At 75.6% G+C, this 48,790-nt stretch carries 36 protein-coding genes and 2 pseudogenes (1 of these 38 running past the window's edge); 17 read left to right on the top strand and 21 right to left on the bottom strand.

Features of this window, described 5'->3' with window-relative positions:
• Window positions 1-117 precede the first annotated feature (117 nt).
• Both ACH4PU_RS12110 and ACH4PU_RS12105 read right to left on the bottom strand, forming a co-directional pair.
• Window positions 118-1,041 carry a hypothetical protein gene (locus tag ACH4PU_RS12110; protein WP_398269852.1) on the bottom strand — a complete coding sequence of 308 codons (924 nt, stop codon included), beginning with the start codon at window positions 1,039-1,041 and terminating at the stop codon, window positions 118-120.
• A gap of 91 nt (window positions 1,042-1,132) precedes the next feature.
• Entirely contained in the window at window positions 1,133-3,142 is a 2,010-nt protein-coding gene (locus ACH4PU_RS12105; protein ID WP_398269849.1) for an acetoacetate--CoA ligase, read from the bottom strand.
• Window positions 3,143-3,359: 217 nt separating this feature from the next.
• On the opposite strand from ACH4PU_RS12105, the gene ACH4PU_RS12100 reads away from it, so the two are divergent.
• Window positions 3,360-5,723 (top strand): glycoside hydrolase family 31 protein, encoded by a 2,364-nt coding sequence (locus ACH4PU_RS12100; protein WP_398269846.1) that lies wholly within the window; start codon window positions 3,360-3,362, stop codon window positions 5,721-5,723.
• 192 nt (window positions 5,724-5,915) lie between these two features.
• Here the strand turns inward: ACH4PU_RS12100 and ACH4PU_RS12095 are convergent, their stop codons facing one another.
• The 3 genes from ACH4PU_RS12095 to ACH4PU_RS12085 are packed head-to-tail and all read right to left on the bottom strand — an operon-like array spanning window position 5,916 to window position 9,486.
• Entirely contained in the window at window positions 5,916-6,335 is a 420-nt protein-coding gene (locus tag ACH4PU_RS12095) for a DUF742 domain-containing protein (protein WP_398269844.1), read from the bottom strand.
• On the bottom strand, window positions 6,332-6,781 hold the full coding sequence (locus ACH4PU_RS12090) for a roadblock/LC7 domain-containing protein (RefSeq protein ID WP_185946027.1): 450 nt from the start codon (window positions 6,779-6,781) through the stop codon (window positions 6,332-6,334). Before ACH4PU_RS12090 ends, ACH4PU_RS12095 begins: the two co-directional genes overlap by 4 nt.
• Window positions 6,778-9,486, bottom strand: a complete 2,709-nt coding sequence (locus tag ACH4PU_RS12085) for a nitrate- and nitrite sensing domain-containing protein (RefSeq protein WP_398269840.1) — start codon at window positions 9,484-9,486, stop codon at window positions 6,778-6,780. The genes ACH4PU_RS12090 and ACH4PU_RS12085 overlap by 4 nt, the downstream gene beginning before the upstream one ends.
• A 427-nt stretch (window positions 9,487-9,913) precedes the next feature.
• On the opposite strand from ACH4PU_RS12085, the gene ACH4PU_RS12080 reads away from it, so the two are divergent.
• Window positions 9,914-10,279: a hypothetical protein gene (locus ACH4PU_RS12080; protein ID WP_398269837.1), complete on the top strand. Its 366-nt coding sequence runs from the start codon at window positions 9,914-9,916 to the stop codon at window positions 10,277-10,279.
• 154 nt (window positions 10,280-10,433) lie between these two features.
• On the opposite strand, the gene ACH4PU_RS12075 is transcribed toward ACH4PU_RS12080, so the two are convergent.
• From ACH4PU_RS12075 to ACH4PU_RS12055, 5 genes and pseudogenes are all read right to left on the bottom strand, one after another.
• Window positions 10,434-15,089 (bottom strand): hypothetical protein, encoded by a 4,656-nt coding sequence (locus ACH4PU_RS12075; protein WP_398269834.1) that lies wholly within the window; start codon window positions 15,087-15,089, stop codon window positions 10,434-10,436.
• A gap of 47 nt (window positions 15,090-15,136) precedes the next feature.
• Window positions 15,137-16,036, bottom strand: a complete 900-nt coding sequence (locus tag ACH4PU_RS12070) for a hypothetical protein (protein WP_398269831.1) — start codon at window positions 16,034-16,036, stop codon at window positions 15,137-15,139.
• A 253-nt stretch (window positions 16,037-16,289) separates the two neighbouring features.
• Window positions 16,290-17,858: a hypothetical protein gene (locus ACH4PU_RS12065; protein ID WP_398269828.1), complete on the bottom strand. Its 1,569-nt coding sequence runs from the start codon at window positions 17,856-17,858 to the stop codon at window positions 16,290-16,292.
• A gap of 84 nt (window positions 17,859-17,942) precedes the next feature.
• The gene (locus tag ACH4PU_RS12060; RefSeq protein WP_398269825.1) at window positions 17,943-18,923 is read right to left on the bottom strand and encodes a DUF979 domain-containing protein; all 981 of its coding nucleotides are present in this window, start codon (window positions 18,921-18,923) and stop codon (window positions 17,943-17,945) included.
• A gap of 341 nt (window positions 18,924-19,264) precedes the next feature.
• Window positions 19,265-19,918: pseudogene (locus tag ACH4PU_RS12055) on the bottom strand (DUF969 domain-containing protein); the annotation flags it as partial.
• Between the two features lie 245 nt (window positions 19,919-20,163).
• Here ACH4PU_RS12055 and ACH4PU_RS12050 point away from each other — a divergent pair.
• From ACH4PU_RS12050 to ACH4PU_RS12035, 4 genes are read left to right on the top strand one after another with little or no spacing between them, the layout of a single operon-like run.
• Entirely contained in the window at window positions 20,164-20,808 is a 645-nt protein-coding gene (locus ACH4PU_RS12050) for a GntR family transcriptional regulator (protein WP_398269822.1), read from the top strand.
• Complete coding sequence (locus ACH4PU_RS12045) at window positions 20,805-21,575, top strand: LamB/YcsF family protein (protein WP_398269819.1); 771 nt, start codon at window positions 20,805-20,807, stop codon at window positions 21,573-21,575. Before ACH4PU_RS12050 ends, ACH4PU_RS12045 begins: the two co-directional genes overlap by 4 nt.
• Window positions 21,572-22,213 carry an allophanate hydrolase subunit 1 gene (locus ACH4PU_RS12040; protein ID WP_398269816.1) on the top strand — a complete coding sequence of 214 codons (642 nt, stop codon included), beginning with the start codon at window positions 21,572-21,574 and terminating at the stop codon, window positions 22,211-22,213. Before ACH4PU_RS12045 ends, ACH4PU_RS12040 begins: the two co-directional genes overlap by 4 nt.
• On the top strand, window positions 22,210-23,073 hold the full coding sequence (locus ACH4PU_RS12035) for a biotin-dependent carboxyltransferase family protein (protein ID WP_398269813.1): 864 nt from the start codon (window positions 22,210-22,212) through the stop codon (window positions 23,071-23,073). The genes ACH4PU_RS12040 and ACH4PU_RS12035 overlap by 4 nt, the downstream gene beginning before the upstream one ends.
• 319 nt (window positions 23,074-23,392) lie before the next feature.
• Here ACH4PU_RS12035 and ACH4PU_RS12030 read toward each other — a convergent pair whose 3' ends face one another.
• Both ACH4PU_RS12030 and ACH4PU_RS12025 read right to left on the bottom strand, forming a co-directional pair.
• A complete protein-coding gene (locus ACH4PU_RS12030) occupies window positions 23,393-24,529 on the bottom strand; it encodes a glycosyltransferase (RefSeq protein ID WP_398269810.1) in 1,137 nt (378 codons plus the stop codon).
• 178 nt (window positions 24,530-24,707) lie between these two features.
• Entirely contained in the window at window positions 24,708-24,884 is a 177-nt protein-coding gene (locus ACH4PU_RS12025; protein WP_398269807.1) for a hypothetical protein, read from the bottom strand.
• A 224-nt stretch (window positions 24,885-25,108) separates the two neighbouring features.
• Between ACH4PU_RS12025 and ACH4PU_RS12020 the strand changes: the two genes are divergently transcribed.
• Window positions 25,109-25,546 carry an SPW repeat protein gene (locus ACH4PU_RS12020; protein ID WP_185946015.1) on the top strand — a complete coding sequence of 146 codons (438 nt, stop codon included), beginning with the start codon at window positions 25,109-25,111 and terminating at the stop codon, window positions 25,544-25,546.
• Between the two features lie 322 nt (window positions 25,547-25,868).
• Here the strand turns inward: ACH4PU_RS12020 and ACH4PU_RS12015 are convergent, their stop codons facing one another.
• Together ACH4PU_RS12015 and ACH4PU_RS12010 are read right to left on the bottom strand one after the other, a co-directional pair.
• Complete coding sequence (locus tag ACH4PU_RS12015; protein WP_398269804.1) at window positions 25,869-26,102, bottom strand: hypothetical protein; 234 nt, start codon at window positions 26,100-26,102, stop codon at window positions 25,869-25,871.
• A 101-nt stretch (window positions 26,103-26,203) separates the two neighbouring features.
• Window positions 26,204-26,719, bottom strand: coding sequence for a hypothetical protein (locus tag ACH4PU_RS12010; protein WP_398269801.1), 516 nt, complete (start codon window positions 26,717-26,719; stop codon window positions 26,204-26,206).
• Between the two features lie 341 nt (window positions 26,720-27,060).
• Between ACH4PU_RS12010 and ACH4PU_RS12005 the strand changes: the two genes are divergently transcribed.
• From ACH4PU_RS12005 to ACH4PU_RS11985, 5 genes are all read left to right on the top strand, one after another.
• Complete coding sequence (locus tag ACH4PU_RS12005) at window positions 27,061-28,473, top strand: FtsW/RodA/SpoVE family cell cycle protein (protein WP_398269798.1); 1,413 nt, start codon at window positions 27,061-27,063, stop codon at window positions 28,471-28,473.
• Window positions 28,474-28,631: 158 nt separating this feature from the next.
• A complete protein-coding gene (locus ACH4PU_RS12000) occupies window positions 28,632-30,245 on the top strand; it encodes a carboxylesterase/lipase family protein (protein ID WP_398269795.1) in 1,614 nt (537 codons plus the stop codon).
• A 42-nt stretch (window positions 30,246-30,287) separates the two neighbouring features.
• Window positions 30,288-31,871, top strand: coding sequence for an ATP-dependent DNA ligase (locus ACH4PU_RS11995; RefSeq protein ID WP_398269792.1), 1,584 nt, complete (start codon window positions 30,288-30,290; stop codon window positions 31,869-31,871).
• Window positions 31,872-32,199: 328 nt separating this feature from the next.
• Window positions 32,200-33,384, top strand: a complete 1,185-nt coding sequence (locus ACH4PU_RS11990) for a YbdK family carboxylate-amine ligase (protein WP_398269789.1) — start codon at window positions 32,200-32,202, stop codon at window positions 33,382-33,384.
• Window positions 33,385-33,533: 149 nt separating this feature from the next.
• Window positions 33,534-34,409 (top strand): alpha/beta fold hydrolase, encoded by an 876-nt coding sequence (locus ACH4PU_RS11985; protein WP_398269786.1) that lies wholly within the window; start codon window positions 33,534-33,536, stop codon window positions 34,407-34,409.
• Window positions 34,410-34,444: 35 nt separating this feature from the next.
• On the opposite strand, the gene ACH4PU_RS11980 is transcribed toward ACH4PU_RS11985, so the two are convergent.
• Window positions 34,445-36,454: a glycoside hydrolase gene (locus tag ACH4PU_RS11980; RefSeq protein WP_398269783.1), complete on the bottom strand. Its 2,010-nt coding sequence runs from the start codon at window positions 36,452-36,454 to the stop codon at window positions 34,445-34,447.
• Window positions 36,455-36,586: 132 nt separating this feature from the next.
• On the opposite strand from ACH4PU_RS11980, the gene ACH4PU_RS11975 reads away from it, so the two are divergent.
• Window positions 36,587-37,723, top strand: a complete 1,137-nt coding sequence (locus tag ACH4PU_RS11975; RefSeq protein ID WP_398269780.1) for an aromatic acid exporter family protein — start codon at window positions 36,587-36,589, stop codon at window positions 37,721-37,723.
• Between the two features lie 96 nt (window positions 37,724-37,819).
• On the opposite strand, the gene proP is transcribed toward ACH4PU_RS11975, so the two are convergent.
• Both proP and ACH4PU_RS11965 read right to left on the bottom strand, forming a co-directional pair.
• Window positions 37,820-39,451, bottom strand: a complete 1,632-nt coding sequence (gene proP / locus ACH4PU_RS11970) for a glycine betaine/L-proline transporter ProP (protein ID WP_398269919.1) — start codon at window positions 39,449-39,451, stop codon at window positions 37,820-37,822.
• A 160-nt stretch (window positions 39,452-39,611) separates the two neighbouring features.
• Window positions 39,612-40,055, bottom strand: a complete 444-nt coding sequence (locus tag ACH4PU_RS11965) for an ankyrin repeat domain-containing protein (RefSeq protein WP_398269777.1) — start codon at window positions 40,053-40,055, stop codon at window positions 39,612-39,614.
• A 310-nt stretch (window positions 40,056-40,365) separates the two neighbouring features.
• Here ACH4PU_RS11965 and ACH4PU_RS11960 point away from each other — a divergent pair, with 310 nt between their 5' ends.
• Window positions 40,366-40,560, top strand: a complete 195-nt coding sequence (locus ACH4PU_RS11960; protein ID WP_004948848.1) for a hypothetical protein — start codon at window positions 40,366-40,368, stop codon at window positions 40,558-40,560.
• Window positions 40,561-40,651: 91 nt separating this feature from the next.
• Window positions 40,652-42,349: pseudogene (locus ACH4PU_RS11955) on the top strand (hypothetical protein); the annotation flags it as partial.
• A 1,065-nt stretch (window positions 42,350-43,414) separates the two neighbouring features.
• Here the strand turns inward: ACH4PU_RS11955 and ACH4PU_RS11950 are convergent.
• Entirely contained in the window at window positions 43,415-44,932 is a 1,518-nt protein-coding gene (locus ACH4PU_RS11950; RefSeq protein ID WP_398269774.1) for a PLP-dependent aminotransferase family protein, read from the bottom strand.
• A 121-nt stretch (window positions 44,933-45,053) separates the two neighbouring features.
• Here ACH4PU_RS11950 and ACH4PU_RS11945 point away from each other — a divergent pair, with 121 nt between their 5' ends.
• Window positions 45,054-45,731: a YitT family protein gene (locus tag ACH4PU_RS11945; RefSeq protein ID WP_398269771.1), complete on the top strand. Its 678-nt coding sequence runs from the start codon at window positions 45,054-45,056 to the stop codon at window positions 45,729-45,731.
• Window positions 45,732-45,997: 266 nt separating this feature from the next.
• Window positions 45,998-46,372, top strand: coding sequence for an RNA polymerase-binding protein RbpA (locus tag ACH4PU_RS11940; RefSeq protein ID WP_004948858.1), 375 nt, complete (start codon window positions 45,998-46,000; stop codon window positions 46,370-46,372).
• Between the two features lie 96 nt (window positions 46,373-46,468).
• Here the strand turns inward: ACH4PU_RS11940 and fxsA are convergent, their stop codons facing one another.
• From fxsA to lnt, 3 genes are all read right to left on the bottom strand, one after another.
• Entirely contained in the window at window positions 46,469-47,008 is a 540-nt protein-coding gene (fxsA, locus tag ACH4PU_RS11935; RefSeq protein WP_398269768.1) for an FxsA family membrane protein, read from the bottom strand.
• A gap of 197 nt (window positions 47,009-47,205) precedes the next feature.
• Complete coding sequence (locus ACH4PU_RS11930; RefSeq protein ID WP_398269765.1) at window positions 47,206-47,964, bottom strand: polyprenol monophosphomannose synthase; 759 nt, start codon at window positions 47,962-47,964, stop codon at window positions 47,206-47,208.
• Window positions 47,961-48,790, bottom strand: the 3' portion of a protein-coding gene (gene lnt, locus ACH4PU_RS11925) for an apolipoprotein N-acyltransferase (protein ID WP_398269762.1). It continues 886 nt past the right edge of the window; 830 of the gene's 1,716 nt are visible here — the last part of the coding sequence; its start codon lies off the right edge, out of view; the stop codon is at window positions 47,961-47,963. Before lnt ends, ACH4PU_RS11930 begins: the two co-directional genes overlap by 4 nt.

Here is a 48,790-nt window from a genome sequence, read left to right as displayed (position 1 = left end):
GAGGAGGCCGGGCTCGCCGCGCAGGCGGTGCTGTCCGGCGAGTGCGCGGCGCCCGCGGAAGCGGGTGCCGGTGGTGTGGTGGGGGGTGCCGGCGGGGCGGCAGGCACCCCTCTCTTGTCACTCCTCTTCTCCTCCGTCGTGTTCCCGCAGTTCGATGCCCGCCTCGTACGCCACGCCGTGCTCCGGCGGGATGGGTTCGCCGGTGGCGGGGTCGGTGCAGTAGGCGGAGAAGACCTCGGCCTCGTCGAGCGGCCGGGGCCAGCCGGCGCGGAGGGTCCAGCCGCGGACGGTGGGTGGCCGGCCGAGGGCGGTGGTGCGGGCGACGATGCCGCCGGGGCGGTCGGTGGCGATGCCCGCGGCCAGGACGGTGCAGAAGACCAGGGCCGAGGGCTCGTCGAGCCGGAGCCGTCCGTCGGTGCCGCAGTCGGCCTGGAGGAGGGCGACGAGCGGGGCGTCCCCGTCGGCGGGGATGCTGCACACGAGGTGGTGGCCGCCCGGGCCGAGGGCTTCGACGATGCGGCGCAGGACGAGGGAGGCGCGGGCGAAGGCCGTCCGGCCGGTGTCGTCGCCGCAGCGTTCGCAGCCGTCCCGGGCGAGCAGTCCGGTGGCGTACTCCCAGGTGGCCTGCTGTTCGGCGGCGGCGATGAGGCCGGGGAGCAGCCGGGTGACGGGACGTCCGTCATAGGCGGCCGTGGTGCCGGCGGCGGCGACTTCGGCCGTGTAGCGGGTGCGGCTGCCAGCGCTGTCCGGGTCTAGGCGGAGGTCCGCGCAGTAGGCGGCGTAGTCGGCCGGGTCGAACAGGGCGACGCTGGTGTGGGTGCCCTGGGCGGCCAGGGTGCGCAGCAGGCCGTCCACGTGCCGCAGGTATCCGGGGTGGTCGTCGAAGCCGAAGCTGGTGTAGCGCCGCATGGCGGCGAAGTCGCGTTCGTCCGCCAGGACGGCGATGGTGCTGGGCATTTCCCTGCGCAGCCGTCGGCGTGCGCTCCGCCGGGTACGGACGTCGTCGGTGTGTGCCGCGTCGTGCCGTGTCTTGTGCGCCATGTTTCCCACTCCCCCTCAGCGCGGTGATCAATGCTCACTCAGAGTAGTCGAGGGCACTGACAACGCACCGAGGCCGGGGTGGAAGGGCTGGTCAGGCGCGGCGGCGCCGGCCGAGGTCCGCGTAGAAGGAGAGCAGCGCGGGGTTGTCGACGGATCCGGGGTTGACGGCCTGTTCGAGGGGAGTGCCCTGGAGGAGGCGCTTGACCGGGACCTCGATGCGCTTGCCGGTGAGCGTGTGGGGGACGGCCTCGACGGCTATGACCTCGTCGGGGACGTGCCGCGGGGAGAGCTGCTCGCGGATGGTGCGCTTGATGCGGTCGAGGAGCGCGTCGTCCAGGGTGGCGCCGGGGGCAAGGTGGACGAAGAGGGGCATCCAGTAGCCGCCGTCGGGTTCCTCGACGCCGATGACGAGGGATTCCCGGATCTCGGGGAGCCGTTCGACGGCCTCGTAGATGTCGGCGGAGCCCATGCGGACGCCCTGCCGGTTGAGGGTGGAGTCGGAGCGGCCGTGGACGACGACGGTTCCGCGGGAGGTGAGGGTGATCCAGTCGCCGTGCCGCCAGACGCCGGGGAAGGTCTCGAAGTAGCTCTCGCGGTAGCGGCGGCCGTCGGGGTCGTTCCAGAAGCGGAGGGGCATGGACGGCAGGGGCGCGGCGACGACGAGTTCGCCGACCTCGTCGACGACGGGTTTGCCCTGTTCGTCCCAGGCCTGGAGGTCGGTGCCGAGGCAGGGGGCCTGGAGTTCGCCGACGTACACCGGGAGGGTGGGGACCGCGCCGGCGAAGCAGCTGCAGACGTCGGTGCCGCCGCTGACGGAGGCGATCCACATGTCCTCCGCGACCTCGTCGTGGATCCAGCGGAAGCCGTCGGGCGGCAGCGGGGAGCCCGTGGTGGCGACGCAGCGGACGCGGGAGAGGTCCAGGTCGCGGCCCGGGTGGAGGCCGGCCTTCCGGCAGGCCATCACATAGGCGGCGGAGGTGCCGAAGAGGGTGGCGCCGGTGCGTTCGGCGACCCGCCACTGGGCGGCGGTGTCGGGGTGGCCGGGGCTGCCGTCGTAGAGGGCGACGGTGGCGCCGACGAGGAGGCCGGAGACGAGGAAGTTCCACATCATCCAGCCGGTGGAGGTGTACCAGAAGAAGCGGTCGCCGGGGCCGAGGTCGCAGTGCAGGGAGAGCTGTTTGAGGTGTTCGAGGAGGATGCCGCCCTGGGACTGGACGATGGCCTTGGGCAGGCCGGTGGTGCCGGAGGAGTAGAGGACCCACAGCGGGTGGTCGAAGGGCACCTGCTCGAAGTCCGGCTCCACGTCGCCCGAGGTCAGCGCGTCCCACTCCAGGGCGCCCTCGGGCGCGGGGGTGCCGAGCAGCGGGATGTGGACGACGGCGCGCAGGGTGGGCAGGCCGGCGCGGAGTTCGGCGACGGTGTCGGCGCGCTCATGGCGCTTGCCGCCGTAGTGGTAGCCGTCGACGGTGAACAGGACGACCGGTTCGACCTGCTGGAAGCGGTCGAGGACGCTGCGGGCGCCGAAGTCGGGCGCGCAGGACGTCCAGACGGCGCCGACGGCCGCGGTGGCGAGGAAGGCGACGACGGCCTCGGGGACGTTGGGCAGGTAGCCGCTGATCCGGTCGCCCGGACGGACGCCGAGGCGGCGGAGCTCGGCGGCCAGCGAGCCCACGCGCGCCCGGAGTTCGGCCCAGGTGACGGTCCGCGGGTCGAGGGTCTCGTCGGTGTGCAGCAGGGCCGGTTCGCCGGCGCGGGCGGGGTCCTCGGCGGTGCGCAGGGCGTGCTCGGCGTAGTTGAGGGTGGCGCCGGGGAACCAGACGGCGCCGGGCATGGACGCGTCGGCGAGCACCCGCTCGTAGGGGTGGGTGAACCGTACGTCGCACCACTCGGCGACGGCCTGCCAGAAGGGCTCGGGGGCGGCGACGGACCAGCGGTGGAGGGCGGCGTAGCTCGCCTCGGGGTCGCCGGGGACGGGCGCGGGGGCGCCGTGCCGTTCGGCGGCGCGGGCGTGGAAGCGGGTGACCTGGGCACGGGCGACGCGGTCGGCGTCCGGCCGCCAGAGGGGCGTCGGCTGGTCGGCGTGGTGCGGTGCGGTGGTCATCGTCGCTGCTCCCGGCTGTACGCGTCGTGGGCGTGGCCGCCGTGCGGCGGGTTCCCGGGGTGTGGGCCGGCGCGCGCGGCTGACGAGGACGATGCCATGTGATCGTCTTCCGCACCAGGGGTGCCGGGCCGTGCCGCCGCGAGGCGTCGGTCACCGCTGGGTGAACGGGCGGCGAACCCGCTCCGTCGGGTGGGGTGCCGGTGGCAGGGTGAACGTCATGGATGCGCATGACCTGGGACGGTCGGTCAAATGGGTGACGTCGTTCAGGACGGTGGGGGCGGCGCGGGTGCTGCGGTCGGTGCGGGCCGCGTGGTGGCGGCGGCGGGTGGACGCCGCGGAGGTACGGGGGCCGGTGGCCGAGCGGGCGCGGGTGCCGGGGCCGGCCCTGGGGGCTGATCCGGAGCCGGGCGGCGGCGTGGTGCGGTTCGCCCGGTCGTCGCTGCGGGTGCGGGTGGCGGCTGGGGGCGCGGTGTTCTGCGGGTGGGACGGCGCGGCGCCCGGGCCGTCGTACGCCCTGGCGGGGCCGGTGCCGGAGGCGGACGAGCGGGCGGTGCTGGAGCCGGACACGGACGGCGGCTGGCGGGTGGTGTCGGAGCGGCTGCTGGTGGTGGTGTCGCGGCATGGGGCGGTGGAGGTGCGGACGCCGGGCGGGGTGATGCTGCGGCGTGATCAGCCGCCGCGCTGGTGGGATCCGGTGGATCCGGCGGGTGTCGAGGGGAGCCCGCGGTGGACGCAGCGGTCGGAGGTGCCGGCGGACGCCCGCTTCTTCGGGCTGGGCGGCCGGTCGGCGGGGCCGCGGCTGCGCGAGGGCGCGTACCGGCTGTGGAACACGGACCCCGGGGGCTCGTTCGAGCCGGGGGACGATCCGCTGTACGTCACCATGCCGGTGCAGCTGGTGGTGGCGGACGCGGGGACGCACCTCGTGTTCCACGACAACTCCTGGGACGGGCGGGTGCTGTTGTGGGAGGGCGAGGAGGGGGCCGGTTCGGGGCACGACCGGTCGGGCCGCTGCGAGCTGCGGATGTCCGGGGGGCCGCTGCGGTACTGGGTGATCGCGGGTGCCCCGGCGCGGGTGCTGCGTGGCTGGGCGGGGCTGACCGGGGGTACGGCGGTGCCGCCCGCCTGGGCGCTGGGGTACCACCACGCCCGGTGGGGGTTCGGCAGCGAGGCGGAGGTGCGGCGGGTGGTGGCCGGGTACCGGGAGCGCGGGCTGCCGCTGTCCGCCGTGCACCTGGACATCGACCACTACCGGGGCCACCGGGTGTTCACGGTGGACCGGGAGCGGTTCCCGGACCTGCCCGGGCTGGCCGACGAGCTCCGGAAGGAGGGCGTCCGGTTGGTGTCCATCGTGGACCCGGGGGTGAAGGCCGAGCCGGGCTGGGAGGTCTACGAGGCGGGTGTGGCGGCCGGTGCGTTCGTCCGGGACGGGCGGGGGCGGCCGGTGCGCGGCGAGGTGTGGGCGGGCACGTCGGTCTTCCCGGACTTCACCGATCCGGCGGTGCGCCGGTGGTGGGGCGGGCTGTACGCGGAGCGGCTGGCGGAGGGGTTCTCCGGGTTCTGGCACGACATGAACGAGCCGGCGGCCTTCGCGGCGTTCGGCGAGCACACCCTGCCGCGGTCGGCGCGGCACGCGCTGGAGGGCCGGGGCGGCGACCACCGGGAGGCGCACAACGTGTACGCGCTGGGCATGGCCCGGGCCGGCTACGAGGCGCTGCGCGAACTGCGGCCGGACGAGCGGCCGTTCCTGTTCTCGCGGTCGGGCTGGGCGGGGATGCAGCGGTACGGGGGGACGTGGTCGGGTGATGTGACGACGGGCTGGCCGGGGCTGCGGGCGTCGTTGTCGCTGGTGCTGGGGCTGGGGTTGTGCGGGGTGCCTTTCTCGGGGCCGGACGTGGGCGGGTTCACGGGTTCGCCGTCGCCGGAGCTGTACCTGCGGTGGTTCCAACTGGGCGCGTACCTGCCGCTGTTCCGCACCCACGCGGCGATCTCGGCGGGGCGCCGGGAGCCGTGGGAGTTCGGTCCCGAGGTGCTGGAGCACGCGGGGGCCGCGCTGCGGGAGCGGATGCGGCTGCTGCCGTACTTCGTCACGCTGGGCCATCGGGCGCGGGTGACGGGCGCGCCGTACGTCCGCCCGGTGTGGTGGCGCTCGCCGGAGGACCGGGCGCTGCGGGACTGCGAGGACGCGTTCCTGCTGGGGGACGCGCTGCTGGTGGCGCCGGTGCTGGAGCCGGGGGCCGACCGGCGGGCGGTGCGGCTGCCGCGCGGCCGGTGGTACGACACGGCGACGGGCCGGGCGCACGAGGGCCCGGGCCAGGTGCTGCTCGACGCGCCCCTCGCCCGGATCCCGGTGCTCGCGCGGGCGGGGGCGGTTCTTCCGGTGGCGGGGGCGGACGGCGGGGTGGAACTGGAGGTCTGGGCTCCGGCGGCGGGAGGGACGGGCGGCGGGGTGCTGGTCGTCGAGGACGGCGGGGAGGAGGCCGAAGTGGTGCGGTTCACGACCGGGTGGCGGAACGGTGTCGTGGCGGTGGAACGGGAGGGGGCCGAGGAGGTGGGGTTTCCGGTGCGGATGCGGGGGGTTTGAGGGCGGGGGCGACGGGCGCGGGGCCCGCGGTGGGAAGCCGCCCGCATGGCGCCCGGCGCAGCGGGGCCATCCGGTGCGCGCTCCCCCTGGCCCGGCCTGTCGTGGGCGACCGCTCCGCCGTCGGGTCGAGCTCTCGGCCGCAGCGCGGAAGCAGGCGGCTCCACGGTGCGGGCGCGCGGTCGCGCGCCCGTCTCACAGCGTACGCAAGCCGTTGATCACCAGGCAGAGGATGCTCTCGTCGGGTGGTTCCGCCGGGGGGATCGGGCGGTCGACGCGGACGATGCCCGCTTCGAAGAGGTCACCGACGAGGACGCGGACGACGCCGGAGGGGAGGCCGAGGCGGTCGGTGAGTTCGGCGACGGAGCGGGGGTCCTCGGCCGTGAGTTCCGCGATGCGGAGGTGTTCGGGGCCGAGCCGGTCGTCGGTGCCGTCGGGGGGCCGCACGGCGATGACGAACGCCGTGCGGTCGAGCCGGTGCTCCCCGGCGCCCCGGGTGCGTCCACGGGTCATGGCGTACGGGCGGACCACCGGGCCCGCCGCGTCGTCGTACCAGTGCTGTGGCTCGCCGGCCCTGTCAGGGGTCCCGCCGTCTCCGGCCCTCCGTCCGGTCATCCGCCGGCGGCCTCGCCGGTGCGCGGGGAGCTGGCCAGGTGGGCGCCGACGCGCTTGACGAGGAGCGTCATCTCGTAGGCGATCAGGCCGATGTCAGAGTCCGCGTCGGCGAGGACGGCGAGGGCGCTGCCCTGTCCGGCGGCGGTGACGAAGAGGAACGCGTCGTCCAGTTCGACGACGGTCTGGCGCACCTGTCCGGCGTCGAAGCGGCGGCCCACGCCCTTGGCGAGGCTGTGGAAGCCGGAGGCGACGGCGGCGAGGTGCTCGCCGTCCTCGCGGGTGAGGTCGGCGGAGGAGCCGACGGCGAGGCCGTCGCCGGAGAGGACGAGGGCCTTGCGGATGGTGCCGACGCGTTCTACGAGGTCGTCGAGGAGCCAGTTGAGCTTGCCGTTTCCCGCGGGCTGTGCCGTGGCGGTGTCTGCCGACGCGTTGCGTATGGCGGTCATCGACCGTCCCTTTCGTTGGTGGTTCGTGTGCTGTCGTGCTCGGTGGGGTGCGGGGCGTCCGCCCGGCCGCGCTGCCATCCCCGTTGCAGGGACGTCATGCGGGCGCGGACCTCCTCGGGGTCGCGCGGCGTCTCGTGGCCGGCCGGCTCGGCGGCGGCCCGGCGGGACTCCTCGGCGAGGTTCTCCCTGACGAGGGGGGCGAGGCCGGCCTGGCGGACGCGGCGGGGCAGTCCGGTGGGCGGGGTGGGTTCGTCCAGGAGGTCCGGGAAGCCGGCCCGGCGCGGGGGGTCCGGATGTTCGGCGCTGCCGGCGCGGTCCCGGCGGTCCGGGGGGTCGGCCACCGGGCGGCCGTGGTCCGAGACCAGGACCGGGGGCCGGGGGCGCCGGGGCAGGCCGCCGGGCGTTCCCCGGCCCGCCGTCCCCCGGCCGCCCGGGGTGCCGTGGGTGCCGGAGCCGGGCCGCCGGTCGGGGTCGCGGGAGTCGAACGCCGGGGCGGGGGCCGCGGGGCGGCGGGCGGGGGATTGGTCGGCGGGGTGGTCGTGGACCGGTACGTCGAGCGGAATCCTGGGTTTCCAGGGCTCCCGTGTGGCGCGTGTGTCGAGGGGACGGCGTGTGTCCCGCGGGCCGCGGGGTGCGAGCGGGTCCTCCGTGCCCAACGGGTCCGGATCCAGCGGACCCGCGTCCCGTGCGTCGGCCTTTTCGAGGGGCGAGAGCGGCGGTTCCAGCTCGACCGGTCCGTCCTTGCGGGCCGCCTTCCGGGCGGGCCCGCCCTTCAGGTCCTTCGGCAGCGCCTCGTCGATGAGCGCGGCGGGGATCAGGACGACCGCGGTGGTACCGCCGTAGGGCGAGGGCTGGAGCGAGACGCGGACGCCCTGCCGGCGGGCGAGCCGGCTGACGACGAACAGGCCGAGCCGGTCGGTGTCGGAGAGGTCGAACTCGGGCGCCTCCGCGAGGCCGAGGTTGGCCTCCAGCAGGGCGTCCGGGCTCATGCCGAGACCGCGGTCGTGGATTTCGAGGGTGAAGCCGTTGGGCACCCGCTCGCCGAGGACCTGGACGGCGGTGTGCGGCGGGGAGAACACGGTGGCGTTCTCCAGGAGTTCCGCCAGCAGATGCGTCAGGTCGGCGACGGCCGGACCCTGGACGGCCAGCGGCGGCAGCCGGCGCAGCTCGATCCGCTCGTACGCCTCGACCTCGGAGACGGCGGCGCGGACGACGTCCATGAGCTGGACGGGCTTGCGCCACTGGCGGGAGGGGGTGGCACCGGAGAGGATCACCAGGCCTTCGGCGTGCCGGCGCATGCGCGTGGTGAGGTGGTCGAGGCGGAAGAGGTCGGCGAGCTCGTCGGCGTCCTCGGTGCGGCGCTCCATGGTGTCGAGCAGCGCCAGCTGACGGTGCAGCAGCACCTGGGAGCGGCGGGCGATGTTGACGAAGACGTCCGACACGCCCCGGCGCATTTCGGCCTGTTTCACAGCGGCCTCGACGGCGGCCCGCTGGAGGGAGTTGAGGGCCCGTCCGACCTGGCCAAGTTCGTCGGTCGGGTACTCCAGGCGCGGTGCCTCGGTCTCGACGTCGACCTGTTCGCCGGCGGCGAGGCGGCGCAGGACGGCCGGGAGGCGGACGCCGGAGACCTCGTGGGCCTCGCGGCGCAGCTGCCGGAGGTCCCTGATGAGACCGCGGCCGACGCGCCAGGAGACGACGACCGAGCAGACGAGGGCGGCGAGGCCGAGCACACCGGCGACGGCGGCCTTGGTGAGCACCCAGGTGGCGACGGGTTCCAGCCGGTCCTCGTGGCGTTCCTGCGCGTCGCGGTCCAGGCGGGTGAGGTCGTCGAGGACGGTGCCGGCGGCGGCCTGCCAGCGTGGGGTGTCGACGGCGCGGAGGGCCTTGGCGGGTCCGCCGGCGACGACCGCCTCCTCGATGGCCTCCAGGGCCCGGGCGTTGGTGCCCCGCCAGTAGTCGTCGAAGCTCTTCTGGTCCCGGACGGGCAGGACGGCGAGGTTGGTCTCGTAGAGGATCTTGCGCTCGGCCATGTGGTCGGCGAGGAACCGCAGTTCGCGGGCGGTGAGCGTGCGGGCGGTGAGCGCGGAGGCGAGCAGGGCGTCCTCGCGGGACAGGGACTCCCGGGAGTAGGTGAGGCCCACCAGGGCGCGGCGCTGCTGTTCGAGGTCGGCGTCCTGGACGGACCCGAGGAGGCTGAGGAAGTCGAGGTGGGGGTCGATGATCTCGTTGTACGCGGAGAAGGCGGCGTCGCGGCCGACGGTGGCGCCGGCGACCTTGGCGCGCAGGGCGCCCAGGCCGGCGAGGCGGCGTTCCATGGCGCGGAACCAGTCGGCCGCGGTGGAGCTCATGTCCTCGCGCACGTCGCCGGAGGCGCCGGAGCGGAGGACGGCGGCGGCCTTGTCGGTGGCGCGCTGGCGGGCCCGGAGTTCGGTGAGGGCGGCGGTACGGGAGCGGGCGGCGCCGGCGCTCCGGGAGCGGGGGCCGGCGAGGACGACGAGGGCCTGGCGGCGCTCCTTCTGGAGGGCGTCGACGACGTCCTCCGTCGGGTGGCCGATCCCGCGGGTGACCTCGGCGGCGGAGAGCAGGCGGTCCGCCTCCATACCGGTGATCACCGTGGCGAACACCCACAGGACGGTCAGGGACACCAATGGCACCAGCAACAGTGCCACGATCTTCCGGCGGATCGATTTCCCGCGAAAGCGCATGGACTCCCCCACTGCACCCCGCGGCGCGACGGGGGTGGTGCTCCGACAGTGATGCGGCGTGAGCCTACTACTGCGGGGATTACGCCTCGAAGGGCTGTACGGCCGCCCGGGCGTGGGGGGTTGGCCATGTCGTCCCGAGATCTCCCGTGATCAGGGGACTTCTCCTGGGGCCTGACGGGCCGGAACGCGGCCGGGGGCACGGCGGAGCCCGCTGGGTGATCAAGCCGGATGGCCTGAACTCGCCCCTGTCCGGGGCGATCCCCGGCCATGGGCCGCGTGGTGCGCGGGCAGACGGCAGGGCACTGAGGAGGACGTTCGCGCGCTCCGGCGCCCGCGCCCCGGCACGCGTCCTCCGGTCCGGGTTATTTTTGACATCCCTGCGGGAAAGGCCCCGAGCGGGGGCAGCCACTGGGGGAGGTGAGCCGCCATGGACAGGGTTCGCGACGGACGACGGCCGGACGGACGCCCACGAGCGCGCGCTCCGTTGTGGATCGAGGAGCCGGTCCACCGGCCGCGGATGCCCGACCCGGTACGGGCCGCGGCGGTACGCGCCGTCCTTCTCGTCGCGCTCACGACGACGGTCGCCATGGCGGCGGTGCTGCTGACCCTCGCCGGGTCGTGGCTGGCCTTCCCGGTGCTGGTCGCCACGGTGGCCGGCACGGTGGCGACGACGTGGGGCGTCCTCGACGTGTGGGTGACGCGTCAGGTGTGGCGCCAGCGGCACGGGGTGGTGTCGGTGCCGAGCAGTACGGCACGGGAGATGCGGCGGGTGCGGCGGCCTCGGTATCCGTGAGGCGCGGCCGGACGGGCTGATTCAGCCCGTTGGGGGTGCCCCCTCTGGGGGAGTTTGAGGACGCGCACCGCAGGTGCGCTCAAAGGGGTCCGGGACCCCCCGGGAAACGGCGAAAGGGCGGGACCGGGGCACCAGCCCGCCGCAGGCGCCCCCCTCAGCGCCCGGCCGGCACAGGCGCCGCCTCCTCCTCCGGCCGCCGGAACATCCGCGTAGCGGTGATCTCCCCGTGCACCGGCTCCGACTCCGGGTCGGCCTGCGGCAGCCCGGGCCGCAGATGCTCCTCGACGCTGATGTACTTCAGCCCCGCCCGCAGGTCCGCGTCGTTGCGCAACCGGATCACCAGCGGGAACTCGGCGAGCGCCGTGGTGTCGAACAGCCCGGTGGTGTACAGCAGCTGGACGCCCAGCGCGTCCGCGACGGCCCGCTGGAGCTCCAGCAGATACGTGGCGTTGGCGCGCCCGATCGGGTTGTCGAGGAACAGCGTGCCCGCGTGCTTCTGCCGGTCCCGGCCGCGGTCGTTGCTGCGCAGCGCGGCCATCGTGCAGTACAGGGCGATGGCGGCGGTCAGCAGCTGGCCGCCGGAGAACACGTCGCCCATCTGCCCGACGGGCACCCGCTCGGCGCGCAGCACCGCGTCCGGCTTGAGGATCTCGACGGCGACGCCGCGCGGCAGCAGGGCCGCCCGGACGCCGCGCAGCAGCAGCGACATGCCGTCGCGGCGCAGGTCGGAGTTCTTCTTGACGGCGGACCGGGTGGCCTCGTCGATGACCTCGCCGAGGCGTTCGGTGAGGGTGCTCTGGTCGGGGTCCTCGAAGCGGATGCGCAGGAACTCCTGGCCCGACCACTCCCCCAGCCCCTCGGGCAGCCGGGAGAGCCGCTGGGCGGCGCGGAGCGTGGTGAGCGAGGACTCGACGAGGCCGCGCAGCCGGTCGACGATGCCGTCGCGGTTGCGCTCCAGCTGGTCGAGCTCGTCGGTGAGGACGCGCAGCCGGGGCGCGAAGGCGTCGGCCCAGGCGGCGGCGTGCTCGGGCAGCGCGGAGGCGGGGAGTTCGCGGATCTGCTGTCGGGCGGGGGTGCGAACCTGCTCGTAGCGGGTGGAGTTGGCGTGCCGGACGAGGATGTCGCTGGCCTCGCGGACGGCCGACTCGGCCGCCGAGAGGTCGCCGGCGCAGCCGCGCAGCGAGCGCCGGGCCTCGGCCGCGACCTGCCGGGCCTCCTCCAGGGTGCCGGCGTACGGCTCGGGGGCCGTCTCCTCGTCGTCGGGGGCGTTGTCGCGGAGCAGGTCGCGCAGGAGGGCGGCGGTGTCGTCGAAGCCGCCGGCGGCGTCCTCGGCGGCGCGGTGCGAGCGGAGCAGGCTCGCGTGCGCGGTCCGAGCCTCCTCCAGCGCGTCGGTGCGCGCGGTGAGTTCGGCGGTGGCGGTGCGCAGCAGCTCCTTGGCCTGGTCGGCGTCGGCGGGCACCTGCGCGTCGGGGAGCTCGGTGTGGGACTCGCCGTCGGCGGGGGCGAGGCGTTCGGCCTCGCCGCGAAGCCGGCCGAGCTGCTCGCTGGCGGCGGAGGCGCGGCCTTCCAGCAGCTGGACGAGGGCCTCGGCGCGGGCGGCGGCGGCCTGGCGGGACGGGCCGTCGGCGCCGTCGGTGCCCTCCAGCAGCTGGGCGGCGCGGGTGCGGACCTTGTTGGTGAGGCGGTCGAGTTCGGCGCGGGCGGCGCTCTCGTCGCTCTCGGCGCGGGCCTGTTCGGCGCGCAGGTCGGCGCCGACGCCGACCTTCTCGTACACCTGGGAGGCGGCGCGGTAGGCCTCGCGGAGGGCGGGCAGCGAGTCGGTGGACGCCTCGGCGTCGTCGGGGACGTCGTCCGGGGCGCCGGCGATCTCGGCGCGCTCGGCGCGCAGGGCGCGGGCGGTGCGGTGGGCGTCGTCGGCGGCGCGCTGGGCGGCGCGGCGGTCCTCGTCGGCGGCGCGGGCGCGGTCGACGCAGGCGGCGGCGCGCTCCTCGTACTCGGCGGCCTCCTCGGCGAGTTCGCGGAGCCGCGTCTGCCAGTGAGCACGTTCGCGGAGCCGGTGGGCGAGGCCGGCGAGGGCGTCGGCGACCCGGCGGGCCCGCTGGGCGGCCTCCTGGCGCTCGTCGCGGACCCGGGCGGTCTCGGCGGCGATCTCGTCGGCCTCGGCGCGCGCGGTCCGGGCGGCGGTCAGCTCCTCCTGGGCCGTCTCGGCGGCGGTGCGGCAGCGTTCGACCTCGGCGGCGAGCTCGGCGAGCCGGCCCTCGGGGCACCCGGACCGCCAGGAGGCGAGGCGGGCGGCGAGGGCGCGGTCGCCGGCGAGGCGGCCGGCGACCGCGCGGATCTCCTCGTCGCGGGCGGCGGCGCGTTCGCGGAGGGCGTGCCGCTCCTCGTCGGCGGCCCGCTCGTCGTGCATGGCGGGGTTCGGCGGCACGAGAAAGACGCCGCTGTCGCCGTCGCTCTCCGGCACGGGGGCGAGGAGGGCGGCGGCGGTGCCGACGGCGACGGCGGAGCGCGGCAGCAGCGAGGCGTCGGCGAGCGCCTCGCGGGCGCGGCCGTGGGCGTCCGGGTCGGTGATGACGACGCCGTCGACGAGCTCGGGGCGGGCGGCCAGCACCCGGGCGTGGTCGGCGGGGTCGACGGCCTGGGCGAGATAGCGCCAGCCGGGGAGGGCGGGGATGCCGTGCTCGCCGAGGAACTCGACGGTGGCGAGGACGTCGGGGCCGGCCGGCAGCAGGCCGCCGTCGCCGAGGGCGCCGAGGATGCGCGAGTCGTCGGCCGCGGCGGTGCGCAGGTCGAACAGCTGTCGCTCGGCGGTGGCGACGGTGTCGTCGAGGAGCTCGCGGAGGGCGTCCGCGTTGCGGTCCAGCTCCTCGGCGGTGAGCGGGCCGGCGGCCTCCCGGCCCGCGCCTTCTTGCCCGGCGGCGGTGCCGCGCTGGGCCGGAACCTGACCGGCTGCGCCGGCGGCGGGCTGCGGCAGGCCCAGGAGTTCGGCGAGCCGCGGTTCGGCGCCGAGGGACTCGGCGAGGCGCCGCTCGGCGTCGTACGCGCCGGCGGCGGCGGTGGCCGCGTCGGCGGAGCGGGCGGCGGCCAGTTCGGCGCGGGACTCGGCGGCGGCGGTCTCCCGGGCCCGGTCGGCGGCGGTACGCGCGGTCTCCCGGGCCGTCTCGTACGCGGCCGTGGCGGTCCTCTCCGCGTCGCTGGCGGCGAGGGCGGCGCGGGCCGGGTCGGCGTCGGGGGCGCTGTCGTCGAGCCAGCCGGCGCGGACCGCGTCGGCGGTCTCCTGCTCGACCTCGGCGAGCCGCTGTCGCAGGTGGCCGGCCTCGCTGCGGGCGCGCTGGGCCTCGGTGGCGGCGGCGGTGGCGTCGCGGTGGGCGGCCTCGCCGGTCTCCTGGAGGACGGCGGAGCGCTCCTCCTGCTCGTCGGCGAGGCGTTCACCCTGTTCGGCCGCGGCGTTGAGGGCGCGGACGAGGGCGGCGGCGGCCCGGGTGCGGGCGGCGAGGGCGGGCGCGGCGTCGCGCTCGGCCTCGTGGATGGCGGCGGCGACGCGGGCGGAGCGGTCGGCGGCGGCCCGGTGCCGGAGCACGGTCTCGGCGGCCTGCCAGGCGGAGTGCAGGGTCCGGGCGTCGTTGAGCTCGCGGCGCTGGGCGGCGGCGGACTTCTCGGCGGCGGCGAGCGCCAGCGAGGCGTGCCGGTACGCGAGTTCGGCGGCGATCCGGGAGCCGTGCTCGCGCGCGGTCTCGGCGTCGGTGACGCGGTGCGCGGCGGCGGCCACCTGCTCGGCGAGCTCGCCGGCGCGGCCGCGCTCCTCGGCGGCGCGCGCGGAGAGCCGGCGGGCGAGGACGCGGGTGCGGCGCTCGGCGCCGGCGTGCACGCCGCGCGCCTGGTCGCGGCGGGCGCCGGACTCGACGATGCGGGAGAGCAGGTCGAGGGAGCCGGCCGTGAAGTCGCGCTCGGCGGTGAGCTCGGCGCGGCGGCCGAGCTTGTGCGCGAAGCCGTGCACGAGGTCGGCGAGGCCGTCGGTGTCGCGGGTGTCGGTGACGGCGCGCAGCAGCAAGTCGGTGAAGTCGGAGTCGTTCTTGACCGCGAAGAGGCCGGCGGCCTCGCCCTCGTCGGCGTTCATCTCCCGCTGGTAGCGGAAGAGTTCGGGGTCGAGGCCGAGCTCGCCGAGGTGCTCGTTCCAGCGCTCGTGGATCTCCTCCCAGACCACGTCCAGGTTGGGATACGCCTTGCCGGCCTCGGTGAGGGCGTCGCGGAACCCCTTCATGGTGCGGCGGCGGCCGCGCGCGGTGGAGGCGCCCTCGGCGCGGGGGCGCATGGCGGACGACTCCGCGACCGGCAGCGCGTCCAGGCTCATCCCCGGACCGGGCCGGAACGAGTACCACGCCTCGGCGAACTTCCGCGGGTCGTTGGAGACCTGACGGCCGCGCCACTCGCTGACCTTGCCGACGACGACCGTCTCACCGGTGAGGACGTGCTGCCACTCCAGGGCGACGTGGCCGCAGTCGTCGGCGAGCAGGAACTTGCGGAGGACGCCGGAGCTGGCGCCGCCGAGGGTGTTGCGGTGCCCCGGCAGCATCACCGAGAAGATCAGCTTGAGCAGGACGGACTTGCCGCCGCCGTTCTCCAGGAACAGCACGCCCGCGGGTGCCGGGCGGCGCGGCGGGCCGACGGGCTCCTCCTCGAAGAAATCCGCCTGCGCGGGCGCGGGCGACGGCACGGGCGCGCCCACCCCCCGCAGGTCCAGCACGGTGTCGGCGTAGCGCGCACCGGCGGGCCCGATGGAGTAGAGGCGGACCCGGGACAGCTCGTACATGGCGGACTCTCGTTTGTCGCGGTGTGACGGTAGGGAGGTTCGGGGGATCAGGAGTGGAACGGCAGGCCGGCGTCGGCGACCAGGTCCAGGTCCTCGGCGTCGTCCGGCGGCAGCAGCGTGGCGGTGCCGTCGCCGACCGGTACGACGCCCAGCTCCAGCAGCTCGGCCATGGCGGCGCTGCCGGCCATGTCGCGGACCTGGAGCTGGTAGCGCGGCGTGGTGCGGTAGGCGCCGCCGGCGTCGTCGCCGGTGCGCTGGAGGAAGCCGGAGTCGACGAGGAACGCGACGGCCTTGGCGATGATGCCGGTGGTCGAACCGGCCAGGCGGCGGGCGTCCTTGGTGGCGCCGGTGGCGCTGCGCCGCGCGTAGACCCGCCAGGCCGCCTCCAGGCCGGGGGCCTCGGTGACCGGGTCGGTGTTCTCCCCCGTCTCCGCCGCCCGCTCCTCCAGCCGACGGCACGCCTGCCGGACGAACGCGTCCACGCCGTTGACGGTGATCCGGCCGATGTACCCGTCGTCGGCCAGGTCCTCGGGCCGGGGGAACGCCATGGCGGCGACGGCGAGGTGGGCGAGGCCGTGCAGGAAGCGGTCGCCGGAGTCGGCGGTGGCCCGGCGGGCGTAGTCGCTTATCCGGACGGCGAAGACGGAGTCCTCGGCGGCGGTCACGGCCATACCGGCCCGCGTCGACACCTCCAGCACCACCAGCCCCAGCCCGGCGGCGACGGCGTCGGCGAGCCGCGCGAAGGCGGGGTCGTCGCGGTGGCGGCGCAGGAGTTCGGCGTAGTCGGCGTCGCGGGCGGGCTGGAGCTTGGGCTGGAGCCCGAAGGCGACGAGCCGGGCCGCGTCCGCGGCGTCGGCGGGGGTCAGGGGGGCGTTGGCCGGGCGCTCCGGCTCCGCGGCGGGCGCTTCCGGGTACGCCGACGTCTCGTCGGGTTCGTAGTCGGTCACGGTCGGTGCTCCTGTGCGTTGTGGCTGGTGTTGGGGGAGGGGTGCCCCGGTCCCACCCCTTCGCCGATTCCTGGGGCTGCGCCCCAGACCCCGCTTTTCGCGGCTCCGCCGCTCGTCCTCAAGCGCCGGACAGGCTGAATAGGGCGCCCACTCCAGCCCGTCCGGCGCTTGAGGACAGCGCCCGAAGGGCGCTTCGGGGGTGCGGGGGCGCAGCCCCCGCAAGAAACGGTCAAAGGGCGGGACCGGGGCACACTCACGACGCCTCCGAGCGGTCAGCCGCCATACCCGCCGCGTCCAGCAGCGCAGTGCCCACGATCAAATCCGCGCCGCCGAACTCCGGATCGTCCAGCACCGTCCCGTCGTCCACGGCGAACAGCAGCGACCGCTCGCCCTGCCGATAGGCCGTACCGACAGCGGGGCTGGCCGCATGGACGGCCAGCAGCGCGACGAGGTACGGCAGTTCGCGGTCACGCCGGCGCGCGTCCTCGAGGAGCCCGGACAGCCGCCGCGGCGCATCCGGCGGCAACGTCAGCAACTCCATGGCATGAGCCAGCTGCTCCTCACTGAAGCGGCTGTCGTCCGGCGTCGCGATCAGGTCCGGCTCCGGCATCTCCGCCCCGAGATGCTCCCGCTCCGCGGGCGGCGTCAGCAGCAGGTCGACGAGGTCGCCGACGCGGACGGACGCCGGGGTGCGCAGGCCCGTACCGCGGGTGAAGAAGGCGTCGGTGACGCGCCCCGCCTGTTCGAGCGGAAGCGGCAGGAGGGGAGCGAGGAGTTGCCCGTAGAGGTCGAGGCCGGCGCCGGAGGACGGGGTGGCGAACGCCTGCCGGTCCTGCTCGGCGCGGAACAGCGGGCCGGCTTCCAGCAGCCGTGACTGCAGCTGGGTGTGGCGGCGGATGCAGTCCTTGACGATGTCGACGAGCTCGGCGGCGCGGCGCTTGTGCTCGGGGTCGACGCCGGTGGACGCCTCGTCGCGGACCTTGCGGATGTTGGTGAGGATCGCGTTCTCGTGCCGGTAGCGCTCGGCGACGTGCTCCAGCGCCTCGTCGATCATGTCCGGAACGGTGCGCAGCCAGTCCACCGCGCGGACGTTGCGCCGGGTGGCGTCGAGGGTCTTGCGGAGCGTCTCGGCGTACTGGACGGTGCGGTAGCGGGCCTGTTCGGCGGCGAGCTGGGCGTCGGCGAGCCGGCCCCGGCTGACGAGCACCTCCAGCTTGACCTCGGCGGCGATCTGCGCGCTGGTGACGTCCGTGTCGAGGGCGCCGACGAGGACGTTGACGGCCTCGTCGGTGGTGCGCAGGAAGACCGTGCCGCCGGGGCCAGGGACCTCCTCGATCAGCTTGAAGTCGTAGTCGCGGCGCACATAGGCGCCGTCCGTGCCGAACGTGCCGTAGACGGCGCGGAAGCCGCGGTCGACGCTGCCGACGTTGACGAGGTTCTCCAGGACCCACCGGGCGACGCGCTCGTGCTCGGCCGCGGGGCGCTCGGGCGCCTGGGCGGCGACGCGCGGCAGCAGCCGGGCCACTATCTGCTCGTGGTCGGCGCCGGTGTCGAAGTCCATAGTGAGGGTGACGAGGTCGATGGCGGCCAGGGCCACCTCGGCCATCGCGTAGACGCCGTACTCGCCCACGAGGTTGGCCTTGCGGACGTCGAGGTCGTGCAACGGCGCCGTGCAGGCGAGCGCGCGCAGGCGGCGGGCCAGCCCCTCGTCGGCGGCCGGGCCCGGGGCGACGGGGCCCCCGGCTCGGGCATGGCCGGGTGCTCGGGTGGGCGCGGGCCCGTTGAGCTGGGGCGGAACGGCCGCCGGGGCTGGAGAAGTCACGTCGCACAGCGTAGGCGGTCGGTCTGACATCGGGCGAAACGGCACGGTGTAAGGGGCCCGTGCGCCGGCTGGACCCCTTACCCCTCACACCGCGAATAGGTACATGATGTTCATATTGCACCCGAGCAGGATGAATGCCGTGGGCAGTTGGGCCTTGATGGGGCCGTACTGGTCCGTGAGTTCGAGCAAGGCCGCCGGCACCAGGTTGTAGTTGGCGGCCATCGGCGTCACGAGGGTGCCGCAGAATCCGGCGAGCATCCCGACGGCGAGCACGGCCGGGGCGTTCCCGTGCGCCTGCTCGACGAGGACCGGCCAGCCGACGGCGGCGGTCATCACCGGGAACGCGGCGAAGCCGTTGCCCATGACGACGGTGAACAGGAACATCCCCGCGCAGTAGACGACGACCGCGAGCAGCACGGAGCCCTCGGGGAGCACCGCCGTGGTGATCCGGCGGACCTGTTCGCCGACCCCGGCGACGGAGAAGATCGCGCCAAGGGTGGCGAGCAACTGCGGCAGCAGCAGCGCCGAGCCCATCGACTCGAGCATCGAACGCCCGGCGGCCACCGGCTCGGCGGGCCGCCGCTCGCGGACCAGGACCATGCCGACGACGAGCGCGGCGATGGCGCCGATGCCGAGCCCGAGGATGGTCTCGCTGCCCTTCTGGAGCAGCGGCTGCCCGTTCCAGTGCGTCTTCTTGAGGCCGACCGCGCACACCAGGGCGACGGCGGGGATCGTGAGGGCGGGGAGGAACAGCCATCCGCCGAACCGGTCGGCGCTCTTCCGGCGCCGCGCGGCCTCCGCCTCGGCCTCTTCGGCGGACCGGACGCCCCGGCCGGTCCGGCCGAAGCCCGCCAGACAGATCATGACGAGGACGGCGGCGCCGAGCGGTTCGGGGGGCGCGCTGCCGTCCGCCACCCAGGTCGCGTAGATGAATCCGAGGCCGAGCAGGCCCCAGAAGGCGGCGCTGCCGCGACGCTTGGGGTTGGTGGGATCGGTGAACATCTGGGCGGCCATCAGCAGGAAGAGGCCGCCGACGAGCCAGAAGAACCATTCGGCCTTGATCATCGTCCGGCCTCCCGGGTGGCGTCGGAGCCGGTTCCGCGGGGGGTCGGCGGAGGCCCGGCGGTAGGCGGCGCGGCAGCGCGCGGCACGGTCGTGGACGACGTCTCCGCCACGGCCGCCTCGTCAACGGTGAGGGCTGCCGCGGGCGCCGTCCGGCTCTCGTCCTCGTCGACGGCGCGGCGGGCCACGGGCGCCGGCCCGCCCGCGCGCCCGTCGGCGTCGCCGTCGCGGGTGACCGCAGGCGCCGTCCGCCGGCCCGCACTCCCCTCGGCGGCGGGAACGACGGCTCCCTGCACCCCCTTCGCCCCCTTCGCCTCCTTCATCCCCGACGCCCCCGCGTCGAGCAGCGTCCGGTCCAGCCGCAGCAGCCGCCAGCCGTGTACGGCCAAGGCGCAGACGGCCGTCGGGATCGCCCAGAGCGCGAGGTCCAGCGGCTCCAGCCGGGTGTCGTACGTCGTGTTGACGAAGCCGGTGATGAGCAGGATCGACCCGACGGCCAGGAAGACGTCCTCGCCGAAGAAGAAGCCGACGTTGTCGGCGCTCGCGGCGAAGGAACGTATCCGTTCCCGGACTTTCGCGGGCAGCGGCCCGCCCTGTCGGCGTTCGGCGGCCCCTTCGGCCATCGGCGCGGCCAGCGGGAGCACGGTCTGCGCGTGCCCGAACGCGCCGGCCAGGCCGATCGCGGCGGTGAGCTGGCGGAGCAGCAGGTAGAGCGCGAGGAAGCGGCCGGTGGTGAGCCCGGCGAAGCGGGCGATCAGCCGGCGGGCCTGGATCTGCAGGCCGTGGCGTTCCAGGAGACCGATGACCGGCAGGGTCACCGCGAAGATCGTCACGCCCCGGCTGGAGGCGAAGCCGGTGCCGAAGGCCGCCAGCACCTCGCGCGGCGAGAGGTCGCCGAGCAGGCCGGTGACGATGCCGGCGACGCCGACCACCAGCAGGGGGTTGCGCCGGGTGGCGAATCCGGCCACGACCACGAGGACGCCCAGGAGTACGAGCATGGGCTCCGCCTTCCGTTCGCTTCGCGCGTTTGCCGCGCGGATGTCGTTTCGCAGGGGTCGAGCCCCGCCCGGTCCCCGTCCGAGGGGAGCCCAACGGGAGAAAGCGTGAACCGACTTGCCGAGGAGGCTAAGATGTTGTTCAACAATCCTCAAGGGTTCTCGCGCGGCCTCCGCACTTTCCTCACCGGGCCGCGCCGCTCCCCTCCCACGAGCACACGCCGGTCACCCTCTCCCCGGGAGAAGTCATGGCCCGTTCCACCGCGCAGCGCGTCTCCACCGTGCTCCGCGACCGCATCGAGGGCGGCGTCCTGCCGCCCGGCACCCAGCTCTCGGAAGAGGCCCTCGGCCAGGACCTGGGCGTCTCGCGCAACACCCTGCGCGAGGCGTTCCGCCTCCTCGTCCACGACAACCTCGTCGAACACCAGCTGAACCGGGGCGTGTTCGTCCGCTCCCCCGGCCCGGCGGACGTGGCCGACATCTACCGGCTGCGCGCCGCCCTGGAACTCGCCGGGGTACGCGCCGCCGCCCAGGCCCCCCGCGCGCTGCGCGAGGCCGTCACGGCCGCCGTGGCGGAGGCCGAGTGGGCGGCCGACGACGGCGACTGGCCCGCGGTCGCCTCCGCCGACCTGCGCTTCCACCGCGCCCTGGCCGGACTCAGCGGCAGCCCGCGGATCGACGCCACGATGGACCGGCTGCTCGCCGAACTCCGGCTCGCCTTCCACGCGATGCCGTCGCCGCGCGGCTTCCACCAGCCGTTCCTGATCCGCAACCGCACCATCGAGCGGTTCCTGGCCGAGGGACGGCCGGACCGCGCCGAAGCCGAACTGACCGCCTATCTGGACGACGCCCGGCAGCTCATCGTCGACACGATGCTGGAGAACCGCCCATGACGCACCCCGCTCCCGCCCTCGACCTCAACGCCGACCTCGGGGAGGGCTTCGGGCGCTGGCGGCTGACCGACGACGAGGCCCTGCTGTCCGTCGTCACCAGCGCCAACGTCGCCTGCGGCTTCCACGCCGGCGACCCCTCCACCATGCGGCGCGTCTGCGAACAGGCCGTCGCCCGCGGCGTTCGCATCGGCGCCCAGGTCTCGTACCGGGACCTGGCCGGTTTCGGCCGCCGCGCCATGGACGTACCGCCGGACGAACTCGCCGACGAGATCACCTATCAGATCGGCGCGCTGCGGGTGTTCGCCCGGGCGGCCGGCGGCGACGTCGCCTATGTGAAACCGCACGGCGCCCTCTACAACCGCGCGGTCTCCGACGCGGAGCAGGCGGGCGCCGTGGTGGCGGGCGTGCTGCGGGCGGGCGGCCGGCTGCCCCTCCTGGGCCTGCCCGGGTCCCGGCTGCTCGCGGCGGCGGAGGAGGCCGGACTCCCCGCCGTCACCGAGGCGTTCGCCGACCGCGCGTACACCGCCGCCGGCACGCTCGTCCCGCGCCGGGAGCGGGGCGCGGTCGTCACCGACGAGGAGGCCGTCGTCGCCCGGTCCGTCCGGCTGGCCCGGGACGCCGCCGTCACCGCGCTCACCGGCGAGGAGGTCGCCGTCCGGGCCCGCTCGCTCTGCCTGCACGGCGACACGCCCGGCGCTGCGGCGCTGGCCCGCAGAGTGCGGGCGGCGCTGGAGGCCGCGGGCGTCCGGCTGGAGGCGTTCGCGTGACCGCCGCCCGCACCGGAAGTGCCCCGCACCCCCTGCGCGTCGGGCGGCACGCGCTGCTCGTCGAGGTCGCCGACACCGCCGCCGCCCAGGCCCTGCACGCCGAACTCCTGCGCCGCCGCGCGGCCGGGACCCTGCCGCCGGTCACCGAGATCGTCCCCGCGGCGCGCACGGTCCTGCTCGACGGCCTGGACGACCCGGGCGCCCTCGCGGCCGACCTCGCCCGCTGGACCGTGCCGCCGCTGCCGCCCGCCGAGGGCGAGCCCGTCGTGATCCCGGTGCGGTACGACGGCGAGGACCTCGCCGAGGTGGCCGCGCTCTGGAACGTCCCGGAGTCGGAGGTGCCACGCCTCCACTCCTCGCTCGACTTCCGGGTCGCCTTCTGCGGCTTCGCCCCCGGCTTCGGCTATCTGACCGGCCTGCCACCGGAGTTGCACGTGCCGCGCCGGGCCACCCCGCGCACCGCCGTCCCCGCCGGCTCGGTCGCGCTGGCCGGCCCGTACACCGGCGTCTACCCGCGCTCCTCCCCCGGCGGCTGGCTGCTCGTCGGCCGGACGGACGCGGTGATGTGGGACGCGGCCCGCGAACCGGCCGCGCTGCTCGCCCCCGGCACCCGGGTCCGCTTCGAGGTGCTCCGATGACCGCCCTCACGGTCGTCCGCCCCGGGGCGCTGACGACCGTCCAGGACCTCGGCCGGCCGGGCCACGCCCACCTCGGCGTCCCCCGCTCCGGCGCCCTCGACGCCGCCGCCCACCGGCTCGCCGACCGGCTCGTCGGCAACCCCGAGACGTACGCGACGCTGGAGACGACGGTCGACGGCTGCGCCGTGCGCGTCGGCGCGGCCGTCACGTTCGCGGTCACCGGAGCGCCTTGCGCGGTACGGGCGGACGGCAGGCCAGTCGCCTGGGGCGCGCCCGTACGGGTCCCGGCGGGCACGGTCGTCGAGGTGGGCCGGGCACGCGCCGGCCTGCGCTCCTACCTCGCCTTCGCCGGCGGTGTGGACGTCGCCCCGGTCCTCGGCAGCCGCTCCCGCGACCTGCTCTCCGGCCTCGGGCCCGAGCCGCTGACCGCCGGCGCGGTGCTCCCCCTGGGCGCCCCCTGCGGCCCGCCCGCCGCCGTGGACGCGGCCCCCTGCCCGGCGCCCCCCTCCGACGCGCTGGTGCTGCCCCTCGTCCCCGGCCCGCGCGCCGACTGGTTCGCCCCGACGGCCCTGGACGCCCTGACCCGCGGCGCCTACCGGGTCTCCCCCGCGAGCAACCGCATCGGCCTGCGCACCGAGGGCCCGGCCCTGGAACGCTCCGTCCCCGGCGAACTCCCTTCCGAGGGCATGGTCCTGGGCGCCGTCCAGGTCCCCCCGGACGGCCGCCCGGTCGTCTTCCTCACCGACCACCCGACGACGGGCGGTTACCCGGTCATCGGCGTCGTCCCCGAACCCGCCCTGACGGCGGCGGCCCAGGCGGTACCGGGCACGCGGGTCCGCTTCACGGTGACGCGAGCGTGACCCGGCCGCGCGGCGGTGCGGATCCAGCCCGTCCGGCGCTTGAGGACCTCACGACGCAGCGAGCCCGACCCAGCCCGTCCGGCGTTTGAGGACAACCGCGCGGAGCGCGGTTCCGGGGCCCGGGGAGGCGGTGCGGACCCAGCCCGTCCGGCGTTTGAGGACCTCGCGGCGCAGCCGCGATGCGGGGGTCCGGGGCGCAGCCCCGGAAGAAACGGTGAAAGGGCGGGGCCGGGGCATGACACCACCCCGCCGCTCCGGACGGGCCGGAACACCGGTGCCGGCCGGCCGGCACCGAACCGAAGCCGCGACAGCGGCCACCTCACCCACCCGCCCGCACCCGCGGCCCCCGCACCACCACCTCCCCGTAGTGCCCGAGAAGTTCGCCGACGGCCACCGGCCAGCTGCGAGTGAGCACGGAGGCGCGGGCGGCAATCCCGTAATCGGCACGTTGGCGACGCCGGGTCTGCAGCGTGAGGACCGCTTCGACCAAGGCGAGCGCATCATCGGGACGGACGAGAAGGCCGGTACGGGCGTGCCGGACGAGGTCCAGCGGGCTGCCGGCGGCGGGCGCGACGACGGGGACGCCGCTGGCCAGCGCCTCGTGGACGGTGTGGCAGAACGTCTCCCCGCGGCCGGGGTGCACGAAGACGTCCAGGGAGGCCAGGATCCGGGCCAGATCGCCGCCCCGGCGGCAGCCGAGGAACCGGGCGCCGGGCAGGGCCGTCCGCAGGGCGGCGGCGGACGGCCCGTCGCCGGCCACCACCAGCCGTACCCCGGGCAGCGCGCAGACCGGGGCCAGCAGGTCCAGCCGCTTGGCGGGCACGAGCCGGCCGGCGTAGCCGACGAGCAACTCCCCGCCGGGTGCCAGCGCGTGGCGCAGTTCGAGGTCGCGGCGGTCGGGGTGGAAGCGCTCGGTGTCGACGCCGGGCGGCCAGAGGTGGGCGCCGGGCACGCCGTGGTCGGCCAGGGCGCGGACGGCTTCCGCCGAGGGCGCGAGGGTGCGGTCGGCGGCGCGGTGCAGGGCGTGGGCGCGCCGCCGGGCGGCGGCCGGCCGGAGCGCGCCCCGGCCGGGGGCGCCGGCCAGGTGGACGGCGACCGCGGGGACGCCGAGCCGGACGGCCGCGGCGAGGCCGCGCGCGCCGAGCCGGCCCGCCGCGGCCAGGTGGACGACGTGCGGCCCGTGGGCGGCGAGCGCCCGGGCCAGCCGTCCGCCGGGCAGCGGAGGGCGCCGGGCGGGGTGTCCCGGCAGCGGCAGTGTGGGCAGGCGGACCACGGGCGCGCGGCATCCGTCGAAGGGATCGGGCGTCTCGCCCGGGCACCCGGCGGACGGCCGGGCGGGGGCGACGACCAGCGGCTCGTGGCCGCTGAGCGCCAGCTGCCGGGCGGTCTCCCAGGTCTGGTGGGCGATGCCGTTGACGTCCGGAGGGAACGACGCGGTGACGATGGCGACGCGCATACCGCTGTTGTCGGTGGCCGGGGCGTGCCGCGGGTCACGGGGATCTTTCCTGACGGGGAACGTCCCGTGAGCGTTGTCCTCGCGGAGTGGAGGGGTGCGGGCGGCGATGAAGGGCGCGGACGGGTGCGGGCGGGTTCGCCCGCGCCGGCGGGCCCGTGGCCGGGTCCGCCGGTGGTGGTCAGTCCGTGCCGCGGATGATGTGCGGCTCGGGATCCTCCTCGTCGCCCGCCGCGTCGTACTCGCCGCGCGGTGCGGCGCGCCGGGCGGGCGGGCCGGTGGGCGCGGGGCCCGTCGGCGTGTCGAGGACCGGTATGCGCGGCTGGACCCGCTCTTCCTGCCCTGTGGGGTTGTCCATGGTGGTACCTCCCCCTGAGGTGCCGTGCGATGGGCCGGGGGCACCGGCCCCGGAAGGCAATGCCTTCCCCGCACATGCGTCCGGTACGCGCGGGCGGATTCCCGTCACCGGAACGGACTATTGGCCACTTCTCCGACGCACAACTCTTTTCGGGTGAAGTTGCACACAATCCGGTTAAACTACAAGAAGGTCCGAATCCTCGTTTGGGAAGGAAGGTGGCTGACGTGACCGCCCATACGTCACCCCGGATCGACCAGCACCCGGACATCATGGCGCTCCGCGCCCACTCCGAGGAGACGACGGCGATGCCCGCCGCCCAGGCCGTGGAGGCCCTCGCCCTGCTGTGCGGCGTCTACCTGGCCGCCTCGCCCTGGATCGTCGGCTTCAACGGCTTCTCCACCCTGACCGCCAACAACCTGATCACTGGTGTCGCCTTCGCCCTCCTGGTCGGCGGCTTCGGATCCGCCTACGAACGCACCCACGGCATGAGCTGGGCCGCCCTGGCCATCGGCGCCTGGACGATCATCTCGCCCTGGGTCGTGTCCGGGCACGCGTTCACGACCGGCGCCAACGTCAGCAACGTCATCGTCGGCGCCGTCTGCTGCGTGGTCGCCCTCGCCCTGGCGGGCATGGGCGTGAGCCGGGCCCGCGCCCGGCGCTGACCGGCCGGCGGGCGACCGCGCCGCGCCAGGCCCCTGGCGCCCGCCCGGCCCTGACGATCCGACACCCGCCCGCGGCGGCGCGGACGGGACGACCGGGCCCGCGTGACCGTCACGAGAGACGGCCACGCGGGCCCGTACGACGTCGGCCCCACGCAGGCCCGTACGACATCCACTCACGCGAGCCAACAGCGCGTCCGTCCCACACGAGCCCACACCACGTCCGCCCCATGCGGACCCACACCACGTCCGCCCCACGCGGGCCCGTAGCACGTCTGCCCGGCACCCGCCCGCAGGCGAGCGCTGACGAGCGCCGCGCGCGGTGTCAGCGCGTCAGCACCTCCGCGGACCCCGCGCCCTCGCCGACCGCCCGTCTCCGGGCGCCCGCCTCCGCGCCCCCGGCCGCCGGGGGCGCGGTCACGCCCGGCGGGGGCGGGCCGGTCTCCGCGGACCAGCCGGCCCGGTCCGCCCCCTCGCCGAGCGCCCGCCGCGCGCGCTTGCGCAGCTGTGTGTCCATGTCACGGCGGATCCGTCCGATGATCTCATCCATGTCGGGCATGCGGGCGACAGTAGATCATCAGACTTCGGCACCGCATGGGTTCACGGGTATTCACCCGGGCGGATGAACGAATCCCCGGCGGGCGACCCCGGCATACCGGCTCAGCCGCCCTGCGCCCCGGCCAGGGCCTCCTCGCCCGCCCGCGCGTACCAGCGGTCGCCGCGCTGCTCCGCCAGGCCGTGGCCGGCCAGTCCGGCGACGTGCTTGAGGATGGTGCGCGGCTGGTAGCCGACGACCGCGCAGAGGTCGTCGACGGACGCGCCGTCCGCGCCGCGGGAGCGCAGCCCGTCCCAGGTGCGCGCCTCGTGCCGGCCCAGCCCGGGGACGGCCGCCGGGCGGGCTCGTACGCCCGCGGGCGGCGGGACGTCCGCACCGGCGGCGGCGGGAGCCCCCGCACCGGCCTCGGACCGGGGCTCCGCCAGAGCCCCCACCCGAACGTCCGCCCCGCCCTCCCCGCGAGCGTCCGCCCGCGCCTCCCCCCTGCCTTCCTGCCGGCTCTCCACCCTGCCCTCCTGCCGAGCTCCCCAGCGGGCCTCCGGGCGCGACGAGCCGCCGCCGACCGGCCGCGGGGTCCGGTTGACCCGGCGGTGCCTGCGGCCCTTCTGGCGCTTGCTCATGAACCACTCTCCGTCCTGTCACGAGGGGCCCGCCATGCGGGCCCGGGGTGGGGCGGCGGCCCGCGGGACCGCGTGCCGCCGAGGGGTCAACCAGTGCCGCGCCGGGCCGGTTACGCCACCGGAGCGAAAGCCCGCCCGGGGGCGGGCCTCCGGCCCTGAGCCACCCTGGGCGACCCGATCATGACGCAGGGCTACCACGGAGTGCCGGAGAGCAGTCCTCCTTGTCGGATATGTGACGCTGGTGGCGTGCACATAACGAATGTCGAGGATGGGACGGGAGTCACCGGATTGCGAAGGAACCGTGCGCCCTCCCGCGTTTCCCGCGACCGGGGCCGATCATCATGACGGGTGTGAGCGTGGAACCGGTACGCGTGGCGGACGGCGGCGACGAGGTTCCCGCCGCGGCCTCGGCCGTGCGCGGACGGCGGCGCCGGTACGAGGCGGTGCTGCTCTGCCTCGCCGTCGCGATCAGCGTCCTCGGCTACCTCTACGCGGGGCTGGCCACCACCGGAGACGTCCCGGACGGCCTGCCGGGCTTCGCCGGCGCGATGGCGTGCCTGGCCCTGGTGCCGCACCTGGTGCTGCGCCGGTGGGCCCGCCACGCCGACCCGCTCATCCTGCCGCTGGCCACCCTGCTGTCCGGCCTCGGCCTGGTGCTGCTGTTCCGGCTCGACCACGCCTACGCGGCCCGCTACCACTCCCCCGGCACCGCCCCCGGCCAGCTGCTCTGGACGGTCATCGGCGTCGCCGTCTGCGTCGGCGTCCTCGCGGTGCTGCGGGACCACCGGTGGCTCCAGCGGTACATCTACCTGACCATGGTCGTGGCGCTGGTGCTGCTGATGGCGCCGGCCGCGTTCCCCGGCGACACCTACGGCGCCAAGCGGTGGATCTTCCTGGGGCCGCTGTCGTTCCAGCCCGGCGAGTTCGTGAAGACCATGATCGCGATCTTCTTCGCGGGTTATCTGGTCGCCCACCGCGACGCGCTCGCGCTGACCGGCCGCAAGGTCCTCGGCTTCCGCCTGCCGCCCGGCCGGCAGCTCGCGCCGATCCTCGCCGTATGGGTGCTGAGCCTGCTGGTCCTGGTGCTCGAACGGGACCTCGGCACCTCGCTGATCTTCTTCGGGCTGTTCGTGGTGATGCTCTACGCGGCCACCGAGCGCACCAGCTGGGTGCTGTGCGGGCTGCTGATGGCCGTGGTCGGGGCCGCCGCCGTCGGCTCCACCGAGCAGCACGTCAAGGGCCGCATCGTCGCGTGGCTCCACCCGTTCGACATCTACCTGCCCAAGGCGCAGCGGCCGCCGGGGCTGATCTCCGACCAGGCCGCGCAGGCCCTGTTCTCGTTCGGCAGCGGCGGCCTCTCCGGGACCGGTCTCGGCCGGGGTCATCCGGAGCTCATCGGGTTCGCCGGCCGCAGCGACTTCATCCTCACCACGGTCGGCGAGGAGCTGGGCCTGGCCGGGCTGATGGCGGTGCTGCTCGTCTACGCGCTGCTGGTGCAGCGCGGGCTGAGCACGGCGCTGCGTTCCCGCGACCCGTTCGGCAAGCTGCTGGCCGTGGGGCTGGCGGCGGCGCTGGCGCTCCAGGTGTTCGTGGTGGCCGGCGGCGTCATGGGGCTGATCCCGCTGACCGGCAAGGCCCTGCCGTTCCTCGCCAAGGGCGGCTCCTCGCTGGTCGCCAACTGGCTGCTGATCGCACTGCTGCTGCGGATCAGCGACGCCGCAGGGCGGGAGCGGGAGGCGGCGCGGCCCGGGTAGTGCGGCGGGGGGGGACAGCGGGCTCGGCCGTTCGCGCCGTCCGACGGCGCATCCGCGCGCCGTGTGGTCCACGGTGAACGGGCAGTACCCCGGGGAGACCCGCGCGCCTGCCGAGGCTCGTACGACCCGGGTGCCGCCTCCACCGAAGGAGCGTCAGCATGCCCCACCCCCTTCCCGCCGGCCACCGTCGCACCGCCCTGTGCGCCGGCCTCGCCGCCGCCCTCCTCGGCTGCGCGACCGCCCTCGCCCCCGCGCCGGCCGCCGCCGCGCCCCACCGCGCCGACCCCGTCGTCCACACCGCGAAGGGGGCCCTCCGGGGGCGCGCGCACGGGGCGTACGAGACGTTCCGGGGCGTCCCGTACGCCCGGCCGCCCATCGGGGACCTGCGCTGGCGCGCCCCCGTGCCCGTCCCCCCGTGGCGGGGCGTACGGGACGCGGGGGCGTCCGGCCCGCGCTGCGCGCAGGCGGACCTGAAGACAGGCGTGCCCGTCGGCTCCGAGGACTGCCTCCGGCTCGACGTCACGCGGCCCGCCGGCCGGGCGCCGGCCCGGGGCCGGCCGGTCATGGTCTGGCTGCACGGCGGTGCCTTCGTCAGCGGCTCGGCCGCCGACTATCCGGCCGGGCGGCTGGCCACGCGCGGGGACGCGGTGGTGGTGACGGTCGAGTACCGGCTGGGCGTCTTCGGCCTGTTCGGCCACCCCGGGCTGGGCGGGGCGCCGGACTTCACGCTCGCCGACCAGCGGGCCGCCCTGCGCTGGGTCCGGGACAACGCCCGCCGCTTCGGCGGCGACCCCGGGCGGGTGACCCTCTTCGGCGAGTCGGCGGGCGCCCTGAGCACCTGCGCCCACCTCGTCGCGCCGGGGTCCGCCGGGCTGTTCCACAGAGCGGTGCTGCAGAGCGGGTCGTGTCTGACGAGCATGCCGAAGGGGGCCGTGGTGCCCGGCGCGCCCGCGTGGTCCCCCTGGGCGCGGGAGCGCGACACCCGCGCGGCCGGCGAGGCGGCGGCGCGCCGGCTGGGCTGCGGGCGCGCGGCGGACGCCCTGCGCTGCCTGCGGGCGCTGCCGGCCGCCAAGCTCGCGACGCCGGAGCTGATGCGGGCGTTCTCCCTCGTCTCCTACGGCAACCGGCTGCTGCCCGAGGAGCCGGGCCGGGCCCTGCGGACGGGCCGCTTCCGGCGGGTGCCGGTGGTCCAGGGCACCAACCGCGACGAGATGCGGTACTTCGTGGCCGACTCCTTCGCCGCGTACCCCGTCCGCGACGAGAAGGACTACCGGGCCCGGCTGCGCGACTCCTTCGGGGACGCGGCGGCCGCCGTCGAGCGGCACTACCCGGCCCGCGCCTTCCCCTCCCCCGCCCTCGCCTGGGCCGCCGTCCTCACCGACCGCTCCTGGACGTGCACCACGCTGCGGGCGGACCGGCTGCTGGCGGCGCGGGTGCCGGTGTACGGGTACGAGTTCGCCGACCGGTCGGCGCCCAACGCCTTCGGCCTGCCCACCGTCCCCGAGGTCCCGTACGGGGCGGCGCACGGCTTCGAGCTGCCGTACCTGTTCGACGTCCGGGTGCCGTTCACGGCCGGGCAGCGGGCGCTGTCGGCGCGGATGGCGGACGCGTGGACGCGGTTCGCCCGGACGTCCGTCCCGGGCCCGGAGTGGCCGGGGTTCGGCGGCCGGGCGCCGCGGGTGCTGTCGCTGGCCCCCGGGGCGGGCCGGATCCGGCCGGTGGACGCGGCGGCGGTCCACCGGTGCGCGTTCTGGGAGCGGCACGGCGCCTGACCCCGGCCTGCGGCCCGGCCGGCCCCGGTGCACGATGGGGACATGCTGCTGGCCGAGCTCGCCCGGGTGTCCGCCGAGGTGGCGGCGGTCCGCGCGCGGTCCGCGAAGGTGGCGCTGCTGGCCGGGCTGTTCCGGGACGCGGAGCCGGTCGAGGGCCCGCTCGTGGTGCCGTACCTGGCGGGCCGGCTGCCGCAGCGCAGGACCGGCCTCGGCTGGAGCACCCTGCGGAACCCGCCCGCCCCGGCCGGTGCGCCCTCGCTGACCGTCGCGGAGGTGGACGCCGCGCTCACCGCCATCGCGGCCGTGGCCGGCAAGGGGGCGCAGGCCGAACGGAAGCGGCGGGTGGACGCCCTGCTGGCCCGGGCCACCGGGGAGGAACAGCGCTTCCTGCTCCGGCTGATCGGCGGCGAGCTGCGGCAGGGCGCCCTGGACGCGCTGGCCGCCGAGGGCCTCGCGGCGGCGACGGGCGCGACGCCGGACGCGGTGCGGCGGGCGGTGATGCTCGGCGGCTCGCTGGGCGCCGTGGCCCGCGCCCTGCTGGCGGACGGCCCGGCGGCGCTGGAGGCGTTCCGGCTCCGGGTGGGGCGCCCGGTGCAGCCGATGCTCGCGCAGACGGCCAAGGACGTCGACGACGGGCTGGACCGGCTCGGACCGTGCGCGGTCGAGGAGAAGCTGGACGGCATCCGCGTCCAGGTGCACCGGGACGGCACCGAGGTCCGCGTCTGGACCCGCACCCTGGACGACATCACCGACCGGCTGCCGGAACTGACGGCCACCGCGCGGGAGTTGCCGGTGACGTCGGCGGTCCTGGACGGCGAGGTGATCGGCCTGGACGCGGCCGGCCGGCCGCACCCCTTCCAGGACGTCGCCGGCCGGGTCGGCACCCGGTCCGCCACGCCGGGCGGGCTGCCCCTGTCGCCGGTCTTCTTCGACGCGCTCGCCGTGGACGGCCGCGACCTGCTGGAACTGTCCACGGCGGACCGGCACGCCGAGCTGGCCCGGGTGGTGCCCGAGCCGCTGCGGGTCCGCCGGCTGGTGGCCGCCGACCCGTCCGACGCCGACACCCGGGCGGCGGCCCGGGAGTTCGCGGCGGAGGTGCTGCGGCGCGGCCACGAGGGCGTCGTCCTCAAGGCCCTCGGCGCGCCGTACACGGCGGGCCGGCGCGGCGCCTCCTGGCTGAAGGTGAAGCCCGTGCACACCCTGGACCTGGTGGTGCTGGCCGCCGAACGCGGCAGCGGCCGGCGCACCGGGAAGCTGTCCAACCTGCACCTGGGCGCGCGGCGGCCGGACGGCTCGTTCGCCATGCTGGGCAAGACGTTCAAGGGCCTGACCGACGCGATGCTGGAGTGGCAGACGCGGCGCCTGGGCGAGCTGGCGGTGCACGACGACGGGTGGGTGGTGACGGTCCGCCCGGAACTGGTCGTCGAGATCGCCTACGACGGGCTCCAGCGCTCCACCCGCTACCCGGCGGGCGTGGCCCTGCGCTTCGCCCGCGTCGTCCGCTACCGCGAGGACAAGCGGGCGGAGGACGCGGACACGGTGGAGGCGGTCCTGTCGTCGGACGCGGGCGCCCGCGTCCGCCCCGCCGGGGAGGACCCGGCGGCGGACGGGGAGCCGCCGGCCTGACAACGGCATCGGGAAGTTTCCCTTCCCCGGTCCGGGAGGCGGGACGGCGGCGGCGGTCTGTGCCGGCGCTGTTCCCGAGGGCGCGGAGCGAGCGGTGGGGCGAACGCGGAACCCGTCCGGCGCCGCCCCGCGCGGTCCGCGCCGGAGCGGCCCGTCACGGCGGCTCCGCTCCTGCCACCCGTTCGGGGGAGGCCGTTTGCGGGGTCCGTGTGACAGGGCGGGGCGGAGAGCCGAGTCTGGCCTGGTGGAAGGCAACGGCGAAGCACACGGAACGGATTCTCGGCCTCCCGCACCGGGAGGCGTGGGGGACGGCGGCGGGGTGCCGACGGTGGGGGTGGAGGAAGAGTACTTCCTGGTGCGCGCCGACACCCGTGCCGTGGCGCCGGCCGGGCCGCGGGTGGCGGGCCGGGCTGCCCGGGACCTGGGGAACTCGGTGGCCGGCGAGTTCACGGACTTGCAGGTCGAGGTGCGGACCCCGCCGTGCACCAGGATGGACGACCTGCACGCGCACGTGGTGCGACTGCGGCGGAGCGTGGCCGCCCACGCGGCCGTGGAGGGCCTGCGGATCTGCCCGTCCGGGACACCGGTGATCGGAGGCGGCGGCAGGGTGCCCGTGGGCGATCACCCCCGGTACCGGGCCGGTGTGGACCTGTTCCGGTCGCTGATGGACGACTTCGCCATCTGCTCGCTGCATGTCCATGTGTCCCTGCCCGACCGGGAGGTGGCGGCCCTGGTAGGCAATCACCTTCGTGCGTGGTTGCCGCTGCTGGTGGAGATGAGCGCGAACTCACCGTTCCGCGACGGCCGGGACACCGGCTATGCGAGTTGGCGGTCGGTGATCCGCCTGCGCCTTCCGGGGCTGGGGCCGCAGCCGTATGTCGAGTCCTTCGACGACTACCGGCGCGTCGCCTCGGCCATGGCCGAGGTGGGGGCGGTGTCCTTCGCCGAACTCCCGTTCTGGGACGTCCGACCGCACCCGCACCTGCCGACCCTGGAGGTCCGCTGCATGGACGTGCTCGCCGAGCCCGCCGACTCGGCGGCGGTGGCGGCCGTCGTGCGCGGTCTGGTGGTGACCTGCGCCCGCCTGGTGGAGAACGGCGACAACGGCCCGCGGCTGAGCGGTGAGCTGTTGCGCGGGATCTATTGGCGCAGCGCACGCGACGGCTGGCCGGGTCTGGGCCTGGATCCCGTGTCCGGACGCATGCTGCCCGCACCCGAACGCGCCAGGCGGCTTGTGGACCACATCCGTGCGGCACTGGAGGAACTGGGGGACCTGGAAAGGGCCACTGCCCTCCTCGACCGGCTGGCCGTCCGCGGGACGGGTGCGCACCGTCAGCGTGCCGCGTACCGTGCGGGTGGCCTGTCCGCGGTCGTGGACGACCTGGCGAGGGCCACGACGTCCCCGGGCTCCGGCCCCGGGCCCGACGCCGCCGGTCCCGGGCCGGCACCGGGCGGTACGGGCGGACCCGCCGCGCGGCCCCCCTGCCCCCCGGGGTCCGCCCCTCATCGGTAGAGGGCACCCGCAGAGGCGCCCCGGCCCGCCCCGCGTCCTCGGACACAGGGCCGGCGTGGGCCGCCTGCCCGCTCACGGGCCGAGGACCGGGAACACCTGCGAGCGACCCCCGCGTACCCGCCCCCGCCGCCGTGTGCATGATGTGGATCATGACGATCTCGGTGACGCCCCCGGCCCGGACCGGGGAGGAGCTGCTGTCCGACGGCAGGGTGCTGGGCTGGGCGGAGTGGGGTCCCCCGGACGGTACGCCGGTGCTGTTCTGCCCCGGCGCGGGCACGAGCCGGCGGCTCGGCTTCGCCGCCGGGGCGGTGGCGGGCGAGGGCGTCCGGCTGATCGCCCTGGACCGGCCCGGGCTGGGCGCCTCCTCGCCCGCCCCCGGGCGGACGTTCGCGGACTTCGCCGCGGACGTCGGCGAGTTCACCGCCCGCCGGGGCCTCGGCCGGCCCGCCATGGCCGGCCATTCCCAGGGGGCGCCCTTCGCCCTGGCCTGCGCCGCCGCCGGGGTGACCGGAGCGCTGGCCGTGGTCGCCGGGGCGGACGAGGTGGCCGAACCCCGCTTCGCGGACGCCCTGCCGCCCGAACTCCGTTCCCTCGTGGACCTCTCGGTGCGCGAACCGGAGGCGGCGGAGCGGGTCTTCGCCGGCTTCGGCCCGGGGAACCTGTGGGACCTGGTCATGGCGCACAGCCCCGTCTGCGACCTGGCCGTCTACCAGGAGGCGGGGTTCGCCGCCGCGTACCGCGAGGCGCTGGAGGAAGGCTTCCGGCAGGGCGCCGCGGGCTACGCCCGGGACACCGTCCTCGCGATGGGGCGCTGGGGGATCGGTCTGGCGTCCGTCACCGTGCCGGTGGACGTCTGGTACGGCGCGGAGGACACCGGCCACTCCCCCGACCTCGGACGCGGCCTGACCGCGCGGATCCCCGGAGCCGTCCGGCACGTCGTGCCCGGCATCGGCGGCGCCGTCCTGTGGACGGAGGCGCGGCAGATCCTCCGGACCCTGACGGCGCACGCGGGCCGGCCCGTCTGACGCACGGGGGCGCCGGGCACCTCCGCGCGTACCCGCTACCGGTTGACGTCCGCCGGGCAGAGCCGCCGCGGCTTCGCGTCACCCTTCAGCTCGGCGTCCACGCAGCCGCCCGGCAGCCCCTGGTACGCCGTGGTGCCGAAGTTGGCCGTCACGGTGAGGACACCGTCGCCGAAGACCGTCCGCTGGACCGTACGGTCGCCGGTGAGCGTGCGGAAGCCGGTCATCGCCTCCGTCCCCGCCGCCTTGTGCAGCGGCGAGAAGTACCGCTGGAGAGCGGCGAGTTCGGCGCCCCGCTCCTTGACGGACGGGCCGTCGAGGACGAAGTTGAGCGGCGTGTTGTAGAGCATGGCGAGCAGGGCCCGCGCGGTCTTCTGCTTCGGCAGCTTGTCGTACGGGAGCTCCCAGCGCTCGGTGTTGACGAGCGAGTCGTGCAGGGCCGTCTCGTAAAGGGGGACGCGGTACGCGGGGTCGTACATCGCCTTGGCGACGTCGGCGGGGAGTTCGGCGGGCTTGAAGAAGATCCCGGGGGCCTTGGCGGGGGTGTAGCCGCCCCACTTCTCCTTGTCGCGCTCGGCCTTCCACAGCCCGTCGGCCACCGGGGTGCCGGAGCCGTGGTCGAAGGCGAGGACGCCGTTGGCCCAGGCGCCGGCGGACTCGGAGCCGAGGACGAGGCGGTCGTGGCCGGCGAGCCGTCCCATCCGGGCCAGCCGGTTGGCGCGGTCGCGGGCCTTGGTCATCGGGTGGGCCGGGCTGTGGTCGCGGAACAGCTCCCCGGCCGCGTCCACGTCGAGGAAGTAGCTGTCGGCGCCGTTCCTCGTCATGGCACGGGTGCGGTCGGCGAGGTGGTGCTTGCCCGGCTCGGCCTTCTCGAACGCCTCGGAGCTGAGGTAGCAGCCGCGGTCGTGGAAGCCGGGCTCCGGCTTGCCGTCGGCGCCCCGGACGCAGAAGTCGGGGTACACGGTGCCGGGCCAGACGGAGGTGGGGGCGTCGGAGGTCTTCGGGTCCTGGCCGTTGGCGAACGAGTCGTAGGGGCCGACGAGGTAGCCCGCCTCCTTGGCGGCGGCGACCGCCTTGGCGTCCATCGGCGTGTCGTCGGCGTCGTAGCCGAGCCACATCCGGTCCACGCCGAGGGCGCGCAGCGCGCGGACGCCGTCCGCGGTGCGGGCCTGCCCCCAGGTGTAGGCGTGGAAGGCACCCAGCAGCTTCTTGGTGGCGGGCAGGGCCTGTGCCTTGCGGCGGAGGCTGCCGAGCTGCCCGTGCTCGGCGAGCCAGGCGCGGTACTCGCGGGCGGGGGCGACCGGGGAGCCGTCGGTGAGGGCGAAGGCGACGGTGTACTCGGTGGTGCCTTCGCCGCGCGAGAAGCGGTGGGCGGCGGCGGTCCGCAGCCGGCCGCCCTCGGAGGTGACGCGCAGGGTGGTGCCGATGTCGGTGGGCACCAGGTAGCCGACGCCGCGGCCCGGCCCGAGCCCGTACCCCCACAGGGGCAGCGAGAGGCCGGAGTCCACGGCCGTCTCGCCGTCCACGAGACCGGCGCGCGGGGAGTTCCAGAAGGGGTCGGCGACGGGCAGCGACAGCCCCTCGCCGCGGGCGAGCTGGAGGCTGGACGCGGCCCGGTCGCCGCCGGTGACCGGCCAGTTCAGCGTGGTGTCGGCGGTGCCGCCGGCCTTGATCGTGGCGAGCAGCCGGCCGTGGTCGGCCCGGGCGGTGACGGCGATTCCGGTATGCGGGTAGTCCCAGCGCGCCCCGTCGGCGGTGGCGGTGACGCGGCCGGGGGCGCCGAGCGCGCCCGCGGCGGGGGCGGAGAGTTCGGCGGTGCCGCCGCCGGCGGTGCGGGCGGTCACCCGGAGGGTGGCGGTGTCGACGGTCGCGGTGCCGCCGCGGACGGGGATGTCGACGAGGCCGCCGTGGATCCGGGGGCCGGCCGTCGCGGCCCGGGAGGGCGCGGGGGCGGCGTCGGCGGAGGGGGCGAGGGAGACGCACGGGAGGGTCGCCGCGAGGGCGACCGCCACGGCGCGGGCGACGTGACGTGAGGTCGTGATGCTCATGGGGAGTTGATAGTGAACGGACGTAAGAAAGCGTTCTCACAATTCCCCCCTGACGACCGCCCCGGACATGGATCCGCCCGGATGTGGCACACACACAAGGTGTGGCGAGAGAGAACGATGTGGCGCAGGACAGTGGAAGAGGTCTCAGCGGCGGGACGGGCGCTGCGAGGGGCCTGGCAGGGGCCGGGCCGGGAACGGGAGCTGGTGATCCTGGCCTTCAAGGCGACCCTGGCGGCGGTGGCCGCCTGGGCCCTCGCCGCCTGGCTGCTGACGAACACGCTGGCACTGATGGCCCCCTGGGTGGCGCTGCTGCTGGTCCGGACGACGGTCTACCGCTCGCTCGCGCAGGCGGCCCAGCAGACGCTGGCCATCGCCCTCGGGACGGTCATGGCCACCGCCGGCGGCATGCTGCTGGGCGGGACGCTGACGGCCATGGCGGTGGTGCTGCCGGTGGCCCTGCTGGTCGGGAACTGGCAGCACTTCGGCGACCAGGGGCTGGCGGGCGCCACGTCGGCGCTGTTCACCCTCGCCGGGGGCGAGTGGTCGGTGGGCATCGCCGTCGACCGGGTGCTGGCCGCGCTGCTCGGCGCGGTGGTGGGGGTGGCGGTGAACGCGTTCGTCCTGCCGCCGGTCTCGCTGCGCAGCGCCCGGGACGCCATCGGCGAGGTGGTCACCGAGTGCCGGACGGTCCTCGACGCGATGGCGGAGGGGGTGGCCGAGGGCTGCGACCACGGCCGGGCGGTGGGCTGGCAGGAGCGGGTCCGGCGGCTGCCCCGGCTGCTGGCCGGGGTGCGGTCGGCGATCGGCTGGGCGGAGGAGAGCGCGCGGTTCAACCCGCACCGGCGCCGGAGCGAGCTCCTGTGGCGGGCGAAGCCGTCGTACGAGGAGACCGCGCACACCCTGGAGCACGTCGTCGACCATCTGGAGGGACTGTCCCGCACCCTGGTCGAGGCCACGGACGCCGGTCACCCGCGCCGGCTGCCCGGCCCGGACGCCGCCCGCCCGTACGGCGACTTCCTGCACCGGGTGGCGCGGGCCCTGTGCGCGTACGGCCGTACGGTGACCGGGGACGACCCGGCCGCCGCCCGGGAGGAGCTGCTGCGGGAGCTGCGCGGGGTGGAAGCGGCGCACGGGACGCTGCGCGCTCGGCTGGCCGGGCAGGCGTCGACCGACCCCGAGGCGATCGAGCTGATCGGCTCCCTGCTGGCGGAGGCCCGCCGGCTCACCCAGCGGCTGCGGGTGCCGGAGGACTCGGAGGAGGCCGCGTGAGGCGGGAGGGCACGGAGGAGGCCGCGTGAGGGCGGTACGGCCGCGCCGCCCGTCCCCGGTGTCCCGGGTGGGCGGCGCGGCCGTACGAGGAGGGGCTCAGGAGCGGTCGTCGCCCGGGCCGTCGGACGGCGGCCCGGACTCGTCGTGCGCCCGCCCCGGGTGGCGCAGGTGGAGCCAGACGTCCCTGGCCCGGCGGCCGGCCTCGGTGCGGCTGCGGGCGACCAGGCGGCGGGCCTGTTCCGGGGACTCCACCATCGGGCCCGAGCCGCGCAGCGGCTTGCCCGCCGTCTCGTGCAGGAAGAAGGCGGAGACGAAACCGACGACGCCCGCGCCCATCAGGTAGTAGGCGGGGATCATCCGGTCCCCCGTCTGCTCCAGCAGCGCGGAGACCACCAGCGGGGTGGTGCCGCCGAAGAGCGAGACGGAGATGTTGAACGAGACCGAGAGCGCGCCGTAGCGCATCCGGGTGGGGAAGAGGGCGGGGAGCGTGGAGGCGGCGGTGCCGGCGAAGACGACGAGCAGCAGCCCGAGCATCAGGCAGCCCAGCGCCGGCAGCAGCGTGCCCCCGGCCCGGATCAGGAGGATCGCCGGGATCGCCAGGGCGACCATCGCGGCGCTGCCGACCATGAACATCGGCCGGCGCCCCCACTGGTCGGAGGAGCGGCCCACGGTGGTGATGGTGAGCGCCACCACGATCATGGTGCCGAGGATCAGCAGCTGGGCCGTGGTGGGGTCCTTGCCGAGCGTCTCGGTCATGTAGGTGGGCAGGTAGGACGTCACCAGGTAGTTGGTGACGTTGTAGACGATGACCAGGCCCATGCAGATCAGCACCGCGTGCCAGTGCTTGGTGAAGATCTCGCGCAGCCGGCCGTGGCCGGACTGGCGGGCCTCCTCGGCGCCCTCGGCCACCGCCTCCTCGTCGCGGGCGGCGGGGGCGACGCCGGCCTCGGCCGCCGCGCGGAAGGCGGGGGTCTCCTCCAGCCTCATCCGCATGTACAGGCCGATCAGCCCGAGCGGTCCGGCGAGCAGGAAGGGCAGCCGCCAGCCCCAGTCCGTCATCCCGTCGTCGCCGAGGACGGCGGTGAGCACGGTGACGAGGCCCGAGCCGAGCGCGTAGCCGACGAAGGTGCCGAAGTCGAGCCAGCTGCCCAGGAAGCCGCGGCGCTTGTCGGGGGCGTACTCGGCGATGTAGGTGGTGGCTCCGGCGTACTCGCCGCCGGTCGAGAAGCCCTGCACCAGGCGGCAGAGCAGCAGCAGGACGGGCGCGGCGACGCCGATCGTCCCGTAGGTGGGGAGCAGGCCGACGGCGAAGGTGCTGACCGCCATCATGATCATCGTGGCGGCGAGGACGCGCTGCCGGCCCACGCGGTCGCCGAGCGGCCCGAACACCAGCCCGCCCAGGGGACGGACGAGGAAGGCGGCCGCGAAGGTGGCGAAGGCGGAGATGACCTGGGCGCCCGGGGAACTGGAGGGGAAGAAGACCTTGCCGAGGGTGGCCGCCACATAGGCGTACACACCGAAGTCGAACCACTCCATCATGTTGCCGAGCGCCGCGGCGGACACGGCACGGCGGACCTCCGGGCGGTCCGCGACCGTGACCTCCTCGATGCTCAGGGGCGACTTGCTCCGCCGCAGCAGCGTGCGGAGCAGCCGGTCTGTGGCCGAGGTGCCGCCCCGTGCGGGGGCACCCCGTACGGTCTTCGGGGTTCGTCTGCGCTCGGCGCCCATGATCACCTGTCGGAGAGTCTGGCGGGACACGTGGTCCCGTTGGTCCCTTCCGGTATGGGTACGCACTTTGGCGCTGTTTATTCGCTTATGGCTCACGCGGATGCGTCTTGCCCGGTCGTCACACGTAAAACCTGCGCTTCACGGGGCCGCGCGCCCCGCACTACGCGCCCCGGAACAGCTCCAGCAGGTCCTGGCGGCCGAACATGCCGGCCGTCTCCACCGCCGACGGCACCCCGGCCGCCGGGTCGGCGCCGTGCGCGACGAGCAGCCGGACCACCTCGTCCTCGGACTTGAAGACCGCGCCGGCCAGCGGCGTCTGCCCGCGGTCGTTGGCCCGGTTCGGGTCGGCGCCCCGGTCCAGCAGGGCGGCGACGGTCCGGGGGTGCCCGTGGTAGGCGGCGAGCATCACGAGGGTGTCGCCCCGGTCGTTGGTCAGGTTCGGCGGCACGCCGGCGTCCACATAGGCGGCGAGGGTGTCGGTGTCCCCGTGCCGGGCCAGGTCGAAGACCTTGGCCGCGAGCTGGAGCACCTCGGGGTCGTGCGCGGGTTCGGCGGGGCCGGAGGCGGGCGGGGTGGGCTCGGCGCCGGGCGTCGGCTCGGGCATGGTCGGCGGTCCTCGGGGTCGGGGCCCACGGCGGGGCCGGTCGGTCCGGGCCGCTCACGGGCCCGGCGCGGGTCGGGCCGCGGTACACGGCCCGGTTCCCGATCTTTCCCAGGACCCACCCTACGTACGCCCGACCCGCCCGGAACCCCGGACGGCCCGGCCGCGGCCGAGCGGGTGAACCGGCCGTGCGTCACTCGTGCGCCTCTCCCCGGATGCGTCACTCGTGTGCCTCTTCCCGGATGTCCGGATCCCTGCTTGCTGTGACGCTGGGAGGACTCATGGTGACCGCCCCACCAACAGGAGACCTCCCATGATCCTCTCCATCTCCGGCGTCGTGCTGCTGGGCATCGTCGTGTTCCTGTTCTTCCGCAAGGACGGTCTCAAGGCCAGCCACGCCCTCGTCTGCGCCCTGTTCGGCTTCTACCTCGCCGGCACCGCCATCGCCCCCAGCATCAAGGCGGGCGGCGCCAGCCTCGCCGGACTGCTGGGCGGGCTGCGGTTCTGACCGCCCGCCGCGCGCGGTACCGGTCCGTCCCGCCGCGCGCGGCGCCCGTCCACCCCGAAGCCCCACCCCGCCCCGACGTCAGGAGGCCGCCATGGGCCGGCGCGGAGTCCCCCGCACCCTGACCGACCGAGCCCCGCTCACCCCCGGCCGGGAGCTCGCCCACAGCGTCACCGACAGCGCCCGCGACGTGCTGCACCCGGTCATCACCATCGGCCGCGGCCTGCGCTCGCTGGCGGCGGCCGGGCGGCGCGGCTGGGCCCGCACCCCCCGGGACCGGCGCGGCGCCGCGCTGCTGCTGGCCGCCTCCTGCATGCTCATCGTCGCCCTCATCCCCTACGGGCCCCCGCTGGCCGCCGCCGCGCTGCTGGCCGCCGGCGCGTGGCGTGGCCGGGACCGCGCCGGCGCCCCGACGAGCCGTCAGGACCCGGTGGAAGGACGCCTCCAGGCCCTGTACGAGGCCCTCGTCCCGTACTTCTCCTCGCCGCTCGACCCGACACCGCTCTACTCCCACGGAGGCATCTGGAAGCAGGCGTTCGACGACCACGCCTTCGACGACGAGGGCCGGCTGGTCGCCCTGCGGCTGCGCTACCCCGCGTACTTCACCGACGGGGAGAGCGAGGCCCGCGCCCGCATCGAGCACCTGCTGCAGACCAAGGCGGGCCGGGGCCGGGAGTACCGCTTCGTCTGGGACGAGGAGGAGGGCGTCCTCGACCTGTCCGTACTGCCCGCCCTCCCCGCCGGCATCCGGGCCCAGCGCTTCGTGACCGCCCCCGGCGAGGTCCTGCTGGGCTTCACCGACCCGGAGGCCGTGCAGCGGACGCTGCCGGTGACCGACGGGAACGTCACGCGCGACGTGCCGCCGGTCATCTGGCGCACCGGCCAGCGGTCCTCCGAACCCCACCTGCTGGCCCTCGGCCGGCCCGCCGGCGGCGTCACCACGCTGCTCCGCTCGGTGCTGCTGCAGGCCCTGCACCACGGGGACGTGGTGATCGTGGACGGCGGCGGGGCGGGCGAGTACGCGTGCCTGGCCGGCCGGGAGGGCGTCCTGGCCGTGGAGTCCGCGCCGCCCGGCGCGACGGCCGCCCTGGAGTGGGCCGCGCAGGAGACCCAGCGGCGCCTGGTGGCCATCAACACGGCCCGGCAGCAGGGCCGTCCGGCCCCGGAGGACGTCCGCCGCCCGCTGTGGATCGTCGTCGACCGCCCCGCGGCGCTGAGCGCCCTCGCCGCCGGCGAGGGCCGCCCCGACCCGCAGGACCTGCTCCAGGTGCCACTGCGGCACGGCCGGGCCGCGAACGTGACCGTCGCGCTCGGCGAACAACTGGAGAGCGAACGGCTGCTCACCGAGGCGGTGCTCGCCCACACCCGGGCCCGGGTGGTCCTGGGCCCGGTCCCCTCCGGCCAGGTGCGCGACACGCTCGGCGAACTGCCGCAGACCACGCCCGTCAACGAGGTGCCCCCCGGCCGGGGTTACGCCCGCCTGGGCACCGGCCCGGTCCACCGCCTCCAGGTCCCGGCCACCCCCGACCCGTACGACGAGGGCGCCCCCGAACCCCACCGCCGCGCCGTCGCGGACCTCCTCCCCCCATGGCCCCCGACGGAACAGCTCGCCGCCCCGGCGTCCCACCCGTCCCCGCGCCCGCCGGAGACCAGAGACGCCGGGCCGCGCCCGGGCGGCTGGGACCACGCCCCCGCGAACGGCACCGCCCCCGCGCCGGCGGAGGCGCCGGGACGCCATCCGGCGGACGGCCCGGGCGCGCGCTTCGCGGACAGCCCGGCACCCGGCGGGGGAGCGCCCTCGCATGACGGGGCGGCCTACCTGCCGCCCGACGGCCGGGACCACGCGTCCGCGTCCGCCACCACCGGCGCACCGCCGGAAACATCGGACCGCTACGCGGCGAGTGGGCCGGCCCCCGAAGGCTCACGGTTCGCCGACAGTCCCGGCACGGGAGCGCCCCCGCAGACCTCGGCCTACCTGCCGGCGGACGGCCCGGCGGCCCACCCGCACGGCCGGAGCCGGGCATTCGCCTCCGACGCCACCTCCGCGCCGCCCGTGGCGTCGGGCCGCTATCCGGCGGACGGCCCGGGCGCGCGCTTCGCCGACAGCCAGGCGACGCCCGGCGCGGGAACGCCCTCGCAGGGCGGAGCCTGTCTGCCGCAGGACGGCCAGGCGGCCCGCCCGGACGGTTGGGGCCGGGCACCCGCGAGCGGTGCCCGCCCCGCGCCGCCCGACCCGTCGGGCCGCTACCCGGGCGACACCTCCGGCCACTACGCGATGGACCCCCCGCTCCCCGAGAGCACCCGGCACGCCGGCCACCCGCAGACGTACGCCCCGGGCGGGCAACCGGCGGACGGCTCCGGCCACTACGCCGCGGGCTCCCCGGCCCACGACGGCGCTCACGCGGGCTCCACCGGTCACCGGCCGGCGGACGGCACGGCTCACGCGCCGGCGGATGCCTCCGGGCGCTACCCGGCGGACGTTCCGGGCGGCTTCCCGGCGGACGCCTCCACGGGCTTCCCGCCGGCCGGTCCGGGCCACGACGGCGCCTGGGACACCGCCCACCGGCAGGACGCCCCGGGACGGCCGCAGGCGGACCGCTCCGGCCACTTCCCGGTGGACCCTTCGCTCCACGCGGGCTCCCGGCACGCCGGCCACCACACCGCGGACCCCTCGGTCCGCACGAGCACCGGCCGCCACGCGAGCCCCGGCGCCCCCGCCGACCCTGCCGCCCCTGCCGCCCCTGCCGCCCCTGCCTCCTATGCACCGGCGCACGTGTACCCGGTCGGCGGTCAGGACCCGTACCAGCCGGGCACCCAGGGCCGCTATCCCGCAGCCCCCGCCGACTCCACCGACCCCTCAGGCCACGAACGTGCGCGGCGCGTCGGCCGCCACGGGGGCGCCGCTGGCCACCAGCCGGGCGGCCTCGGCGAGCCGGGACACCGCCTCGTCGGCGACCGGCCCGGTGACGGTGAACGGCAGCCGTACGTACCCTTCGAAGGCGCCGTCCACGCCGAACCGCGGACCGGACGGCACGCGTACCCCCAGTCGTTCGCCGACCTGGGCGATCCGCGAGCCGGACAGTCCGCCGGTGCGTACCCACAGGGTGAGGCCGCCCTCCGGGACGGTGAACTCCCAGTCGGGCAGCCGCGCTTCGAGGGCCGCGACGACCGCGTTCCGGCTGTCGAGCACTTCGGCGCGGCGCGCGGCGACGGCCTCCTCCCACCCGCCGGTGTCCAGCAGCCGGGTGACGGCGAGCTGTTCCAGTACGGGCGTTCCCAGGTCGGCATAGGCGCGGGCCGCGACCAGGCTGCGGATCACTTCGGGGGCGGCGCGTACCCAGCCGATCCGCAGCCCGGCCCAGAACGACTTGCTGGCGGAGCCCACGGTGACCACCGTGCTGCCGGCCGGGTCGAAGGCGCAGACGGGGCGGGGCATGGCCAGCCCGGGTTCCAGGGCGAGGTCGGTCATGGTCTCGTCGGCGACCAGTACGGTGCCGGCGGACCGCGCCGCCTCGACGAGTTCGCGCCGCTGGGACTCGGGGGCGAGGGCGCCGGTGGGGTTGTGGAAGTCGGCGATCACGTAGGCCAGCCGGGGGGCGGCGTCCCGCAGGACCTGGCGCCAGGCGGGCAGGTCCCAGCCGCCGAGCCGGTCGGCCATGCCGACGGGTACGAGCCGGGCACCGGCCTCGCGCAGCAGCTGAAGGACATTGGCGTACGACGGTGACTCGACGGCCACCCGCTCGCCGCGCCCGGCCAGCAGCCGGCCGATGGCGGCGACGGCCCCCATGGCCCCGGTGGTCACCATGATCTGCTCGGGCATGGTGGGGATGCCGCGCGCGGTGTAGCGGTCGGCGAGAGCGCGGCGCAGGGAGGGGAGCCCGGCGGGGTAGTCGCCGTGGGTGTGCGCGTAGGGCGGCAGTTCCTCCAGCGCCCCCTGGAACGCCTGGGTCAGCCAGGGCTCGGGCGCGGTCAGCGCGGCGCAGCCGAGGTCGATCATCGAGCCGGCGGTCTCCGGCGGCAGCGGGTCCAGGGCCCGGGTGGGCAGCGGGCTCCCGGCGGGCACGGCGGTCCAGCTGCCGGCCCCGCGCCGGGATTCGAGGAACCCCTCGCCGCGCAGCGCCTCGTAGGCCGCGGCGACGGTGGTCCGGCTGACGGAGAGGGCCGTGGCGAGCTCGCGCTCGGCGGGCAGCCGGGCGGCCACCGGGACGCGTCCCTCCAGGACGAGCAGCCGGACGCGGTCGGCGAGCGAGCGGTAGGCGGGCGTGCGGCGGCCGTTGAGGGGCGTCACGCCGCCCCGGGACTCCGGGCCGCCGCCCTGGGCGTCGAGAAGACGGGCGAGCTGCTGCGCCCCCACCGAGGCGGTCCACTGACTCACGTTTGCGGTCCACCTTTCAGGAATTGGCCATGGATCATCATCGCTTACAGTCCACAGACTGCCATGCGAGAGGCCACATGCACCACCACCGGGGCGCGGCCATGACTTTTGGGGAGGGGCTGTGCCCACACCGACACGGACCACGGCGACGGCGGTCGCCGGCCGCCTCGTCCGGCTCTACACGGGCCTGGCGCTGTACGGGGCGAGCGCGGGGCTGCAACTGCGGGCGGGGCTCGGCCTCGCGCCCTGGGACGTGCTCAACCAGGGCGTGGCCCGGCACGCCGGGATCTCGATCGGCACGGCGTCGGTCCTGATCGGCGCGCTGGTGCTGCTGCTGTGGATCCCGCTGCGGCAGCGCCCGGGGCTGGGCACGGTGTCCAACGTGCTGGTGATCGGACTGGCGATGGACGCGACGCTGGGGCTGGTCCCCGCGCAGCACTCGTTCTGGACGCGGATCCCGCTGCTGGCCTTCGCCGTGGTGCTGTGCGGCGCGGCCACCGGCCTGTACATATCGGCCCGCTTCGGCCCGGGCCCGCGCGACGGGCTGATGACCGGCCTGCACCGCAGGACCGGCCGCTCGGTGCGGCTGGTACGCACCTGCATCGAGGTGGTGGTGCTGGCGACGGGCTTCGCGCTCGGCGGCTCGGTGGGTGCCGGGACGGTACTGTTCGCGGTGACGATCGGCCCGCTCGCCCAGTTCTTCCTGCGCCTCTTCGAACCGGCTCGCAGCGCGCCGGCGGAACGTCCGGTGGCGGGCGGGGAGGCGGCTCCGGCGGCCGTCGGGACGGCCGGGGCCTGACCCGGTGCGTCATGGTGACCCGCGAGCCGGTAGTGTACGCCTTTGACCCACCGGATGAACCGTTACTGCGCGCTTAAGTGCCGGGAACACTGGGTGACATCTGTTGTCAGATGTGACAAACCGGGCGCTGGTGGGTACAACAAGGGGCGGCACGACGGGCGACGCATGTCCCTCAACGGGAATCTTCACCGCCGACCGGACGTTGACCGGATGACGACGACAGCGACACCTGTCCTGTGGGCGACAAGCCCGGGAGGCACGAATTCATGAGTGAGCGAGCTCTCCGCGGCACGCGACTTGTGGTGACCAGCTACGAGACCGACCGCGGCATCGATCTGGCCCCGCGCCAGGCGGTGGAGTACGCATGCCCGAACGGCCATCGATTCGAGATGCCGTTCTCTGTAGAGGCGGAGATTCCACCGGAGTGGGAGTGCAAGGCGTGCGGCGCCGTGGCACTCCTGGTGGACGGCGACGGACCCGAGGAGAAGAAGGGCAAGCCCGCGCGTACGCACTGGGACATGCTCATGGAGCGGCGCACCCGCGAGGAGCTGGAGGAGGTGCTGGCCGAGAGGCTGGCGGTCCTGCGTTCCGGTGCCATGAACATCGCCGTGCATCCGCGGGACACCCGCAAGTCGGCCTGACCGACCGCCGCACCGCGCAGCACCACAAGGGCCCGGCCACCGCGAAGAAGCGGTGGCCGGGCCCTTGTGCGTCCTCGCGCGCCGGCGCGTCCCCGCTCAGCGCGGGAGCTGCGGGTCGTCAGCGCGGGGGGCGGGGCGCTCGTCGTCCCGTATGACCTCGCCCTGGACGACCTTGCCGTCGGGCTGGTGCATCCGTGCCTGCCGCATCGCGTCCCCCAGCGGGCTCGCGGCGCCCGCGCGCTCGATCCGGCGGACGGCCGTCTTCCGGATCAGGGCTCGGGTAGGCGGGAAGAGGCAGAGCAGGCCGGCCGCGTCCGAGATCAGGCCGGGGACCATCAGCAGGAGGCCGCCGAGCATCGTGAGGCCGTTGCCCTCGCCCTCCGGCGCGGCGCTGCCCGCTCCCGCGGCCTGCATCGACCGCGTCAGCCGCTGCCAGGCACGGCGGCCGGCTCGCTTGATCACGTAGCCGCCCAGGATGACGCCTCCGGCCAGCAGCCCGAACACGGCGAGGCCGCCGGCAGCGTCGGCGACCAGGACCAGGAGCGCGATCTCCGCCACTGCCCAGGCGGCGACGGCGAGGGGGATCAGTTTGCGGGCCCGGCGTTGCTTGGGCTGCTGCGGTGTTCCGAACGTCATGCATCCAGTGTGCCTGGGTGGTGGGGGTGCCCCGGTTCCTCCCCCAGGGGGGTGCCCCCAGTCCTCAAACGCCGGACGGGCTGATATAGCCCGTCCGGCGCTTGAGGACGAGCGGCGAAGCCGCGAAAAGGGGGTCTGGGGCGCAGCCCCAGGAATCGGCGAAGGGGCGGGACCGGGGCACCAGCCCGCCGCAGGCGCTACCGCCCGAGCACCTTGCCCACGCGCGACCCGACCCCCCACGACGTGACCCGCCACAGAGCCTCCGCGACGATATCGCGACTCATCTTGGAGTCGCCCCGCTCCCGCTCCACGAACGTGATCGGCACCTCCACCACGTGGAAGCCCGCCTTCACCGCCCGCCACGCCAGGTCGACCTGGAAGCAGTAGCCCTGCGAGGCCACCTCCTCCATCCCCAGCCCCTCCAGCGTCTCGCGCCGGAAGGCGCGGTAGCCGCCGGTGATGTCGCGCAGGCGGACGTCGAGCATCAGCCGGGAGTAGGTGGAGCCGCCCCGGGAGAGGAACTCGCGGGACTTGGGCCAGTTCACGACGCGGCCGCCGGGGACCCAGCGGGAGCCGAGCGCCAGGTCGGCGTTCTTGAGGGCGGTGAGCAGCCGGGGCAGTTCCTCGGGCTGGTGGGAGCCGTCCGCGTCCATCTCCACCAGGACGCCGTAGCCCTGTTCCAGGCCCCAGCGGAAGCCCGCCAGGTAGGCGGCGCCCAGCCCCTCCTTGCCCTCGCGGTGCAGGACGTGGACGTGGTCGTCGTCCTCGGCCAGCTCGTCCGCGAGCTTGCCGGTGCCGTCCGGGCTGTTGTCGTCGGCGACGAGCACGTGCGCCTCCGGGACGGCGGCCCGCACCCGGCCGACGATGGGCTTGATGTTCTCCGCCTCGTTGTAGGTCGGGATGATCACCAAGGTCGTGCCGAGCGGACCGTATCTCCGCTGACCGCCGTCGTTCACTGCTGGCCCTTCTTGTCCGACTTGTCCGGGGACTCCACCACTCGTCCCCGACGACCGATCAGCAACGCGGCCGCCCAGGAGAGAAGGCCCACCATAGCGAGCGTCCATTCGGGCGCCGCACCCGCACGGTCCGCGAGCGTCGTGCCGTCCCGGAGCGGGATCGACGTGGTGATGACCTCGCGGGTGAACTCGGGCGCGCGCCGCAGCACCGAGCCGTCCGGGCCGACGACCGCGCTGATGCCGCTGGTGGCGGCGGTGACCACGGCCCGGCCGTGTTCGACGGCGCGCAGCCGGCTCATGGCGAGCTGCTGCTCGGGCTGGTCGGAGTGGCCGAAGGTGGCGTTGTTGGTCTGCACCACCAGGGCGCGGGCCCCGGCTTTCACGGTCTTCCGGACGATCTCGTCGTAGGCGATCTCGAAGCAGATGACGTCACCGAGCCGGGCCGGGCCGACCTTCATGACCCCGGTGTGGTCGCCGGGGTAGAAGTCGCGGGGCACCCGCTGCAGCCGGGTGATGACCTTGCTGAGCTGCTCACGGAACGGCACGTACTCGCCGAACGGCACCGGGTGCTGCTTGGTGTACGAGGCGCCGGGGCCGGACTTCGGGTCCCAGACGATGCCCTGGTTGAAGACGTAGCCCGGCTTGGTGGGGTGGTCGACGAGGGCGCCGACGAGCACCGGCACCCCGATCGTCCTGACCGCCAGGTCGATGCGGTCGTACGCCTCCTTGACCCGGAACGGGTCGAGGTCGGACGAGTTCTCCGGCCAGATGACGAGGTCGGGCTTCTTCGCCCGCCCCTCCTTCACGTCCTTCGCCAGCTGCAGGG

This window comes from Streptomyces sp. NPDC021100, from assembly GCF_044333095.1.
Lineage (GTDB): Bacteria > Actinomycetota > Actinomycetes > Streptomycetales > Streptomycetaceae > Streptomyces.
Note: the sequence above shows the minus strand (reverse complement) of the source record. Positions and strands in the feature narration are given on the sequence as shown.

Bases quoted from the DNA above. Each gene is read 5' to 3' on its own strand.
- ACH4PU_RS11980 (WP_398269783.1), bottom strand. From the start codon at position 36,454: ATGAGCATCACGACCTCACGTCACGTCGCCCGCGCCGTGGCGGTCGCC.
- ACH4PU_RS12090 (WP_185946027.1), bottom strand. From the start codon at position 6,781: ATGACCGCCATACGCAACGCGTCGGCAGACACCGCCACGGCACAGCCC.
- ACH4PU_RS11995 (WP_398269792.1), top strand. From the start codon at position 30,288: ATGCTGCTGGCCGAGCTCGCCCGGGTGTCCGCCGAGGTGGCGGCGGTC.
- ACH4PU_RS11960 (WP_004948848.1), top strand. From the start codon at position 40,366: ATGATCCTCTCCATCTCCGGCGTCGTGCTGCTGGGCATCGTCGTGTTC.
- ACH4PU_RS12105 (WP_398269849.1), bottom strand. From the start codon at position 3,142: ATGACCACCGCACCGCACCACGCCGACCAGCCGACGCCCCTCTGGCGG.
- ACH4PU_RS12110 (WP_398269852.1), bottom strand. From the start codon at position 1,041: ATGGCGCACAAGACACGGCACGACGCGGCACACACCGACGACGTCCGT.
- ACH4PU_RS12030 (WP_398269810.1), bottom strand. From the start codon at position 24,529: ATGCGCGTCGCCATCGTCACCGCGTCGTTCCCTCCGGACGTCAACGGC.
- ACH4PU_RS11940 (WP_004948858.1), top strand. From the start codon at position 45,998: ATGAGTGAGCGAGCTCTCCGCGGCACGCGACTTGTGGTGACCAGCTAC.
- fxsA (WP_398269768.1), bottom strand. From the start codon at position 47,008: ATGACGTTCGGAACACCGCAGCAGCCCAAGCAACGCCGGGCCCGCAAA.
- ACH4PU_RS12100 (WP_398269846.1), top strand. From the start codon at position 3,360: ATGGATGCGCATGACCTGGGACGGTCGGTCAAATGGGTGACGTCGTTC.
- ACH4PU_RS12045 (WP_398269819.1), top strand. From the start codon at position 20,805: ATGACGCACCCCGCTCCCGCCCTCGACCTCAACGCCGACCTCGGGGAG.
- ACH4PU_RS12075 (WP_398269834.1), bottom strand. From the start codon at position 15,089: ATGTACGAGCTGTCCCGGGTCCGCCTCTACTCCATCGGGCCCGCCGGT.
- ACH4PU_RS12000 (WP_398269795.1), top strand. From the start codon at position 28,632: ATGCCCCACCCCCTTCCCGCCGGCCACCGTCGCACCGCCCTGTGCGCC.
- ACH4PU_RS12085 (WP_398269840.1), bottom strand. From the start codon at position 9,486: ATGCGCTTTCGCGGGAAATCGATCCGCCGGAAGATCGTGGCACTGTTG.
- proP (WP_398269919.1), bottom strand. From the start codon at position 39,451: ATGGGCGCCGAGCGCAGACGAACCCCGAAGACCGTACGGGGTGCCCCC.
- ACH4PU_RS12095 (WP_398269844.1), bottom strand. From the start codon at position 6,335: ATGACCGGACGGAGGGCCGGAGACGGCGGGACCCCTGACAGGGCCGGC.
- ACH4PU_RS12015 (WP_398269804.1), bottom strand. From the start codon at position 26,102: ATGCCCGACATGGATGAGATCATCGGACGGATCCGCCGTGACATGGAC.
- ACH4PU_RS12025 (WP_398269807.1), bottom strand. From the start codon at position 24,884: ATGGACAACCCCACAGGGCAGGAAGAGCGGGTCCAGCCGCGCATACCG.
- ACH4PU_RS12010 (WP_398269801.1), bottom strand. From the start codon at position 26,719: ATGAGCAAGCGCCAGAAGGGCCGCAGGCACCGCCGGGTCAACCGGACC.
- ACH4PU_RS11965 (WP_398269777.1), bottom strand. From the start codon at position 40,055: ATGCCCGAGCCGACGCCCGGCGCCGAGCCCACCCCGCCCGCCTCCGGC.
- ACH4PU_RS12060 (WP_398269825.1), bottom strand. From the start codon at position 18,923: ATGATCAAGGCCGAATGGTTCTTCTGGCTCGTCGGCGGCCTCTTCCTG.
- ACH4PU_RS11985 (WP_398269786.1), top strand. From the start codon at position 33,534: ATGACGATCTCGGTGACGCCCCCGGCCCGGACCGGGGAGGAGCTGCTG.
- ACH4PU_RS12080 (WP_398269837.1), top strand. From the start codon at position 9,914: ATGGACAGGGTTCGCGACGGACGACGGCCGGACGGACGCCCACGAGCG.
- ACH4PU_RS12005 (WP_398269798.1), top strand. From the start codon at position 27,061: ATGACGGGTGTGAGCGTGGAACCGGTACGCGTGGCGGACGGCGGCGAC.
- ACH4PU_RS12050 (WP_398269822.1), top strand. From the start codon at position 20,164: ATGGCCCGTTCCACCGCGCAGCGCGTCTCCACCGTGCTCCGCGACCGC.
- ACH4PU_RS12035 (WP_398269813.1), top strand. From the start codon at position 22,210: ATGACCGCCCTCACGGTCGTCCGCCCCGGGGCGCTGACGACCGTCCAG.